At 40.0% G+C, this 57,671-nt stretch carries 61 protein-coding genes, 1 pseudogene, 1 riboswitch and 1 other annotated feature (1 of these 64 running past the window's edge); of the genes and pseudogenes, 6 read left to right on the forward strand and 56 right to left on the reverse strand.

What is annotated here, in order from left to right; translation table 11 throughout:
• Positions 1-57: 57 nt before the first annotated feature.
• On the reverse strand, positions 58-567 hold the full coding sequence (locus LIZ08_RS00845; protein WP_049471983.1) for a QueT transporter family protein: 510 nt from the start codon (positions 565-567) through the stop codon (positions 58-60).
• Positions 565-670: riboswitch (PreQ1 riboswitch) on the reverse strand. (Overlaps the previous gene by 3 nt.)
• 28 nt (positions 671-698) lie before the next feature.
• Here LIZ08_RS00845 and LIZ08_RS00850 point away from each other — a divergent pair.
• Positions 699-1,142 carry a GtrA family protein gene (locus LIZ08_RS00850; RefSeq protein WP_021153029.1) on the forward strand — a complete coding sequence of 148 codons (444 nt, stop codon included), beginning with the start codon at positions 699-701 and terminating at the stop codon, positions 1,140-1,142.
• Between the two features lie 24 nt (positions 1,143-1,166).
• Here the strand turns inward: LIZ08_RS00850 and LIZ08_RS00855 are convergent, their stop codons facing one another.
• The 14 genes from LIZ08_RS00855 to LIZ08_RS00920 all read right to left on the reverse strand — a co-directional run bounded on the left by LIZ08_RS00855 (position 1,167) and on the right by LIZ08_RS00920 (position 12,473).
• Positions 1,167-1,874 carry a B3/4 domain-containing protein gene (locus LIZ08_RS00855; protein ID WP_014713165.1) on the reverse strand — a complete coding sequence of 236 codons (708 nt, stop codon included), beginning with the start codon at positions 1,872-1,874 and terminating at the stop codon, positions 1,167-1,169.
• Complete coding sequence (locus LIZ08_RS00860) at positions 1,871-2,335, reverse strand: MarR family winged helix-turn-helix transcriptional regulator (protein WP_070660317.1); 465 nt, start codon at positions 2,333-2,335, stop codon at positions 1,871-1,873. Before LIZ08_RS00860 ends, LIZ08_RS00855 begins: the two co-directional genes overlap by 4 nt.
• A 253-nt stretch (positions 2,336-2,588) precedes the next feature.
• On the reverse strand, positions 2,589-3,560 hold the full coding sequence (locus tag LIZ08_RS00865) for a YihY/virulence factor BrkB family protein (RefSeq protein ID WP_155167791.1): 972 nt from the start codon (positions 3,558-3,560) through the stop codon (positions 2,589-2,591).
• Between the two features lie 83 nt (positions 3,561-3,643).
• The gene (locus tag LIZ08_RS00870) at positions 3,644-4,504 is read right to left on the reverse strand and encodes a methionyl aminopeptidase (protein WP_070595210.1); all 861 of its coding nucleotides are present in this window, start codon (positions 4,502-4,504) and stop codon (positions 3,644-3,646) included.
• A 20-nt stretch (positions 4,505-4,524) separates the two neighbouring features.
• A complete protein-coding gene (gene spxR, locus LIZ08_RS00875; protein WP_227038079.1) occupies positions 4,525-5,802 on the reverse strand; it encodes a CBS-HotDog domain-containing transcription factor SpxR in 1,278 nt (425 codons plus the stop codon).
• Positions 5,795-6,346 (reverse strand): GNAT family N-acetyltransferase, encoded by a 552-nt coding sequence (locus LIZ08_RS00880; RefSeq protein ID WP_227038080.1) that lies wholly within the window; start codon positions 6,344-6,346, stop codon positions 5,795-5,797. The genes spxR and LIZ08_RS00880 overlap by 8 nt, the downstream gene beginning before the upstream one ends.
• A 56-nt stretch (positions 6,347-6,402) precedes the next feature.
• Entirely contained in the window at positions 6,403-7,662 is a 1,260-nt protein-coding gene (locus LIZ08_RS00885; RefSeq protein WP_049471988.1) for a UDP-N-acetylglucosamine 1-carboxyvinyltransferase, read from the reverse strand.
• A 192-nt stretch (positions 7,663-7,854) separates the two neighbouring features.
• Positions 7,855-9,045 carry a methionine adenosyltransferase gene (gene metK / locus LIZ08_RS00890; RefSeq protein WP_049490932.1) on the reverse strand — a complete coding sequence of 397 codons (1,191 nt, stop codon included), beginning with the start codon at positions 9,043-9,045 and terminating at the stop codon, positions 7,855-7,857.
• Positions 9,046-9,408: 363 nt separating this feature from the next.
• Complete coding sequence (locus tag LIZ08_RS00895; RefSeq protein WP_100208998.1) at positions 9,409-9,876, reverse strand: deoxycytidylate deaminase; 468 nt, start codon at positions 9,874-9,876, stop codon at positions 9,409-9,411.
• Positions 9,877-9,980: 104 nt separating this feature from the next.
• The gene (gene rplT, locus LIZ08_RS00900) at positions 9,981-10,340 is read right to left on the reverse strand and encodes a 50S ribosomal protein L20 (RefSeq protein ID WP_000124834.1); all 360 of its coding nucleotides are present in this window, start codon (positions 10,338-10,340) and stop codon (positions 9,981-9,983) included.
• Between the two features lie 49 nt (positions 10,341-10,389).
• Positions 10,390-10,590, reverse strand: coding sequence for a 50S ribosomal protein L35 (rpmI, locus tag LIZ08_RS00905; protein WP_003003453.1), 201 nt, complete (start codon positions 10,588-10,590; stop codon positions 10,390-10,392).
• Positions 10,591-10,623: 33 nt separating this feature from the next.
• Entirely contained in the window at positions 10,624-11,154 is a 531-nt protein-coding gene (infC, locus tag LIZ08_RS00910) for a translation initiation factor IF-3 (RefSeq protein ID WP_003003721.1), read from the reverse strand.
• A 16-nt stretch (positions 11,155-11,170) separates the two neighbouring features.
• Positions 11,171-11,299, reverse strand: a sequence feature (ribosomal protein L20 leader region).
• Positions 11,300-11,322: 23 nt separating this feature from the next.
• Positions 11,323-12,003 carry a (d)CMP kinase gene (gene cmk / locus LIZ08_RS00915; RefSeq protein WP_031574170.1) on the reverse strand — a complete coding sequence of 227 codons (681 nt, stop codon included), beginning with the start codon at positions 12,001-12,003 and terminating at the stop codon, positions 11,323-11,325.
• 14 nt (positions 12,004-12,017) lie between these two features.
• Entirely contained in the window at positions 12,018-12,473 is a 456-nt protein-coding gene (locus LIZ08_RS00920) for an SAG1386/EF1546 family surface-associated protein (RefSeq protein WP_003006692.1), read from the reverse strand.
• Positions 12,474-12,518: 45 nt separating this feature from the next.
• Here LIZ08_RS00920 and LIZ08_RS00925 point away from each other — a divergent pair, with 45 nt between their 5' ends.
• Positions 12,519-12,719 carry a ferredoxin gene (locus LIZ08_RS00925; protein WP_003006690.1) on the forward strand — a complete coding sequence of 67 codons (201 nt, stop codon included), beginning with the start codon at positions 12,519-12,521 and terminating at the stop codon, positions 12,717-12,719.
• A 9-nt stretch (positions 12,720-12,728) separates the two neighbouring features.
• Here the strand turns inward: LIZ08_RS00925 and LIZ08_RS00930 are convergent, their stop codons facing one another.
• The 16 genes from LIZ08_RS00930 to galE form a co-directional block, all read right to left on the reverse strand.
• Positions 12,729-13,205, reverse strand: coding sequence for an EbsA family protein (locus LIZ08_RS00930; protein WP_023917814.1), 477 nt, complete (start codon positions 13,203-13,205; stop codon positions 12,729-12,731).
• A 163-nt stretch (positions 13,206-13,368) separates the two neighbouring features.
• Positions 13,369-15,009 carry an LTA synthase family protein gene (locus LIZ08_RS00935; RefSeq protein WP_227038081.1) on the reverse strand — a complete coding sequence of 547 codons (1,641 nt, stop codon included), beginning with the start codon at positions 15,007-15,009 and terminating at the stop codon, positions 13,369-13,371.
• Between the two features lies 1 nt (position 15,010).
• Complete coding sequence (locus tag LIZ08_RS00940; protein WP_227038082.1) at positions 15,011-16,771, reverse strand: rhamnan synthesis F family protein; 1,761 nt, start codon at positions 16,769-16,771, stop codon at positions 15,011-15,013.
• Positions 16,771-18,480, reverse strand: a complete 1,710-nt coding sequence (locus LIZ08_RS00945) for a glycosyltransferase (protein ID WP_227038083.1) — start codon at positions 18,478-18,480, stop codon at positions 16,771-16,773. Before LIZ08_RS00945 ends, LIZ08_RS00940 begins: the two co-directional genes overlap by 1 nt.
• A gap of 3 nt (positions 18,481-18,483) precedes the next feature.
• Entirely contained in the window at positions 18,484-19,710 is a 1,227-nt protein-coding gene (locus LIZ08_RS00950; protein WP_227038084.1) for an ABC transporter ATP-binding protein, read from the reverse strand.
• Positions 19,710-20,519 carry an ABC transporter permease gene (locus LIZ08_RS00955; protein WP_049474777.1) on the reverse strand — a complete coding sequence of 270 codons (810 nt, stop codon included), beginning with the start codon at positions 20,517-20,519 and terminating at the stop codon, positions 19,710-19,712. The genes LIZ08_RS00950 and LIZ08_RS00955 overlap by 1 nt, the downstream gene beginning before the upstream one ends.
• On the reverse strand, positions 20,519-21,460 hold the full coding sequence (locus tag LIZ08_RS00960) for a glycosyltransferase family 2 protein (RefSeq protein WP_227038085.1): 942 nt from the start codon (positions 21,458-21,460) through the stop codon (positions 20,519-20,521). The genes LIZ08_RS00955 and LIZ08_RS00960 overlap by 1 nt, the downstream gene beginning before the upstream one ends.
• Entirely contained in the window at positions 21,457-22,605 is a 1,149-nt protein-coding gene (gene cps2T / locus LIZ08_RS00965; RefSeq protein WP_227038086.1) for a beta 1-4 rhamnosyltransferase Cps2T, read from the reverse strand. Before cps2T ends, LIZ08_RS00960 begins: the two co-directional genes overlap by 4 nt.
• A gap of 100 nt (positions 22,606-22,705) precedes the next feature.
• Positions 22,706-23,725 (reverse strand): glycosyltransferase, encoded by a 1,020-nt coding sequence (locus LIZ08_RS00970; protein WP_227038087.1) that lies wholly within the window; start codon positions 23,723-23,725, stop codon positions 22,706-22,708.
• On the reverse strand, positions 23,722-24,999 hold the full coding sequence (locus tag LIZ08_RS00975) for a lipopolysaccharide biosynthesis protein (protein WP_227038088.1): 1,278 nt from the start codon (positions 24,997-24,999) through the stop codon (positions 23,722-23,724). The genes LIZ08_RS00970 and LIZ08_RS00975 overlap by 4 nt, the downstream gene beginning before the upstream one ends.
• Positions 24,992-25,324: a DUF2304 domain-containing protein gene (locus LIZ08_RS00980; RefSeq protein ID WP_037611849.1), complete on the reverse strand. Its 333-nt coding sequence runs from the start codon at positions 25,322-25,324 to the stop codon at positions 24,992-24,994. Before LIZ08_RS00980 ends, LIZ08_RS00975 begins: the two co-directional genes overlap by 8 nt.
• Positions 25,325-25,329: 5 nt before the next feature.
• Positions 25,330-26,025: a glycosyltransferase family 2 protein gene (locus LIZ08_RS00985; RefSeq protein WP_173018418.1), complete on the reverse strand. Its 696-nt coding sequence runs from the start codon at positions 26,023-26,025 to the stop codon at positions 25,330-25,332.
• Positions 26,026-26,099: 74 nt separating this feature from the next.
• Positions 26,100-26,951: a dTDP-4-dehydrorhamnose reductase gene (gene rfbD, locus LIZ08_RS00990; protein ID WP_227038089.1), complete on the reverse strand. Its 852-nt coding sequence runs from the start codon at positions 26,949-26,951 to the stop codon at positions 26,100-26,102.
• A 65-nt stretch (positions 26,952-27,016) separates the two neighbouring features.
• Positions 27,017-27,943: a glycosyltransferase family 2 protein gene (locus LIZ08_RS00995; RefSeq protein ID WP_227038090.1), complete on the reverse strand. Its 927-nt coding sequence runs from the start codon at positions 27,941-27,943 to the stop codon at positions 27,017-27,019.
• Between the two features lie 82 nt (positions 27,944-28,025).
• Positions 28,026-29,444, reverse strand: a complete 1,419-nt coding sequence (locus LIZ08_RS01000; protein ID WP_227038091.1) for a DUF2142 domain-containing protein — start codon at positions 29,442-29,444, stop codon at positions 28,026-28,028.
• 88 nt (positions 29,445-29,532) lie between these two features.
• Positions 29,533-30,549: a UDP-glucose 4-epimerase GalE gene (galE, locus tag LIZ08_RS01005; protein WP_227038092.1), complete on the reverse strand. Its 1,017-nt coding sequence runs from the start codon at positions 30,547-30,549 to the stop codon at positions 29,533-29,535.
• Positions 30,550-30,688: 139 nt separating this feature from the next.
• On the opposite strand from galE, the gene LIZ08_RS01010 reads away from it, so the two are divergent.
• Both LIZ08_RS01010 and LIZ08_RS01015 read left to right on the forward strand, forming a co-directional pair.
• On the forward strand, positions 30,689-31,669 hold the full coding sequence (locus tag LIZ08_RS01010; protein WP_227038093.1) for a Gfo/Idh/MocA family protein: 981 nt from the start codon (positions 30,689-30,691) through the stop codon (positions 31,667-31,669).
• Positions 31,666-32,751 carry a DEAD/DEAH box helicase gene (locus LIZ08_RS01015; RefSeq protein ID WP_227038094.1) on the forward strand — a complete coding sequence of 362 codons (1,086 nt, stop codon included), beginning with the start codon at positions 31,666-31,668 and terminating at the stop codon, positions 32,749-32,751. Before LIZ08_RS01010 ends, LIZ08_RS01015 begins: the two co-directional genes overlap by 4 nt.
• Positions 32,752-32,793: 42 nt before the next feature.
• On the opposite strand, the gene LIZ08_RS01020 is transcribed toward LIZ08_RS01015, so the two are convergent.
• The 5 genes from LIZ08_RS01020 to LIZ08_RS01040 form a co-directional block, all read right to left on the reverse strand.
• On the reverse strand, positions 32,794-34,176 hold the full coding sequence (locus LIZ08_RS01020; RefSeq protein ID WP_070666109.1) for a polysaccharide deacetylase family protein: 1,383 nt from the start codon (positions 34,174-34,176) through the stop codon (positions 32,794-32,796).
• A gap of 110 nt (positions 34,177-34,286) precedes the next feature.
• Entirely contained in the window at positions 34,287-34,667 is a 381-nt protein-coding gene (locus tag LIZ08_RS01025; protein ID WP_003006623.1) for a VOC family protein, read from the reverse strand.
• A 29-nt stretch (positions 34,668-34,696) separates the two neighbouring features.
• Positions 34,697-36,058: a sensor histidine kinase gene (locus LIZ08_RS01030; protein WP_049490912.1), complete on the reverse strand. Its 1,362-nt coding sequence runs from the start codon at positions 36,056-36,058 to the stop codon at positions 34,697-34,699.
• Positions 36,042-36,722 (reverse strand): response regulator transcription factor, encoded by a 681-nt coding sequence (locus LIZ08_RS01035; RefSeq protein ID WP_227038096.1) that lies wholly within the window; start codon positions 36,720-36,722, stop codon positions 36,042-36,044. The genes LIZ08_RS01030 and LIZ08_RS01035 overlap by 17 nt, the downstream gene beginning before the upstream one ends.
• Positions 36,723-36,857: 135 nt before the next feature.
• Entirely contained in the window at positions 36,858-37,397 is a 540-nt protein-coding gene (locus tag LIZ08_RS01040; RefSeq protein WP_003006614.1) for a hypothetical protein, read from the reverse strand.
• Positions 37,398-37,603: 206 nt separating this feature from the next.
• Here LIZ08_RS01040 and LIZ08_RS01045 point away from each other — a divergent pair, with 206 nt between their 5' ends.
• On the forward strand, positions 37,604-38,137 hold the full coding sequence (locus tag LIZ08_RS01045) for a biotin transporter BioY (RefSeq protein ID WP_003006609.1): 534 nt from the start codon (positions 37,604-37,606) through the stop codon (positions 38,135-38,137).
• Positions 38,138-38,193: 56 nt separating this feature from the next.
• Here LIZ08_RS01045 and LIZ08_RS01050 read toward each other — a convergent pair whose 3' ends face one another.
• The 17 genes and pseudogenes from LIZ08_RS01050 to truB (LIZ08_RS01130) form a co-directional block, all read right to left on the reverse strand.
• Complete coding sequence (locus tag LIZ08_RS01050) at positions 38,194-40,737, reverse strand: M1 family metallopeptidase (protein ID WP_125826263.1); 2,544 nt, start codon at positions 40,735-40,737, stop codon at positions 38,194-38,196.
• A 130-nt stretch (positions 40,738-40,867) separates the two neighbouring features.
• Positions 40,868-41,521, reverse strand: coding sequence for a phosphate signaling complex protein PhoU (phoU, locus tag LIZ08_RS01055; protein ID WP_227038097.1), 654 nt, complete (start codon positions 41,519-41,521; stop codon positions 40,868-40,870).
• Positions 41,522-41,533: 12 nt separating this feature from the next.
• Positions 41,534-42,292: a phosphate ABC transporter ATP-binding protein PstB gene (gene pstB / locus LIZ08_RS01060; protein ID WP_003003393.1), complete on the reverse strand. Its 759-nt coding sequence runs from the start codon at positions 42,290-42,292 to the stop codon at positions 41,534-41,536.
• Between the two features lie 29 nt (positions 42,293-42,321).
• A complete protein-coding gene (gene pstB / locus LIZ08_RS01065) occupies positions 42,322-43,125 on the reverse strand; it encodes a phosphate ABC transporter ATP-binding protein PstB (RefSeq protein ID WP_049496102.1) in 804 nt (267 codons plus the stop codon).
• Between the two features lie 10 nt (positions 43,126-43,135).
• Complete coding sequence (pstA, locus tag LIZ08_RS01070) at positions 43,136-44,020, reverse strand: phosphate ABC transporter permease PstA (RefSeq protein ID WP_003006597.1); 885 nt, start codon at positions 44,018-44,020, stop codon at positions 43,136-43,138.
• Positions 44,010-44,921: a phosphate ABC transporter permease subunit PstC gene (gene pstC / locus LIZ08_RS01075; RefSeq protein WP_014713132.1), complete on the reverse strand. Its 912-nt coding sequence runs from the start codon at positions 44,919-44,921 to the stop codon at positions 44,010-44,012. The genes pstA and pstC overlap by 11 nt, the downstream gene beginning before the upstream one ends.
• A gap of 16 nt (positions 44,922-44,937) precedes the next feature.
• Positions 44,938-45,804, reverse strand: coding sequence for a phosphate ABC transporter substrate-binding protein PstS family protein (locus LIZ08_RS01080; protein WP_003017442.1), 867 nt, complete (start codon positions 45,802-45,804; stop codon positions 44,938-44,940).
• A 106-nt stretch (positions 45,805-45,910) separates the two neighbouring features.
• Positions 45,911-47,215 (reverse strand): RsmF rRNA methyltransferase first C-terminal domain-containing protein, encoded by a 1,305-nt coding sequence (locus tag LIZ08_RS01085; protein ID WP_227038098.1) that lies wholly within the window; start codon positions 47,213-47,215, stop codon positions 45,911-45,913.
• Positions 47,216-47,986, reverse strand: a complete 771-nt coding sequence (locus LIZ08_RS01090; RefSeq protein ID WP_195189732.1) for an inositol monophosphatase family protein — start codon at positions 47,984-47,986, stop codon at positions 47,216-47,218.
• Positions 47,976-48,254, reverse strand: coding sequence for a UPF0223 family protein (locus tag LIZ08_RS01095; protein ID WP_195189731.1), 279 nt, complete (start codon positions 48,252-48,254; stop codon positions 47,976-47,978). Before LIZ08_RS01095 ends, LIZ08_RS01090 begins: the two co-directional genes overlap by 11 nt.
• Positions 48,255-48,266: 12 nt before the next feature.
• The gene (locus LIZ08_RS01100; protein WP_195189730.1) at positions 48,267-48,668 is read right to left on the reverse strand and encodes a Spx/MgsR family RNA polymerase-binding regulatory protein; all 402 of its coding nucleotides are present in this window, start codon (positions 48,666-48,668) and stop codon (positions 48,267-48,269) included.
• A 169-nt stretch (positions 48,669-48,837) separates the two neighbouring features.
• Positions 48,838-49,758: a bifunctional riboflavin kinase/FAD synthetase gene (locus tag LIZ08_RS01105; protein WP_227038099.1), complete on the reverse strand. Its 921-nt coding sequence runs from the start codon at positions 49,756-49,758 to the stop codon at positions 48,838-48,840.
• A gap of 4 nt (positions 49,759-49,762) precedes the next feature.
• Positions 49,763-50,659 (reverse strand): tRNA pseudouridine(55) synthase TruB, encoded by an 897-nt coding sequence (truB, locus tag LIZ08_RS01110; RefSeq protein ID WP_195214043.1) that lies wholly within the window; start codon positions 50,657-50,659, stop codon positions 49,763-49,765.
• Between the two features lie 165 nt (positions 50,660-50,824).
• Positions 50,825-51,586, reverse strand: a complete 762-nt coding sequence (locus LIZ08_RS01115; RefSeq protein WP_195214044.1) for a hypothetical protein — start codon at positions 51,584-51,586, stop codon at positions 50,825-50,827.
• A 44-nt stretch (positions 51,587-51,630) separates the two neighbouring features.
• Positions 51,631-51,744, reverse strand: a complete 114-nt coding sequence (locus tag LIZ08_RS01120; protein ID WP_223363364.1) for a DUF4176 domain-containing protein — start codon at positions 51,742-51,744, stop codon at positions 51,631-51,633.
• Positions 51,744-51,953, reverse strand: coding sequence for a hypothetical protein (locus tag LIZ08_RS01125; protein ID WP_227038100.1), 210 nt, complete (start codon positions 51,951-51,953; stop codon positions 51,744-51,746). Before LIZ08_RS01125 ends, LIZ08_RS01120 begins: the two co-directional genes overlap by 1 nt.
• 55 nt (positions 51,954-52,008) lie before the next feature.
• Positions 52,009-52,170 (reverse strand): annotated as a pseudogene (gene truB / locus LIZ08_RS01130) (tRNA pseudouridine(55) synthase TruB); the annotation flags it as partial.
• A 180-nt stretch (positions 52,171-52,350) separates the two neighbouring features.
• On the opposite strand from truB (LIZ08_RS01130), the gene LIZ08_RS01135 reads away from it, so the two are divergent.
• The gene (locus tag LIZ08_RS01135) at positions 52,351-53,667 is read left to right on the forward strand and encodes an FAD-containing oxidoreductase (RefSeq protein WP_227038101.1); all 1,317 of its coding nucleotides are present in this window, start codon (positions 52,351-52,353) and stop codon (positions 53,665-53,667) included.
• A 33-nt stretch (positions 53,668-53,700) separates the two neighbouring features.
• Here LIZ08_RS01135 and LIZ08_RS01140 read toward each other — a convergent pair whose 3' ends face one another.
• From LIZ08_RS01140 to pcrA, 3 genes are all read right to left on the reverse strand, one after another.
• Complete coding sequence (locus LIZ08_RS01140; RefSeq protein WP_227038125.1) at positions 53,701-54,471, reverse strand: alpha/beta fold hydrolase; 771 nt, start codon at positions 54,469-54,471, stop codon at positions 53,701-53,703.
• 33 nt (positions 54,472-54,504) lie between these two features.
• Positions 54,505-55,779: a DUF2130 domain-containing protein gene (locus tag LIZ08_RS01145; RefSeq protein WP_003006568.1), complete on the reverse strand. Its 1,275-nt coding sequence runs from the start codon at positions 55,777-55,779 to the stop codon at positions 54,505-54,507.
• 85 nt (positions 55,780-55,864) lie between these two features.
• Positions 55,865-57,671, reverse strand: partial view of a DNA helicase PcrA gene (pcrA, locus tag LIZ08_RS01150; protein WP_227038102.1) — the 3' portion only. Its footprint extends 479 nt past the window's final position; the window shows 1,807 of its 2,286 coding nt (coding positions 480-2,286); its start codon lies beyond the right edge, outside the window; it ends in the stop codon at positions 55,865-55,867.

Genomic DNA, 57,671 nt, shown 5'->3' on the forward strand with positions numbered 1-57,671 from the left:
AGGTGAGACGACGAAATCGAATTCTAACGAATTACCGATTTCTGTCCCACTCTCTTCTTATTTTGTAAAATCGATCCGTTTAGAAAGTTGATTGATCACAATCGCTCCAAAAATCAAGGATGCGAATTCACCCAATCCCATAGTCAACCAGTTATAGAAGAATGGTTGGCCTTGAAGGTAGTATAGTTCCAAGGCAATCGTAAACATGGAGATGGAAAAGAAAATCGCAAACAAGAAATGGTCCAAGCGAATAAGACCGTCAAACAAGAACTTGTTTTTGAATCGACCAAATAGAATGAGTCCAAGTCCTAAGAAGACAAAGGTTGAACCTCCACCGACAAAGACATCGATCCATCCAAAACTAAATAAGTTAGCAATCATACAACCAAGCGTCACCCCAATCAAGTACTTCTTATTGTAAAAAGCTAAGAAATTCATCATTTCCGAAACACGGAATTGATAGCCATAGTAGGCCATAGCGTTGAGAGGTGGGGTAATGGTCAATACGATATAAATCGCAGCAACAATGGCAATTTGCGCCATATCACGAGCAGTTAACTGTTTCATCTATTCTCCTTTAGCGGTTTTCCCGCGTGTAATATGCTTGGCGAAAGGATCTTAAGCACCAAGGGTTGAAGTTTGATTTCTTCAACCTTTCAAGTATAGCATATTTTGAGGTTTTATGGTAGACTGAATTTATGAAAACACTAATTAAAAAATTTTTTGATAATGAGATTTTATCCTATCTATTTTTTGGAGTTGCCACAACCATTGTTTCTGTCGGAACCCGTCTCTTCATCTATCATGTGTCTCGTGATGAACGATTAGCGACAGCTATTGGAAACATTGCTGGGATCCTCTTTGCCTTTGCGACCAACGATACCATTGTCTTTAAACAAGAAAGAAAGGGCTGGTTTCAGCGCTTGATCCGATTTGCAATTGCGCGCTCTGGGACCTTTATACTGGATATGGCCTTGACCGAGATTTTTGTCAAGCAATTCCCAGGAATTATCGGGCAATTTGTCCACAATAACAAAAGCCAGATCAATCTGATTGAAACCCTCTTTGCACAAGTGGCCATTGTGGTCCTCAATTACGTCTTTAGTAAACTCTTTGTCTTTAAAAATAAAAACAAGGCTTGAAACGATTGTTTCAGCCTTATTCTTTTAAACTTCTATACTTGCATGCTCTGCACTTAATTGATAGATGGTGCCTTCAACCCCAAAATAATCCTTGGCTAGATCTTTCAATTCCTGCATAGCTGTTTGGGCCCGTTTGGCCTGCTCCTCATTGATGGCTTCAATCACCAAAATAGCGTCCTTGGTATCTTCTGTTAACATGGTTCTTTGAGCCTCACGCCAATTCAAACAACGGCAAACAGCTCCTTCTTGATCGTAGTAGATGATCTCCCCTTCCAAAGCTGGCGCATCTTCTTCAGCACCTAATGGAAAGAAAGGTTCGCCTCCTTTCGCTTGTCCTAGAGAGAGTCCACCCACCAATTTATCCATATCTTCTCCCCCACAAGGAAGGGCATAAGCCATCGACACGCTATTGTAAAGATCCACCAAAGGATTAATCGGATAGAATTCACGTCCCTGGTGAACCCGTTTTAAGAGTGCTTCGATGGAAGATCGGGCTCCTTTTTTTGTTTTAAACTTGCTAAAAGCTTGGCGCCACTCTTGAACGAACTCACTCTGGGTATAGTTTTCTTCATCAATAAATTCCCATGCTCTCTTGGTACCCTTGTCCAACAATTCTTTGAAATAAGGATCCTTGGCTTCATCTACTGTATTATCAATACCATACAAGGACATCACTGTAATTCTAGCTGTTGGAAATAAATCCCAAAATGCTTGATCGACTGTCACTTTCATTGCTTTACCTCACTATAATTTCTTTTTTGACCTTTTTTGACTAGCTCCCAATCCAAGGTGATATTCTCACGAACTCGGATGAGATACTCCTCTAACTGTGCGACTTCTTCTTTGGAAAATCCTTTTAAGGCAGTTTTTTCAGAGTAAAGATGCTCCCCTAAAATGAAGGGGTAAATCTGCTTACCTTTTTCAGTTAATTCCCATTCCTTGATTTTAAGGTTTTCACCCCTTGGACGCTGCTGAATCAGTCCTCGTTCTTCTAGTTTTTTTACAGACCTTGCAACGGTGGATCGATCTACTTTCAAGACTTCAGAGAGTTCTTCCTGAATCATTCCAGGTTGCTCGGCAATTCGCACCAGGTAGAGGTATTGACCACGCGCCAGATCCAAATCTCGAAATTCAATATTTGCTATAGAATCCAGTGCTCTCGCAATGATGCCAATCTCACGCAAAATACTCATCTTACTCCTCCTTTCCTATTGACAATAGCATAACACATTTTTGTTGCAAATGCAATAAAGATAGATAAGAAAAAAAGAGGCTGGGACAAAAGTCCTAGCCTCTCAATTATTTTTGAATTGTCGAGCAAGACGCAGTCGTTGAGTGGGCTCTACTACGCTGATTCCATCAGCTTTTACAGCCCTACTCAACTGTGCGGAGGTGGGACGACGAAATCGAATTCTAACGAATTACCGATTTCTGTCCCACTCTCCCTTATTCCGTTTTTTCTTTTTTTATCAAGCGTAACCTAAGCTTTAATTTTTGTGAAACTTCTCTATGCCGAAAGTCCACTTCTTCTGATTTTAACTTAGAGACAATTTCTCCACTGCGCGTTTGGAACTTTGCTTCTCTAGCAAATTGGATACTGGCATTTAAAATACAACCAATAATCATGATTTTTGCCACCAAGATAAACCAGAACATGATGACCGCTAGGACGACCGAACCGAAGAAACGAGCATCTAAGAAATGACTCACATAACGATCCACATATTTCCAAAAGATATTCAAGATCGCATACAGGACAGCAACAACAAAGGTCGCCCCTGGCAATACATATCTAAATTTCGGAATTTTGACATTTGGAAGGGTGTAATAGAGCAAGACCAGACTAACAAAAAGCAAGAGATAGATGGTCGGCTCTGTCAAATTCAGTAAGCGCACATAAATCGTCCGATCAAATGAAAAGGTCTTATAGAGATAACGAACGATCATTTTCCCAAACATGGAAAGGATCAGCGAGAGTCCAAACAAGCCCTGCAAGGCAAAACTGATCAGAAAGCTAAAGAGTCGCCCCCAGATAATACCACGCTCCTTTTCCACCCCATAACTCTTGTTATAGGCTTTTTGGAGGTAGGCAATGCTCTGAGAGAAGATCCACAAAGCAGAAATAATCGAGAAACTCAGTAAGCCTGTCGAAGGTTTGGTCAAGACACTCGAAATCATCTGTGCCACTATTCGATATAAGGAGGATGGCAAAACTTTCTGTAAGCTTAAAAGAATCTGAGTTGGACGAATATGAAAGTAAGGCAGAATATTGGCTGCAATCAGCATCAAAGGGAAAATGGAGATCAGCAAATAATAGGCAACCGCAATGCTAGTGATATCAGACTCTGCACTCTGATAAAATCGCACGAAGCCTTTTATAAATGGCTGTCCCAGTATTTTTTGTAGGACCTTTTTCATTCGTCACCTCCCCATTTTACTAAAAAAGAGCAAAGAGCGAAACCAGACACTTGCCTTCAGCTCCATTCTTTCCTCTCTATTTTTTAGTATGTTCCTTCTTCACCTTGACTAGTCAAGATCACTGGACCATCTTTTGTAATCACAAATTGATGCTCGTATTGACAAGAAAGGCCACCGTCAAGGGTCTTATGGGCCCAACCAGTTTCCATATCTGTATCAATCTCCCAAGTACCGGTATTAATCATTGGCTCAATCGTCAAGACCATCCCTTCACGTAAGCGAAGACCGCGTCCAGCACGACCATAATGTGGGACCATTGGTTCTTCATGCATGGTAGGCCCGACACCGTGTCCGACCAAATCACGCACCACGCCATAGCCTTTGCTTTCTGCATACTCTTGAATCGCTGCACCAATATCTCCCAAGCGATTGCCAACGACCGCTTTCTCAATTCCCTTATAGAGACATTCTTTGGTCACGTCCATCAAATCTTGGACTTCTTGCGAAACATTTCCAACCGCATAAGCCCAGCAAGAGTCCGCCAAGCCACCACTATAAGACTCCGTGTATTTCTTGACTTGCGCTACATTATCAAAATCTAATTTCGATACATCCAAAACAGACTTATCAAGCGGTTCTGACAAGACCATGTCTACCTTGAGGAGATCACCATCTTTGAGAATGACATGACGTGGAAAAGCATGGGCTACCTCGTCATTCAAACCACAGCAAGTCGCATAAGGATAATCCATGAGACTGCCTTCTACACCGATCTGAAGCGGCAAGACATTGGCTTCTTTACAGCGACGACGGACATATTCTTCTACTTCCCATAGGTCAAGCCCTGGCTTGATCAAGTCACGTAATCCAATATGGATGCTGGCAAGGAAATCACCTGCACGATCCATAGCTTCAATTTCACGTTGTGATTTTAATGTAATCATTGTCTCCTCATTTCTTTTGTTTAATTAATCTTAATCGTAATGGTTGCTTTCGCGACTAGCTGCAGATCTAAATACAAGCTAAAATCAACCAAGGCCGAACGTCTGGTTCGTCGAACTAGTTGTGGTTCAATGCGGATCACATCATCCACCTGCACAGCCTGTAAAAAATTGATGATCAACTGTTCGACAATCAAGCTACGCCCACTGTGTTGCATCATCTTGCGAATAACCTTCATCAGCACTTCGATCATGACCCCATTGGCCAAAACACCGCTTTTCTCCAGCATACTTGGCTCCACTGTGAATTGGTAATGGTCGTTCTCTGTTTGAATCTTTTGACCAATTTGCTCACTAAAGGTTGGTAAGCTCGAAAACTGCACCTTGCTAATCCGATCCATGACATCCCGACGCGTAATAACACCCAGCAAGGTCTGGTTATTACGAACAACAGGAATCATTTCATAATCTTCAGCGATCATCCGTTGGCTAATCGTCGCAATGCTGGTGGACAAATTAGTGGTAAAAATGGTCCGTGACATCACCTTATCAAGGGTCGTCTGAGGCGCCTTATCTCCAGCATCTCTCATGGTTACGACGCCCACTACCATCTGGTGCTGATTGACAACCGGAAAACGACTAAAGCGATTCTTTCGAACCAAATCTAAATAATCCCGGACCGTATCCGTCTCAGAAAGATAGCCGTACTCATGGAAGGGCCGATAGACCTGCTCGACTGTCAAGATATCCGTCTTGATCTGCATATTAGACAAGGCCTTATTGATCATAGTCGCGACGGTATAGGTATCGTGTGAAGTTCGGATGACTGGGATTTGTACCTGATTGGCCAGATCAATCACATCCTCACTCACTTCAAAGCCACCTGTCACTAAGACCGCATTGTCATGTTTAAGAGCCAATCGTTGGATGCTAGTACGGTCACCCACGATCAAAAGCCCACCTTCAGACACATAGTCTAGGACGTGCTTTTCCGTCATGGCACCAATATAAAATTTATTAAATTCTTTTTCGAGTCCCTCTTCACCTGCTAATATATCAGAGCCGGTGATTTCTAAAATTTCCCGATAGGTCAAATGCTCTAGTACAGCTTTTTGCGATTTGACACGGATGGTCCCGCTTCTAGGACGCGTTTCGACAATTCCTTGATTTTCAGCTTCTTTAATGGCACGATAGGCCGTCCCATCACTGACATTCAAAAAATTGGAGATACTGCGGACACTGACCCGTTTTCCAATCGGTAATTTTTCGAGATAGTCTAAAATCTCTTGGTGTTTACTCATAGAAGTCCCCTCTACCTAGGCGGAAATCATAATAATCGCGCATTTTACGCGTATAGCGGTCACTCCCTTTGAATTGACGAAAGAGACGAAAACCAGCCTTCAAAGCGACCTTTTGACTCCCTGCATTTTCAACATGGGTGACAATCTTAAGCTCCTTCAGTTGAAATTTCTCAAATGATAGATAGACCAACTCTTTGACCGCTTCTGTCATCAGACCCTTTCCCCAAAAATCTTTGCGCAAAAAGTAGCCTAACTCAGCCTCACCCTTGATTTCATCCAACTTTTCAAACTTGATCGAACCGATCATCTGATTGGTTTCCTGATCACAGATCGCCCAAACCCCCAAAGGATTTTTCATGAAATAGTTGGCTAGTACATATTGAGTTTCAGAAAGATCGGCTTGTGCAGGAAAGATAAATTGTAGGTTATCAGGATTCGAAGCAATCTTATAAAAATCTTCCGCATCCTCAAAGAGAAAAGGTCGTAAATACAACCTTTGTGTTTCAATTAGTGAATAGGCAGCTAAGTTCGTCCAAATATTCATTTCAAACTCCATTGTTCGTGTATCCAGCCGCCACTATCAGATCCCAAGTTCTGTCACTATTCCTCTACCAACTGGATGTCTGCTCCAAGTTGGGTCAATTTATGAATAATATCTGAATACCCGCGAAGGATGTATTCCACATTTGTAATTTCTGTTGTTCCAGAAGCCATGAGACCGGCGATCACTAAAGCCGCACCAGCTCGAAGATCCGTCGCTTTCACACTGGATCCTGTCAATTGATTTGGCCCTTCATAAATAATGTGGTCGTTCAAGGTCGAAATGGTGGCCCCCATTTTAGCCAATTCTGGTACATGGTTGACCCGTTTTTCATAAATCGTATCAACAATGCGCCCACGTCCTGCAGCCGTTAAGAGCAAAGGTGTGATCGGTTGTTGCAAATCAGTCGCAAAACCAGGATAAGGAGAGGTTTTGATCTGGATGGCCTTCAAGCCCGTCTGCTTTTCTACAAAGATACTATCTTCAGAAATGGTCATGCGCACACCCATTTCCTCTAACTTAGCAATATAGCTCTCTAAATGCTCGTACAAGACATTATTGATCTGGATACCTTCTCCAATAGCAGCTGCAAGGGCAATATAGGTTCCTGCTTCGATGCGATCTGGAATCACCTGATGTCTAGTTCCATGCAATTGTGGAACACCATCAATGATTATGATATCCGTACCTGCTCCCCGAATATGGGCTCCCATGTTGTTGAGCAAGGTCACCACATCGATAATTTCAGGTTCCCGCGCAGCATTTTCGATCACTGTCCGACCCTCAGCCTTGACCGCTGCCAAAATCGTATTGATCGTTGCACCGACACTAACAGTATCCATGTAGATGTTTGCTCCTTGAAGAGGCTTGCCATCTGTCGCAAGTTTCATACTAGAGCCATCCATGGTCATAGCGGCTCCCATCGCTTCAAAGGCCTTCAAATGCAAATCGATCGGACGTGGGCCAAGATCACACCCACCAGGAAGTCCAACCGTTGCTTGACCATAGCGCCCTAACAAGCTACCATAGAAATAATAGGAAGCTCGCAGACTGTTGATCTTTCCAAATGGCATGGGCATATTCTTCACCCCACGTGGATCAATGATCAAACTGTCTTCTTTGCGCTCGATCTTAGCCCCCATGATGGTCATGATTTCAATCAAACTCGCCACGTCGGAGATATCCGGTACCCCATCAAGGGTCACGATATCATCCGCCAGAATGGTCGCCGGAATCAGGGCTACTACACTATTTTTTGCACCACTAATGGTCACCTCTCCTTTTAGAGGGCGACCACCATTTATTACAATTTTTTTCATCTTAATAATTTATTAGCTCTTTCAAGTCTTTTTCCTTTTACTATCGTTTTTTGTAACGGAAATAAAAGGGACAACGTATTCAAAATACTGCATCTATTATACCACAGATGGACCTATTTTTCCATCTGTAGGAATTTTCAAAACGAAAAAAAGCTAGGATCAATTTGACCCTAACTTTTCCATTTCAACTCATTATTTTACAGCTTCTTTCAAGGCTTCTACCTTGTCCAAACGTTCCCATGGAAGGTCAATATCTGTCCGTCCCATATGGCCATAAGCCGCTGTTTGACGATAGATTGGACGTTTCAAATCCAGCATTTGGATAATCCCTGCAGGACGTAGATCAAAGAGCTCACGTGCTGCTTTTTCAAGCTTACTTTCAGCAACCGTTCCTGTACCGAAGGTATCAATCCGAACAGAGACAGGTTGAGCAACCCCAATGGCATAAGCCAATTGCACTTCTGCTTTCTTAGCAAGACCTGCAGCAACAATATTTTTAGCAATGTAGCGAGCTGCATACGAAGCGGAACGGTCCACCTTCGTCGCATCCTTACCAGAGAAGGCACCACCACCGTGACGTGAGTAACCACCATAGGTATCTACGATAATCTTACGACCTGTCAAACCTGAGTCCCCTTGAGGTCCTCCGATAACGAAACGACCAGTTGGATTGATGAAGAATTTGGTTTCCTCATCTAGATAAGAAGCTGGAATCACTTCTTTGATGACCTTGTTAATCACATCTTCGTGGATTTGTTCATTGCTGACATCTGGATCGTGTTGAGTTGAAATAACCACTGTATCCACGCGCACTGGGCGGTCGTTTTCATCGTACTCAACAGTAACTTGTGACTTGGCATCTGGACGAAGATAGCTGATTTCCCCAGACTTACGAAGCTCTGCCAAACGACGAACCAACTTGTGGCTGAGTGAAATTGGCAATGGCATGAGTTCTTCTGTTTCATCCACCGCAAAACCAAACATAAGACCTTGGTCTCCAGCTCCAATCAAATCAAGTGGATCTTGATCTGCATTTCCACGAACTTCCAAGGCTTCATTAACCCCTTGGGCAATATCAGGAGATTGTTCCACCAAAGATGGGTGTACTCCTACCGTCTCAGCAGAGAATCCATATTCCGTATTAGTATAACCAATCTCTGCAATGGTATCACGAACCACACGGTTAATATCCACATAAGCAGTCGTTGAAATCTCACCAAAGACATGCACGGAACCAGTATAAACAGCTGTTTCGGCAGCCACGTGAGCTTCTGGATCTTGCTCTAAAATAGCATCTAAAATAGCATCTGAAATTTGGTCTGCAATTTTATCTGGATGCCCCTCAGATACTGATTCAGACGTGAAAAGTTTACGTTCTGACATAAAAATGTCCCCCCTTAAAATAAATATTCGTTATAGAGTTACAAAGCACTGATAGAAAGACTATCACCTTATCGGGACCATATAACACTTCATTATAACACATTTCAACTATGATAGACTATGTTTTAAAAAAGGAGTTGATATAGTTTCAATCTATATCACTCTTGAAAGTAGCAGACATATTTCTTTACTAGCAATAAAGATATGAATAGGAAAAAAGGTTGTAATCCAAATTCCTTCCAATTCGAAATAAATTCAAGAAGATTGAGGCCGTCATTCTCTTCTACTTATCCAGAAGAATTGAAGATATACCTATCCCCTCATTACAGTAACCACCAGTCTTCACTTCAAAAAAAGTACAAACTAAACCAGTTCTGTCTCTGCAATTGCCTGTTTCACCTCTTCAATCGGTAAATGCATCAGTTCTACTTCTTTTTCACGGTAGAGATACTCGGCATATTCATCAATTCGATACTGATGAATGTATACTACCCGCTTGCAACCAACTTGGAGTAACTGCTTGGTACAATTGAGACAAGGAAAATGCGTCACATAAGCTGTAAACCCTTTTGGAATTCCACGTTCAGCTCCTTGCAAAATAGCATTGACTTCTGCATGAATCGTCCGGACACAATGCCCCTCGACCATTAGACAGCCATCCTCCAAGCAATGATCTGTCCCAGAAACAGACCCATTATAACCCGTTGCAATGACCTTGTTATCCTTAACCAGTACAGCCCCAACCTTAGCACGATTACAAGTTGCCCGATTTGAAATTAGTAAGGCCTGTGCTGCAAAATACTCATCCCATGCTAGTCGATTATGTGTCACCTTTAGGTCCTCCATCTAATATGATTTCTCCTATAATTGATTTCATTATAGCATGAAATCAGTAAGAAAAAAAGACTGAGAAAATCTTCTCAGCCTTATAAACATTATTTACCAAGTTTTGCTTTAGCTGCATCTGCAAGAGCTGTGAAAGCTGCTGCATCGTTAACAGCCAAGTCAGCAAGCATTTTACGGTTTACTTCGATCTCAGCCAATTTCAAACCATGCATCAATTGTGAGTATGAAAGTCCGTTCATACGAGCTGCCGCATTGATACGTGTGATCCACAATTTGCGGAAGTCACGTTTCTTTTGACGACGGTCACGGTATGCATAGTAGTAAGAGTTCATTACTTGTTCTTTTGCAGTACGGAACAAGATATGTTTAGCTCCATAGTAACCTTTAGCTAATTTAAGAATACGTTTACGACGTTTGCGTGATACAACGCCACCTTTAACACGTGCCATTTATATTTCCTCCAATATTTCCTAGAATTCTTTACTTACGAAAACTCGATTATTTCAAGCGAGTAAGCATTGCTTTGATACGTTTGAAATCTCCAGCATGCACCATAGATGCTTTACGAAGATGACGACGTTGTTTCTTAGTTTTTCCGTGGAAACGGTGAGAAGTGTAAGCACGGAAACGTTTAAGTCCACCAGAACCTGTACGTTTGAAACGTTTAGCTGATGCGCGGTGTGTTTTTTGTTTTGGCATGATATTTTCTCCTTTTTTTAACTTTCTGACAGATTATTTCTTGTCAGTTGCTGGCGCCAATTGCATGAACATTTGACGTCCATCCATCTTAGCTCGTTGTTCGATGATTGCCACATCTTGTGTCGCTTCAGCGAAGTCGGCTAAAACTTTAGCACCAATCTCTTTGTGGGTAATCATACGACCCTTAAAGCGAATGGATACCTTCACTTTATTTCCTTTTTCAAGGAATTTGCGAGCATTGCGAAGTTTTGTATCGAAATCACCCTTGTCAATCACTGGGCTCAAACGAACTTCTTTCACGGTCACAACGCTTTGTTTTTTGCGTTGTTCTTTTTGCTTCTTCTGGTACTCAAATTTGAACTTACCGTAGTCCATAATTTTCGCAACAGGAGGTTTAGCTTGAGGTTGAATGAGAACCAAGTCAACATTAGCGTCGTCCGCAAGTGCTTGCGCTTCGCTAAGTGGTTTGATACCCAATTGCTCACCTTCAAGACCGATTAAGCGAACTTCACGTACACGAATTTCATCATTGATGAATAAGTCTTGCTTTGCTATGGTTTTCACCTCTTTTTTATTATTCGAGAAAAACAAAGAACGGACCTGCAAAACAGGCCCGAACTACATGATGTATTTCATTTCTGAAACTTGATCCGTAGGGGCCAGGCAACTTGCGTCACAAGGCGAGAAGTTCTCACTTCTGCTTTTCTCAACTTTTATATGATATCAAGTTTTTTATTCTTTGTCAAGAAGTTTTTTTGCTTTTTCTTCAATAAAGGCAACAACATCTGCAATTCCAACACCCGTTGTGTCAAAATGAATGGCATCAGCTGCAGGTTTCAAAGGAGAAACGGCACGGTGGCTGTCCTTATAGTCCCGCTCAGCGATTTCTTTTTTCAACAATTCAAGATCCGCTGTGATGCCCTTTTCAACATTCTCCTTATAACGACGTTCTGCCCGCTCCTCAACCGAAGCAACCAAAAAGATCTTCAACTCTGCATGTGGAAGGACGACCGTCCCAATATCGCGTCCATCCATAACGATGCCCCCCTCTGCTGCAATTTCTTGCTGTAGAGCGACAAGTTTTTCACGGACTGGCGCAAGCGCTGCAACCCATGAAACATTGTTGGTCACTTGGTTATCGCGAATTGGGTGGGTAATATCCACGTCTGCTACAAAGACAAGCTGCTCTCCTTCTTCTGAACGACCGAAACTAATTGGATACTGATCTAAAAGGGCTAAGAGGTCATCAACCTGTTCAGCTGTCAGATTATTTTGCAAAGCTAGGTAAGTCGCTGCACGATACATAGCTCCCGTGTCTAGATACGTATAGTCTAGATCCTTGGCAATGATCTTTGCGACTGTGGATTTTCCACTAGAAGCCGGTCCATCAATGGCAATTTGAATTTGTTTCATGCTGTCCTCAACTCCTACTGAATCTTAACGACATCACCAGGATTCGCATACCATGATCCTGTAGACATATGAGAAGGATTTAACTGTTCCAATTGGGCAATGGAAATACCAGCACGCGCAGCAATCGCTGCTTCCCCTTCACCTGCTTGAACAGTGATCGTACCTTCTTCAGAGTTCTCATCTTTTGAACTATCGTCTTTAGCCGCTTGGTCAGTTTGTGCTGCAGGGGCTGATGATTTCTGTTCAACCTTAGTCTCTCCATTGTAGAAACCAGACATTTGTTTTGATTTGTTGCTGCCACCTGTTGAAAGGAAAATCAACAAGCAGACCATCGCCACTACTACTACAAAGAAAATAATGGCTAAAATCGTCAATAGACGGTCTGCCTTGATTCCGTTTAACTTACTCGTTCTTTTCAATGTTTCTTCTCCATCATCGTAAATATCTTCTTCCCATGGTTCTTTTGCCATGACTTCCTCCTTGTTTTTTCTCGTAAAAATCATTACAATAGAAGTATGAAAGTTACGTTAATTCCAGATCGTTGCATCGCTTGCGGTCTCTGTCAGACCTATTCTGAATTATTTGATTACCATGACAATGGCATCGTTAAATTTGCTGCTGAAGAGGACGACCTCCTTGAAAAGGAAGTCCCTGTCACAAACGATGTTCTCGAGGCTATTAAAGAATGCCCCACTCATGCTCTCTTAAAAGATTAAGAGGGCTTTTTATTTGTTTGCATAATACATCTCGTAGTAATCCACATGGATGAAATTGTCCGTCAGGATTACTTCTCCCTTAAAATAAGGATTTAAGGCAAGTGCATTGATAAAGTATTTTTTCGGCCATTTACGCATACAGAATGTTCGACTGCGCGATCCATCATTAAATATGAGCTTGATCGATTTCTTATTTACTTCGACCTTTTCGATCGAGTCAATCTTCACTTTGATTGGAGTAAAAGGATTGGCAGTAATAATCCGCAAGATCCCATCCTCATAGATCGTGAAGTAACGATGGACCCCAATCGCGAGCAAGACCATAAATAAAAAGAACGAAAACAAAACTAGCGTTGGCACACTAGAGCTCTCATACATCAAGGCCAGTCCAATAAAGACCGGAATCACTGCAATGGACCAATAAGTCACAAGAATAGATAAGTCCGGTTGCCAATGATAATGGACCTTTCCAAATATCTTAATCATGAGCGTACCCCCATCTAATAGTTTAGCATAAAAAACAAAAAAAAGGGAGCCAGACAGCCAAAATCACAAAGATTTTTACCTGCTAGCACTCCTTTTAATTGGATTTGTTGGTTGGGACTTTAAAGAAGTCTTTAGAAAGGTACCCTTTATTGTTTTATCAATACTATTTATTTCTAGCTATAGAGTAATATTCTGATACCTTTTGTTCAGTTTCCTCTTTTTCATCTTTGGGAATTTCGCTAATTTTATTCCCTTTAGTAGTGCGATAGGTTAATTCGGAAACAAATAAAGTTGAATAAATACTATTATTTTCACTTTTTGAAAATAAAGATTGTCCCAAAAAGTAATTTCCAGCTGAATAATCTAAATAATCAAGAATTGTTGGTGTCAAATTAACAGAATTCTTCCCGTCTACATTTATAACTTCTGGATTTATACCCTTGTAGTATATAAACAGAGGTATCCTATCTAAATTTCCTTGTACCCTTGTATTTTTAGGAAAACTACTCCTATATTCATCATCAACAAATGTTGCATGATCAGTTGTAAATATAACAATTGTGTTTTCAGAAAATTTACTTTTATTAAATTCATCAATAAACTTACCAAATTGAAAATCCATATCATGGAATCTATTTAGTAATCTATCTTTTCCATCACCGAATTTTTTTTCAAATCCATCCATACCAATATGCGTACCAAACGTGTACATTGTTAACAGGAATGGTTTTTCTCCCTGACTATTCATTTCATCAAATAGTTTCCTATATGCATTTTTATCAGACGAAACCCCTAAAGATTTATTTATCGGAGCTGAGATAACTTTTTCAAAACCTAAGTTTCCTAAATATGTTGTAAATTCTCTATTTTTGGGTTCCGTGTTAATAAAAGCAGTTTGATAACCAAACCCTTCTAAAATCTGAGGAAGAGAAATTAAATAATTCTTATCACTATTTTTTAATTGATATCCCGAATATAGCTGACCAATTATTCCTGCATATGTTGCAAAAGTATGGTTATAATAATTATCAAATCTTAAAGATACTGATTGAATATTTCGTAGATTAGGTACTACATTCCTGTCATCATCAATAATATGTTGAGACATTCCTTCCGTAAAAATTAAAATAACATTTGGTCTCTCAGGCAAATTTTTTGGTTTATCTCTATGATTAGGTATTTCACTACGATGAAATTGTTCGCTCTTTATATTTTTCGAACTATTAATTTGTAACAATTGATTATACTTAGAAATATTGTTTGACAAATCATAGATAGACATAGCTGGTGAAAAACCCGTTCCTAAACAAAGTAATAAGATAATTTCTATAAAAGTCACTAACGAAAGTAATTTTAAATTTTGAAATCTAATAACTACCTTTTTTGCTCTAGAAAAATTTGAATAATTAAAATCAATATATACTATCGGTAATGAACTAAAAATGATGAGCAAAATAATTCCGGTTAAATAAATAACAATTCTACCTTTCAAGGCTTCCCAAGAACTGAGGTTATTTATCATTATCAACGTTACAAAACTATCTGCAAAATTTAGCACCAATAATTCAATATTATATAAAAGAATCAAAATAAAATTTAATATATTTCCCCATAGATTACTTTTTTTCACTAAAGCATTTGACAAAGAAAAAATTATAACAAGTTCTAAAATAGAGAAAATAAAAAATAATAAATTATTTGTGGTAAAAAAAGAACATAACGTAATAACAATTGAAAAAGTATATTTGATTATTGTTATTTTTCTTAAAGCAAGTAATTCCTTAACTTTTTCATATAATGGCATTCTAGTTCATTATTCTCCTTTTTATCCTCCTTAAAATATATTTAACTGCTGTCCCAGGACCTACAATAATATATTTAAGAGCTCCCTTTATTCCACCGATGTTGTCAAAATTAATATATGTATTTGGAAGATTATCAGGTCTTATATTCAGCACCTCATTATCAACAAACGGTGTAATATAAATATTATTTTTAGAAATTGCATAGTCAAACCGTCTTGACCAAGCTAAATAAACAAGAATTCGTTCAATAGAGTGTAAAATAGTATGCTGTGGAATTGGTTCAGTTGGTATTTCCTCATCACTCAACTCTATTTCAAACAACGGCTTTAAAGCTTCATATTTAAACCAAACAAATGTTCCATAGCTCATAATAAATATGTCCATTTTTTTAAAATCGATTTCACGACTAAGATTCATTCGCCGCCATAAATCATTCATTCCCTCAGCAAATCTATTCTCATTCCACGGATCAACAATTTTTGTATAACGGAAAAATGTTGGAATATCTGCAATCACAAGACCAAGATTATCATTATTCTCTAGATTTGAAATTATGGTATCTGCTGGTTGGATAAGCATTGAAAACAGTTCATTACGCCAAGATTCACCTACCCAATATGGATATTCCGGAGATTTTTTTGTGTGGAAATGTCCAATAAAGTCATAATTGGATAACTCATCTTTCAACTTAAGCATAGGAATAATATCACGACCTCTATTTCCGGTCACAACAACTCTTGCATGTTTATCGTGGTATTTGAGAATGATTTCAATTTCTTTTTTCTTTTCTTCAGAGTCAGTTGTCAAAAAAAGATCATAATTAAAATGAAAATTATCAAATTGCTTCAAAAATTCTTCAAGTAAATCTACATAGTAAGTATGAAGGTGTACTGCTATCTTTTTTGTATTGTAATATTTTTTTTCGCTATTTTTTAAAATTTTACGATCTAATAAATAAGGAGGAGTTGGTAAACTAATATCTGACATATGAGACAAGATAAATTCTACTGGATAGTCAGTACGATTCTCAATTTCTTTTAGTAAATAGGGAGAAAGGTGTTGGCTTAAATCAAATGTTTTTATTTTAATAAAAGGAACTCCTCCATCAAGTAAAACATGAGGGTAATGAATTGTAAAATTACTGTGAAAGAACTTATCATTTAACGGAAGGGTATTCAGAACAGAATCATATTTAAAGCCAGCATCAACAAACAATTTTGTATATTGTGTTTCATAGTTATCAATAACCTTTTGAACCTCTTCATAACTTTGAACTGATTTCCAGAAAGTTTGAAATACTTCCGATTGAGTTATAGATTTCTTAAATGAAATAAAATACGATTGTAGATGTTCATTAATATAAAAATTTCCGGCTTGAATTCCTCTATGATTAGTCATTCCCCAAAAATCAACCTGATTATTGGATTCATATTTTTCATATAACGGCTCCATATCCCAAAGTGGACCAAAACAAGTATCATTCATAACAGTTACGGAATCATAATCTTGGACGTCATTGAATCCAATAAATTCCATTCCATCATGCCAAGCCGCAAAATCGTATCCTTTATTTTCACGTTGAATAAAGTTGTCAATTAAATTTTTTTCATAAAGTTTGGATACCTCACTCTCACTGAGTTTACTATTTGAAATAAAGACAACTTTTTTAAATAGTTTCCTTAATTGTTCAATTTGATAATATACATGCCTACTGATATGATTGTATTTATTATAGTGAACATATAGTAATAAACGATTCATTATTTTCTCCTAAAGAAATTGATAATCTTGCTAGTTATTCTCCAACGTTTGCTATTAATTATCGTAGTGAATTCATCCGATAATTGTTTGTATTTCTGTATTAGTTCCTTATTAGCAGAATGTAGGTCTGCTAATTCTGTTAATATTGATCCTTCGTTCATAATTTTAAAGGTATTTTTCAATTTATATGAAAAAATAAACTCATTGGAATCTAGATGACTTATATCATATGTAATCTGTGGATCATTTTTTCCAAAGAGTAAACCAGACTCAGTTAGAAAACCATTTGTAGAAAACATCTGGACTTCTTCATGATAACTATGAGAAGGAGTTAGTTTAAATTCTTCAATATAGTTTGGAATCTCAGACAAATCCACTCTGATCTTTGTTACAGCATCAGGAACATTAAAATAAATTTGGTCTGAATACTGAAATGGAAAAGTATACTTGTTATTCTCAGAAAATTCTTCATTATCTTTAGAATAATAAATAACTACAGATTGAGACTTAATGTCAAATATCTCATGCTTTGGTATTGTATTACCCAATAACGATTCTAATGCTATTATAGATTTTTTCTCACTATATTGTTCGGAAGTTATTTTAGAGATAATATTATCAAAACAACTTTCCTCTGAGTATAGTTTTCTAGCATGTTCCCGTATGGCAAGCGAGTGAGTCTTAAAATCATTAAAATTCTCTATCATATCAGACAAACAAGAAGTTAAATTTTCTATATTACCTAAGGCATAATATACTCCAGCATTAAAATACTTGCCAGCTGAACGATACCCACTAATATTTGAAACTATTGATGGAACACCTTTTAAAATTGATTCAACAAATACTAATGAAAAACTTTCTGATTTAGAGTTGAAAACACATATATCTGATGTAGTAACTTCATCCCACGGTTGATCCTTATATCCCATAAAATGGACATTTTTTAGAGAATATTTAGTGATATATTCATCACATTTTCTCTTAATTGTCTCTTCCCAGTCTCCAATAAAAACTAAAGGAATATCTTCTCTGTTTAAACTTGCGTATGCTCTCAAAAGCTCAAATTGGTTTTTATTCTCATTTATCATCCCAATTGATACAATTCTTCTTTCTTCTGAATAAGTTAATTCATTATCAGAAATATTTGAGAATGGAATAAAGCTATCCAATTTTGTACTATTATTTGAAAGTTCTAAAAGGGTATCTGACAGGTTTCCATATACCGAAAATACTCCATCTGAATTTTCAAAAATAAATCCAATTTTTTTCTTGTAATAATCAAATTCACGATCGGGAAACTCATGAATCAACCAAAAATGAGGGATTCCTTCACAAGCAGCAGAAATACTACCTTGAAAAACATTTACTGTATTAGATATCACTAGCTCAATTTTTTCTCTTTTAATGATATCTCTTATTTGTTTAATATTCTGTTGGTAAAATAAAACTCTTTCTTCTTTTGAAAAAAGTGATCCACCAGGTGCCTCCTCCCACCACCATTTTAGTGTAGGAATAGAAAAAAGTTTAATTCCTGCTTTCGAAAAGAGATTCACGTAATTACTATGAGTATAATGAGAATTTTCTGGATAAGCATTATATATTTTATAACCATTCTTAGATAGATAGATCATTAAATTTGCAATAGATTTTTCTGCTCCATTGTCAAGTGTTCCTGTAGGAGATATAAATAAAATGCGTTTTCCCATAAATCATTCCTCTGACTCTATAGTAGACCAAGATCCATGTCGTAGAAGTAATCCCGTAGCAGAATCTCTTTCTGATTCACTTTTTTCTGATAAATCATTTCTTTCTACAAAGAATATAGGTGCTTTTACTGAAGGGGCAAATGCCAAAACTCGTTTTTCTTTATCTCGAATAGTAGCTTCTATTCTCAACTTAGCACGATTTATGTATGGCAGAGAGCACTTATATATAATTTTCTTATCACCTAGTTCATTAATCACTAAATCCATCGAATTATCGTTATAATAACCATAATTTGTATCAATATCAACAAACGATAGTGCTATATGTGTCTCAATATCCTTTAATTGTTTAAAACTAAATTCGAAAATTATTTCATCTTTTGGTGTCACTTGATTACTTGATAATAAATTAACTGTAAAATCCTCAATAATTTTTGCATTGGTTTCAATAATTTCCTGATCCTGAACCGAATCATTCACTGATTGGGTAGCATTATCGAAACTATATTGATTCGCAACATCATCTGGGTTGCCAATAACTTTTGTGAATCCATTCTCAATCAAAACTGCTTTGTTACAATACTTTTTAACAGCCCCCATATCATGGGTTACAAGAATTGTTGTTTTCCCAGATTTTTTACGTTCCATAAAGTAGTCATTACACTTACGTTGGAAAGCTTCATCTCCTACTGCAAGAACCTCGTCAAGAATAAGGACATCACCTTGTGCTTTGATAGCAACTGAGAAAGCCAAACGGACCTGCATACCAGAAGAGTAGTTTTTGAGTTTTTGATTCATAAATTCTTCCAGTTCTGCGAACTCAACAATTTCATCATACATAGCATCCACTTCTGCTGTTGTAAATCCAAGCATAGCTCCGTTCATATAAACGTTCTCACGGCCAGTTAATTCCGGATTAAATCCGACACCAAGTTCAATAAATGAAACCATTTTACCATTTACGATTACTTTGCCTTTTTCAGGTACATAAATTTGAGAGATTATTTTTAAAAGTGTCGATTTTCCTGATCCATTACGACCTACTATCCCAAAAAAATCTCCTTGTTCAACTTCAAAACTAATATCTTTTAAAACATGTTGTTCTTTATAGCCTTTGATACCTTTAAATCTATTTACTAAGGCTGTTCTAAGACTTAGAGTTGATTCTGTTGGAAGCTTAAAAAACTTACTAACATGGTCAACTTTAACTGCAATTTTCTTTTCTGTCATTAGAGAATCTCCGCAAATTTCTTAGCTTGTTTATGGAATATTAGATAGCCTAAAACAAATATTATAACTGGTAAAATATATGGGACAATTGCAAATATCTTATTTTCAATTAGGTCCCAACCTGTTAGACTACCTGAATAAACTATATTGTGTCGCAAATCTTGAATTATCTGAGCTAATGGGTTTAACATCATTAATTTAGCAATTGTGACCTGACCTCGTTGCAAAATAAATGTTAGTGAATAAATTATAGGTGTCGCATACATACCAGCCTGCATAACCACCTCCCAAATAGGGCCAATATCACGATATTTTACAAAAAGTGTTGCTAATACAAATGAAATTCCAGCAGAAAACAAAAACAATTCAATAAATAGAGGAAATACTGTAAACCAATTTATCGAAAAATTAACACCATTAATTAAAGCAAATACGAAAACTACTAATAAATTAATTGTATAGTTAATTGCTGCACCAACAACCGACGAAATAACAATAATTTCTTTTGAAAAATTTAATTTTCGTAACAAATCTCCTCTGGAAACCACTGACATCATACCCATATTTGTAGCTTCCGAGAAAAAATTCCATGTTACCATTCCAAGTAACAAGCCAATTGCGTAGTGCGGGGTTCCATCATCAAAACGTAAAAACCTAACAAACACTAAATACATTATTGTAAATAACATGAGAGGTTTCAAAATGGACCACAAATGCCCTATCAAACTACCTTGATATCTTAGTTTAAAATCCGTTTTTACCATTTCACGTAATAAAATTCTATTTTTCTGACTAAAAAAGTCTATCATTATTTTCTACCTCTATATATAAACTTAGATAAAATCAAGCTTGTAAACACAAAAGTGTGAAAAGCCCGGTTCTTCCGGTAACCATACTGACGAATCCGTCTCAAACGTTCTTTTAATGGAACATCCATAATGGTGACAAAATTTTCAATAATTTCTTTATTTTTGGGACTGACAGGCAGATCCAATAGATTTTTTGCTTGTTCTTGACTGGATTCAATGAGTTTCCAATATTTAGCAAACAGAATATGCGGACGAACCCAGTTTTTGATCCGTTTTCTAAGGGTACGAGCCCCCAGAACATTGCTACTGTGCTGACGGTACAATTCTGTTGGCTGATCGATATAGATGAGCTTCCCAAAGGCAGTGGCCAACAAGGCCAAATACCAATCATGCATGAGGAGATCATGTTTTTCTTGACCTGTCCATAACTCTGCCAACGCGTGGTTAATCATGGCCACACCGCCAGTTACCGTATTTTCTGTCAGCTCTTGAATCAGTTCTGTATTGGCATGATCAGACTGGGTGCGAATCATACTCTCATGCTGCACGTTCAAGTTTTCATCGACCACTTTTAAATCGGTGTAGACCAGCAAAGGCACTTCTTGAGGGTGCTTCTCAGCTTCTGCTACTTGAAGGGCAATCTTTGCTGGTAGCCAAACATCATCTTGATCACTGAAGCAATAAAGATCAGCTTTTTCATATTTCAGAAGCGTATGGAAGCTCTTAATAACACCAAGATTTTCGATAGCTCCTTGGTTGATAAAGCGAATGCGCTCATCCTGGGCCACCAACTCTTGAATGATCTTCACCGTACCATCTCTTGACCCATCATCTCGGATCAAGAGTTGCCAGTCTTGATAAGTCTGGTCTTGGATACTTTTAACCTGCTCTTTTAGATACTGTTCACCATTATAGGTGGACAACAAGATATTTACTTTCATGATAAGAATAATTCCTCGTACTCACCTACAATTTTTTCCCAGGTAAAGTTTTGCTTCATATTGGCCTTGGCTCGTTGCCCCCATTCAGATACATCTTCCAAAGGATCTACCTGATCAATCAAATGTGACAAATTTCCAGTTTCTTTAGTCCAATATTGAGCCGTGTCCTTAGCGACCGTTTGGTTAAAGGAGACACCTAAAACTAAATTGAGATCCGTCTGAGCGAGAGCCTCTAGGAGTCCAGGATTGGTCCCACCCACTTCATGACCATGGATATAGGCAAAGGCTTCTTTACGGATATACTTCAAGAGGTCTTGATCATAAACCGTTCCTACAAACTTAACACGAGGATCCTGATCAAATTCAGTCCGAGCTCGCAACTCTTCAAAATAGGGATTGCCTTCATGATTACAAATGATCACCAAATCCCGTTTGGTGGAAGAGGCCATAAATTCACGAATGGCGGTCTCGTAATTATTTTCTGGGACAAAGCGACCCAAAATTAGATAATAGTTTTTCTCTTGTGTCTGCCACTTGTGATAGAATTCTCGGACCTTATTATCCTGACTATTTAGGCTAGTCGGAGACAAGTCCGTTCCGTAGGCAATATAGGTCGTCTTGGACCACGGGTAGGCTTCCATGATATAAGACTCAATACCCGGGTTGTCAGAAATCACCAAGTCCGCATGGCGCGTCATGATCTTTTCAGAATACTTGAGATAGGCTTGAATCGGTTTAGCCCACTTGGCCCGCTTCCACTCCAGTCCATCTGGATTGATATAAAATCGTCCACCTATCTTATGGATCTTACGAGCAAAAGGGGCCACAAAGGCTCCAATTGTATTGCCCAAGACATAAAAAATAGGTTTTTTAATTCCTTGCTTCTTGATAATCTTCAGAGCATAGTTGATGGCCATCATATCATAGGCGATGACCCGTGCAGGCCCAAGTTTCGGCGCTTTAATGGTAAAACAATCGACACCCTTGTAGTCAAAATGATGATAGGCTTGATCGTTAGAAAGGCAAGCAACATGGTACTGGATATCTGGAGACACTTGATGGGAGACCAATTGGTCTACAAAAGTCTCAAATCCGCCATATTGAGCCGGAAGCCCACGACTTCCGATAATAAAAACGTGTTGCATAATATTCCCTTTCTAACAATTTACAGTCTACTCATTATACCATTTTCTAGGCTTTTTGCCTAATTCAAACAGAAAAGCGACCCTTAAGGGGGCCGCAAAATTATTTATTTTTCTCTGAAATCATCTTATTGATTAATAGAAAAGGATAAGGTCCACTATACTTTAGTATCTCTAGAAAAAACGGCACTATCTTCGAAAGAGAAGAATTAATATTTACTTTTTGAACTCCACGTTTAACATACTTATTTTTATCCCAATGTTTTCCAAAATACTTTTCCATAAAGACAATAATGTCTTTAAAATCTTGTTTTGTAGCCTCAGGGTAATTTAACAAACGATAAGTATGTCCAACACATAGGTGCTCAATTGCTAAATACTGTAGCTCAGACTTATAGGTTTCGAATTCATCATTAAATAAATCAAATAAATACTTTAATGAATCGTAAATATCAAATATACTCGATTTATTAGAATTCATGATAGATCCAGCTGTATTCACCGTATACTTATATATTGGTATTTGAATATAGTTCACGCTAGAACATAGGGAAGTTATATATGGCATCAAAGCAATATCTTCGTAAATCTTTCCTATAGGAAAACGGAATTTACTTAAGAATTCTGACCTATAAATTCTAGTCCAAGAAGCATGTTTTGTTAATAGGAAATAACGTAGATTCACTTCTTCAGATTCTAACTTTGAATAAAAAGGATTCACATTTAAGTGCTTAAGTAATTTCCCCTCTGAATCAACTAAATCAAAATCAAAGTAAATAACATCACTACCTTTATTCAAGATAAAGTTTTGAATATAATCTGGACAAATTGAATCATCAGGATCAATAAAAGTGACATATTCACTATCACTTACCAAATTAAGCCCTACATTTCTAGCAGAAGAAACTCCACCATTTTCTTTATTAAGGAGTTCAATAAATGAAAATCTATTTGAATACTCTTCTATGATTTTTTTAGAATTATCGGTACTTCCATCATTTACACATATTACTCTCAGTGAACATTCTTCAAGTTTATTTTGCTCTACAATACTGTCTAAGCAATTAGAAAGTAAGTTTTCCATATTATATACTGGAATAATTACAGTCAAATCGTAAGTCATTGTCTTCTCTCTTTAATTTTTTCTCTATAATAAATAATTGAAATACCAAACACATACACAATCATAACCACTAAAAATGCTAACGAAGCACCAAGCATCCCCCACGAATAGATAAATGTCTTAGTAATTAATAAAGTAACAACTAACATAGCAACATAAATAGCAATCAGCAGGTGTTGTTTTCGCATAATGGTAAGGATGTTTTCAAAAATAATCGCGACAGCGTACAAAACTCCAGCTAAAATCAAAATTGTAAATGATACCTGATAAGATGCTAAATCTAATCCAAAGACTAGTCCTAATACTTGGACTCCTAGTAAATAAGCTAAACAAACTACTAGTAACCCACCACCTATGATATAAAGCAAAAGTTTTTTGATAATCGAATCAAACTTCTCATATTCTTTGTCCACATACAAAAAAGCAAGTTGTGTAATCAAAGGACGAACCATGAGAATAATAAGGCTCATGAAAAAGACAGGCATGAAGAGAATATTGAAATCTCTTTGCATTCCTGTTTGTAATACTCCCTCAGATAAACCTCGCTCAATGATTAATTTAGGCTCATTCAAAACATAAAGTAGTATGAAACCGTTCAAGAAAAGTGGGAAACACTCCTTAAGGATATCCAGAGACTCATGAATCTTCCTTAGGTCAAATACTCCTCTCCAATTAATTGATTCGAAGTGATGAACAAACCTAAACTCATATAATAAAATAAAAAGTCCATTCCAAATGGTCAAAGCTAGCAAGGATGTAATAAGAGATTTTGAAATAAGCAAAGCTAGAAACAAGACCACCGTACTAGTCGAATAACGATAGAACATGGTCTTCCCTGCAATATCCATACGCTCACGTTGTTGAAACAATCCCTGAAAAAGATCAGAAACTGAATCCCAAGCTCGATATAAAATCATCAGAAACGCCATTAAAATAACAGACGAGGTATATCTATTCCCTCCTATTATCTTTAAATAAGGTAACAGTGTTACTATCATGGCAAGTATCGTCAGAATACGGGCTTGAAAGTACGCTCTAAACGAATGCTTCTGCCTTACATCTGTTCCATGATAATTTCGAACTTGAAAAAGACCGATAACTACCCAAAGAGTCCCGATAGACCATACCAAACTAAATTGGTCAGCAAGAGACGCCGAAGTCAATCGAGTAACGATTAAAAGGTATAAAACCGATACACCTGATGCTGCTAAATTTCCTAGCAGATTCCAAAAATATATCGTTTTTGCATCTGGAAGCTGACTTTTTTTACTCATCTTTTCCTCTCAAGGCAATTGTTTGTACTAAGTTTTTGAACTTTGTATCAAGTTTAGATAAGCGAACTGTTAATTGATATTGATTAATCAGTAGAAGGAAAATGATAAAAAGAAAAATAAAGTTTACAGCTGAAACAATTCCTAACGCACTCGCAATAATCTCAGCTAATTTTGGAAAGACGCTAAATATAAGCAATACTACTGAGAAGAAAATCCAAAATAGTGAATCATTAATTTGTACTTGAGATTTTCTAATCCCTCTAAGAATGAAGGTAACTGTCGCTAGAGATACAAAAATTAGAACAATTTGAAACCAAATAGTCATGGAGTCTAGCCTCTCTTTCTAAAGTTTTGAATGAGTAGAATTGACACAAACATATGTGTCATATATTTAATAGAACGAGAAAGAGTCAAATAACTTTCTCCCGCTTGTCTATCTTCCATTCTAACTTGTGCTTCCGCAACTTTTACACCATTACGGATTAGATAAGACACAGTATCTGGCTCTGGACCATAGTTAATATTGAGTGCAAACTCTTTAATTAAATCTTCTGAGAACATTCTCATTCCTGAAGTTGGGTCCTTAATTGTCTTACCAGTGGTAAGTTTAATAGCTGAACTAATTAAGATATTACCTAACATTCGTAAAGAATTTGGTCGTTTCTCTGTAACAAATCGAGAACCAATAACTAAATCAAAGCCATCATTGATTTTTTCTTCCAGGCCTTGAATATATTCTGGTAAGTGTTGACCATCTGCATCAAATTGCACCGCTTTTTTATAACCATGCTCATATGCATACCTTAAACCTGTTTGAAAAGCTCCCGCAAGACCGAGATTCACTGGCAAATCAACAATATTGTAATGATTCTCATGGCAAATTTGTGAAGTCTTATCACGAGAGCCATCATTGATAATGACGTAGTCATATTGAGGATAATTTTGAATGATGTTGTTAACAACATTTTCAATCGAGCCTTCTTCATTATAGGCTGGAATAATAATGAGTAAATCTGACATTTTTATACGTAGTTTCTCCTGAAAACTCTATTAAAAAGGTCAGTCAAATATATTCAAACCTATTTAACTGACCTTGATTCTCATTTCACTTCTTGTTTGTAAAACTCTTTCAAAGCATCTTGCCATGTTGGAATGACAAACCCTGTAGCCTTAGCCTTAGCCAGACTCATTGTTGAGTTAAATGGGCGTTTAGCTTTAGCTGGGAATTGGCTTGAATCAACAGGTTTCACTTCAACATCAGTATCTTTGAGGATTTCAACCGCAAAGTCATACCAAGTTGTATCTTCTGTTGCATCATTTGACAAGTGATAATAACCATATTCCTTACGGTTTTCAGCCAAATAAGTCATAAACTCTGCCAAAGTACGTGTCCATGTTGGGCGGCCATGTTGGTCATTAACAACTGTAAGTGTCTTGTGAGTCTTAGCAAGGTTTTGCATAGTGAAGACAAAGTTCTTACCATAGTTACCGAATACCCATGCAGTACGGATAATATAGTAGTTTGAAACATGTTTTTCGACTAACTCTTCACCCATGCGTTTTGTACGACCATACTCTGTCTGTGGATCTGGTTTGTCATCAACTTCCCATTCTTGTCCCACTGGTTTTTTCCCATCAAAAACGTAGTCGGTTGAGATATAAACTAAGGTTGCACCATGTTTTTCAGACGCTTTTGCTACATTTTCCGTACCAGTCACGTTGATGGCATAGTCTAACTCTTTTCCTTCATCTTCAGCAGCATCAACAGCTGTGTAGGCAGCACAGTGATATACCAAGGTTGGTTTTACTTCCGCAAATACCTCGTCTACTTTCTCTGCATTTGTGATGTCCATCTCAGCCACATCAACAGCCACATATTCTTCATTTCGTTCATCCAACAAATGGCGAAGTTCTGTTCCAAGTTGTCCATTTGCTCCTGTAATTAAAATCATGTTAAATTCCTTTCAAATGCTTTTTCCCTATCATTATAGCAAAAAAAGCAGAAGTTTTCTGCTTTTTACTTGCTTTTCTCTTTGATAACATAGATTGGACGTTTCTTGGTTTCCATGAAGATCTTACCAATATATTTCCCTAAAATTCCGATGGTCAATAATTGGAACCCTCCCAGGAAAAGAATCACTGTCATAAGGGATGGCCAACCTGAAGTAGGATCCCCAAAGACCAAGGTGCGGATTACAATCAAAATCATCATGATAAAGGCCAAAATCCAAGATAATAGCCCACCAATAAAGGCAATGTTTAATGGAGCATCCGAGAAATTGACAATCCCTTCAATCGAGTACTTAAAGAGGGACCAAAAATTCCAAGACGTCTCTCCTGCTACGCGCTCTACATTTTTATATTCGAGGTATTCTGTCTCAAATCCTACCCAAGCAAAAATCCCTTTTGAAAAACGATTGTACTCCGATAACTCCATGATAGCATCGACCATAGGTCGACGCATCAAACGGAAATCCCGCGCCCCGTCAACCATTTCCACTTGGCTAATATGATTGATCAATTTATAAAACATCCTTGCAAAGAAAGAGCGGATCGGTGGTTCCCCATCACGGGTTACGCGTCTCGTTCCGACACAGTCTAAATCCGGCTGTTCCTCCAACTTCTGCTTCATTTCGATCAATAACTCTGGGGGATCCTGCAAATCTACATCCATGACCGTCACATATTCACCACTAGCACGCTCAAGTCCAGCATATAGCGCGGCCTCTTTTCCGAAATTTCGAGAAAAAGAAAGGTAGTGCACATTTGAATCTGTAACATGTAGCTTTCGAAGAACGGATAGCGTACCATCTGAAGAGCCATCATTTATAAAAATATATTCAAACTTTTCTCCCATCTTCATCCGAACACGTTCCATTTCTCGATAAAACAATGGAATTGATTCTTCTTCGTTAAAACATGGGACTACAACTGATATGGTCATCTCTTACTCCTTGACTTATTCACTTTCTATTGTAACAAAAAACTAGGGTTTCCCCTAGTGAGATTTGCATTTTTAATAACAATTAATTTCTTAATTGATAAAACATTAATAAAATATAATAAATTGCAGGAATTACAGATGCATACAATACATATTTGGACTGTTTTATCGACAAAAAACTTTTTCCATTTGAAAAAGGAACTAACAAAATTAAAAATGATAAGAAGTACCTTCCTTGAACACCAGAAATTTTTTCAGATCCAACTTCCGTAACCTGTAAATAGAATATTAAATAGATTAATAACGAAACACCTATAAAAATCAGTCTAGAAAAAGAATTATATATAATTCTCTCTTTTTTATCGATTAATGGTTGCTCTGAATCCTGAATCTTAAAACTATTTAATATACTAAACAATGAAAATATAGAGATAATAACTGGCACCTGCATACCTCTTTGAAAATCAGAGTACCCCAATTGAAAATCAAAATAAGGAAAATCTAATATATTTTCAATAAAAACTCTTAGCGTTCTCAACGGATGAGATAGAATAAATTTCAATTGTTTTCCTTGATCTATTAGGGTATTCCCATAATAAGTAACATTCCCATTTATATCTTTTATACTAAGATACCAAACAATTGTTAAAAAAGCACAAAATAATAACGATGTAAATAAAAATATAATTTGAAATTTCGATAGTTTTTTATCTTTTATTCCAATGTAAATCATTGGTAAATATAACGCTAATACAGCAAATGCAGGCATTTTTGCTAAAACTAGAAGAACTGAAATAATTAATAATTTGACAAATTCTACACGTTTTATTTTAATAGAAAGTGCTATTTTTTGATAAAGATTCAACATATGTGCGACAAATAAAAATATCAAACCATAAGTTAATGTATCCGCAGAAATTGCTGTGAAAGATAGTATTACAGTTGGTATTGAAGCTATCATTAGTAGCGTCGCTTTTCCAAAAGGGAGTTTCCGAAATGCTAGGATTAATAAAATAAAGACTGATAAAAAACCAATCAACCTCAGAAAAATAAAAGATGAGATAATGTCTAGTCTGAGTATATTTGCAACCCAAGTTGCAAGTATATATGGTAAATATACAATTGGAGTATATACTGATGCAGGTATAGCATCCCGTGTCTTTACAAGTTTCTTACTTTTATTTAATGTTTTAAAATCATGTTTCCAATCTAAACTTAAAATATTTGGTGTTTTTTGACCGAGAGATTTAGCAATTGTTCCCATAGAACGTTGAATAAATTCTTGTTCTCCCTCAGAAATATATGTTTCTCCTTTTGGATTCAAATTATGAGAGTATGAAATAACTCGTGCATAATGAACCTGTTCATCATACCACGACATTGGGTAACGTACAAAAATTGAAAGTATACCTGAAAATAATATTACTATTAACATAAATAGATATACTTTTTTAAATTTACTAGTATCAATATTTAATAATTTATATATTTTTTTAATCATATCTTGTTTCTATTTTTAAAATTTAATGCTTTGTATCTGAAGAGACAATTCCTATTTAAATTAGTGTTTAATTAAATAAAATCATTTATTATTCAAATCCATTTGGATGTTTGCTTTGCCATCTCCATGCATCTTGGCACATGCGATGAATATCATATTGAGCTTTCCAACCTAACTCCTCACTTGCTTTCGATGGATCTGCGTAACAGGTTGCAATATCTCCAGCACGTCTCTCAACAATCTTATAAGGAATTGTTTTTCCTACCACATCTTCCATATTTTGAATGATTTCAAGAACAGAGTATCCTCTACCAGTACCTAAGTTATATATATTTAACCCTGAATCTTTTTCAAGTTTTCTTAATGCCGCTACATGTCCCTTTGCTAAATCAACCACATGGATATAATCGCGAACACCAGTTCCATCTGGAGTTGGATAATCGTTTCCAAACACATTAACATATTCTAGCTTTCCAACCGCTACCTGTGTTACATATGGTAAAAGATTATTGGGGATTCCATTTGGATTTTCACCGATATTCCCACTTTCATGAGCCCCAATTGGATTAAAATAGCGTAACAATACGATGTTCCATGAAGAATCTGCCTTGTATATATCTTGAAGTATCTCTTCAATCATCAATTTTGTTCTTCCATATGGATTGGTCACTGAAAGCGGAAAATCTTCTAAGATAGGAACAGTATGTGGATCTCCGTATACAGTCGCTGACGAGCTAAAAATAATGTTCTTACATTTTACTTCTTCCATAACTCGAAGTAATATCAACGTTCCGATTATATTATTTTCATAATATGTAAGCGGGATTTGAACTGATTCTCCAACGGCTTTCAATGCAGCAAAGTGAATCACCCCTGTAGGTTGTTCTTTTATAAATACTTCCAATAACTTCTCTTTGTCTCGAACATCTATATCGTATAATGCAATAGATTTATCAATAATCTTTTCAACTTCTTTGATACTTTTTTTACTACTATTTATAAAGTTATCTACCACCACTATTTCATGACCTGCATTAGTCAGTTCAATTAGTGTATGGGAACCAATAAATCCAGCTCCACCCGTTACTAAAATTTTTTGTTTCATTATTCTGTCCTTATTTTAAAAAATCATTACAATTATCCCATATTTTATGAATAATTTCAAAAGTTGTCCTATATTTTTCACCCCGCGCCTCCCCCTTTTCATGGTATAATAGAGTGAATCGATTACGGAAGGACACCTTATGTTAAAGCTGGGAATTATTGGTACGAGTTGGATTTCACATGAATTTATTACAGCTGCTCATCAGACAGGCCACTATCACTTGCATGCTGTGTATTCGAGAAAGATGAAGACAGCTCAAGAGTTTTGTGAGCCTTATGGGGCGGTCTCTTGCTACACGGATTTCATCGACTTCTTAGACAGTGAGCTGGATGTGATTTACATTGCTAGCCCCAATTCTCTTCATTTCGCTCAGGCCAAGCTTGCTATTCTGGCCAAGAAGCATGTCATCATTGAAAAACCGGCTGTGACCAAGCCTTCTGAATGGAAGGAGCTGGTCAAGCTCGCTAAGGAGCACCAGGTCTATCTCTTTGAAGCTGCCAGAAATTACCAAGAAGCAGCCTTTCAAGTAGTTAAAGACTTCCTCTCTAATCAGGAAATACTGGGCGCCAACTTCACCTTTGCCAAATATTCTTCCAAATTGCCAGCCCTTCTTGCAGGTGAGATGCCCAATATTTTCTCAGATGTCTATGCAGGTGGAGCCTTGATGGATCTGGGTGTCTACTGCCTCTACCTGGCCATTGGCTTCTTTGGAGCTCCAATCTCCAGTCACTACACCGCTCAGCAATTACCCAATTTGGTTGATCTCTATGGTCAAGGTGTCTTGATTTATCCAGAGTTTCAGGTTGCCATTCAGGCAGGGAAAAATATCACCAGCCATCTACCTGCTGAAATCTACACCAAGACTGGAACGCTGACTCTCAATGCTGTAGCAGCCATCAACCAGGCTCGCTTCGTCAGCCATTCTGGGGAAGTCATCGACCTTCCGGTCCAGCCCTGCCCACACCAAATGCAAGAAGAGGCGGAAGCCTTTGCCCTTGCCATCGCTCATCAAAAGCCAACTGCTTATCTTGAATGGTTACAAACAGCTGAGCAGGTCCATGAAACCCTCTACCAGATGCGTCAAAGCGCTGGAATACAATTTAAGGATGAAAAAGAATGAAAGAACAATTTCCACAAAGCTGGAAAGACCAGTTAGAAACACTCGGATTTGATACATTCACTGAAATTCAGGAACAGATCTTCTCCCCTATCTATGAAGGAGAAAATGTCCTCGGGATCAGTCCTACCGGTACTGGTAAGACACTCGCCTACCTCTTTCCGAGCTTGCTCAAACTCAAACCGAAGAAGGCCCAACAACTCTTGATTTTAGCTCCTAATACAGAGTTAGCAGGACAAATTTTTGATGTCACCAAACAATGGGCAGAGCCTCTCGGTCTCCAGACACAACTCTTCCTTTCAGGATCCAGTCAAAAACGGCAAATCGAACGCCTCAAAAAAGGACCTGAAATCCTGGTTGGGACGCCTGGTCGGATCTTTGAACTGATCAAGCTGAAAAAGATCAAAATGATGAATGTGGAAACCATCATTTTAGATGAATTCGACCAATTACTGAGCGATTCTCAGTACCACTTCGTCGCCAAGATCAGCCACTATGCTCCCCGTGACCACCAATATGTCTACATGAGCGCCACAGCCAAGGTCGATCCTGACCAACTAGAGGAAAATACTCTTCGCGTTACGGTTGATGGAGTTTCTTTGGATAATATCCAACATTTTTATATGCAAGTGGATAAGCGGGACAAGGTTGAATTGCTCCGCAAACTCGCCTACGTCGAAGATTTTCGTGGTCTGGCTTTTTTCAACAGCCTATCAGATCTGGGTAGTGCTGAAGAAAAACTACAATACCGGGGTGTCGAGGCCGTGTCGCTGGCCAGTGATGTCAATATCAAATACCGCAAGGTCATTCTGGAACGCTTCAAAGACCATCAGCTAACCCTCTTGCTGGCCACCGATTTGGTCGCTCGTGGAATCGATATTGAACATCTTGAGTGTGTGATTAACTACGATATTCCTCGTGATGTGGAGACCTATACCCACCGTGCCGGTCGAACAGGACGAATGGGGCGTGATGGCTATGTGATCACCTTTATCACCCACCCAGAAGAACTCAAAGCCTTGAAAAAATACGCTTCTGTCCGTGAACTTGTTTTAAAAAATTCCGAACTCTTTTTAAATGAATAAGAAAATCCTCTGCTAGTGAAAGAACTGCAGAGGATTTTTACGTTAATTTCCATTGTAATAGATGCGATGACTTTCAAGTTGGTAATCCAACAACTCATCCACCGTTACAAAGGTATAGCCTTGTGATTTGAGGTAGTCAAGGACGGTCGGTAGAGCGTCAATCGTGGTTTGATGGATATCATGCATGAGGATAATCGAACCCGGTTTGACTTCTTTTTTCACTTCATTGAGAATGGCCGTCGTATTATGAGTTTTCCAATCCAGGCTATCCACATCCCACATGATGAAAGACTGGTCTACACTGTATTGGATGGCGTTATTGATGGCTCCATACGGAGGGCGCGTGATCTTAGTTTGAACGCCTGTCGCTTTTTGAATAGCTTCTTGAGTATCCAAGATCTCTTTTTTAGCATTATCCAAGCTCAATTTTGGCAATTGAGGGTGATCCCAGGTATGGTTCCCGATTTGATGACCTTCTTTGCGGACTTGCTTAGCAATATCAGGATTCGCACTGACATTTTTTCCGACCATAAAGAAGGTAGCTTTGGCATTGTATTTCTTCAAGATAGCCAGTGCCTGAGGAGTCGTCGTTGGATCCGGTCCATCATCAAAGGTCAAGGCAATCATCTTACGATGGCGTTCTTCAATATAGGATTGGTAAGAAGCTAGATCATCAGGAAGCAAGCGCTCTGTATCAATCACGTCATAGAATTTAGATAAGGGAACAGTAAAGGTATCGTCGCCTTTAACCTTGCTTGGAAATGGAATGGTGAAATTCCCTTTTTCATATTGGAATTCCCATTGGCTCAAGTCCAACTCTGAGAAGTGGGCAACCATTTGATCAATGCTTTCCTCATCTAGCTGACGAAAGGATAGATTCCCTCGTAATTCCTCCAAAAAGATCTGCTTGGCTCCATCTGGATCCGCAAAAACCTGGCTGAGGGTCAGAGGGTTACTCTCATCATCCAAGTAAAAGAGGGGCAACTTCACCGTCTCATCTTTAATGAATTTTCCTTTTTTGTACTGGTATTCAGCCCGTTTGATTTGGATTGGGTGATAGCCAACAAAAGGCGCTTCTGCTTCTTCACTATGGTAGAAGGTCAGATGCTTAGGCTCTTTGGTTTTTTCATCGGTTCCTAGACGCTGAAGGTCTTCTTGGATCTTCTCTTTAATAATCTCAACAGGCTGTCCATCCTTAGTAGGATAAAAAGCGGTCACATAAGAAGTTCCTAAAATTCCTTCCTGAACCTGGGCATCTTTTCCTTTTTCAGAGCTTTTCTCTAATTGGGTGACCTTGGCAAACTGATCCTGATAGGCTTTTTGTTCACGAAGCCTTTGAATCTTTTGATACCCGATATACAAAAGACTCAGAAAAAGGAGATTTATAATGATTAATAAAATAGTTTTCGTGTGTTTGAATCTCATAACTTTATTATAGCAAATTTCTCTCGAAAAAACATTCCTTTTTTGAAAATGGTTTCATAAAAAAGAGGGCGACTGTCGTAGCCGACAGCGGCCCTTATTGTTAATCCCTCTTATTTTTCGCGAATGACTTCTACTTTATACCCATCCGGATCTACAACGAAATAGTAATTCGGTTGCGTCCCTGGAAGACCTTTTGGTTCTGTCACTTCATAGCCTTTAGCCTTGTGTTCCGCATTCAAACCTTCTAGATCAGGAGTACTCAAGGCAACGTGAGCATAGCCATCTCCGATGACATATGGACCATGATCATAATTGTAAGTCAATTCCAACTCATAGTCATCTCCAGGCAAGGCCAAATAAACAATCGTGAACTTGTAGTCTGGGAAATCTTTCCGACGTTTTTCTTCAAAACCAAAAGCATCTTGGTAAAAAGCGATTGACTTTTCTAAGTTTTCCACACGAAGGCAAGTGTGCAACATTTTTGAACTCATAGGTTTTCCTCTTTTCTATTTTTTAAAGATTATGAACGATTTTTTTTACGACTTTCCGTCTTAATGGATAATTTCACTTCAAAGATGGTCCCTTTTGGTTTATTATCTTTGACTTGAATGGTCCCTTTAAAGGCTTCTACGATCTGCTTAGCGAGGGATAAGCCCAAACCAAATCCACCTTTTTGACGGGTTCTGGCCTTGTCGACCCGGTAAAAACGATCAAAGATCCGTTTCTTATCCTCATCTCGAATCCCTGGACCATTATCCAGCACTCTCAAAAGAAGATTTTTATCCTTCAATTGAACTTCAAACTGGATCTCACCATCTTCATCGGTATATTTCAAGGCATTGTCATAAAGAATGGTCATCAATTGCTTGAGGAGCGTTCTATCAGAACAAATGACTTTGTCCACCTGATTGTCTCCTCGGAAGATTTTGCCATTTTCTTCCGCAATGATCTCAAAATTCGAGAAGGTCTGATCGAAAAAGCTTGGTTCGATATCTTCCATCTCTGGCTTCAAGCCGTCATCTCTTCGGGCAATATTGAGAAGGTTGGTAGTCAAAAGCTTCATATTTCGAACTTCATCCAAGCTGGATGCAATATTCTCACTCGATTCCATAATGGTCGCTTCAGGCTTTCTAAAAAGCGTTTCGAGGCGATTTTGCAGAACTGCTAAAGGCGTCCGCAACTCATGGGAAGCATTTTCCACGAAAGCCTTTTGCTTTTGCATACTCTCAAGAAGGGGCTTGACGCTGAGACGTGCTAAGAAGAGGCTAGCGAATAAGGAGATTCCCCAGAAGCAGATCATGATGAGAGCGATTTGACTTTCGTGCTCTTCACTGGTCTGCTCTAGTTGACTGATATTGGTCATGACAACCGCATACTTGATGTCACTATCACTTTCATCATCAGATAAACTCAACTCTGCCATATAGGCCCGGTAACTTTCTTTTTTCCCATAGCTATTTGTAATTTGAAGCTGGGAAACCTTGTTGAGGAGCTTCCGACCAAACGTCACCGTTTTGAAGTTTAAAAACCCATTACCGGTTGTCAAGTTTTCATATTTTTTATTAAGCAAAACAACAGTGGTATTGGATGTGACATCCCCTTTAGGTTCTGATTTATCATGATCTGGGATCATCATCTCATGATCATTATCATCTCCTTTGGTATTTGACTGTCGCTGGTCTCGATAAGCAATCGCTACAAGCGAGTAGGGATCCTGACTGAGAGTCTTGAGGTTCTCATCAACAGTTGTATAAAGACTCGAGCGCATGACCTGAATGATAATCAAGGTCATGGCTGAGAATATCAAAGTAAAGAGCCCAAAATATCGGATGAAGTAGGAAAAATCATCTTCTCCGACGGTTTTCTTAATTCTGGTTAGCATCTTTTAAGATATACCCCACACTGCGCAATGTTTGCAAGCTCTCAACGAAATCGGTACCTTTTAATTTTTTACGGATTTTTGAAACATATACCTCAACAACAGAGATGGCCGTATCACTGTCAAAGCCCCAAAGGCGATCGAAAATCTGTGTTTTTGGAAGGATGACATTTTGGTTTTGAAGGAAGTAGACCAGAAGATCAAATTCCTTCCCAAGAAGTTCCACTTCTTTCCCATCCACATAAGTCGAATTGGTAGATAAGTTGACCTTCAAATTGCCATAATTAAGGGTGTTTTCATTGACCTTTCCTGAGCGCTTCAAGAGGGCTTGAATCCGCATCTTAAGCTCTTCTAGGTAGAAAGGCTTAGTGAGGTAATCGTCTGCCCCTAGCTCAAATCCGTGTCCCTTGTCATCCAGACTTTCTTTGGCTGTCATGATCAAAACAGGGGTTGTCACGCCTTTTTCACGCAATTCTTTCAAGACATGGAAACCGTCTTTTTCAGGAAGCATGAGGTCCAGCAAAATCAAATCATAGATCCCGCTTTCTGCTTCGTAAAGGCCTTCTTCTCCGTCAAAGACCTGCATGACATCCGCAAAATCATCTAAAAAATCAAATACTGAATTTGACAAACCAAGGTCATCTTCGACCAATAGAATTTTAATCATTATCGTATCCTCTTCTCTTTCGTGAGCGAGTCTTTCTAATCTATTCTTAACCATTATAACACGACTTGCCTTCATTTCCTATAGTTTAGAACCTGGTTTTATGATCAAATTCAGCCTGCCTGAGGAAGGCTAATTCTATGAGTTTGTCGTGTTTTCTTTGTTACTTTGACTATCACTCGTCTTGTTTTTATTTTTTGAATTCTTCTTGTTGGACTTTTTAGAGGAACCCTGGTTCCCTTCTTGTCCGCCAGATTGGTTCATGCCGTTATCTGGACCATTCCCTTGTGGGCCACCATTGCCTTCCTGTGGCATCTGACCAGGTCCGCCACCTTGTGGGCCGCCTTGTCCTTGGCCACCACCTTGTGGACCACCGCCTTGAGGACCGCCATCCTGTGGGCCACCATTTTGCTGGTTTCCTTGTGAAGCATGGCCATTTTGGCTATTTTGTTGCTGATTAGATCCTTGGTTCTGACCCGTTTGGACTGGTTGAGAAAATTGTTGGTTATTGGAGGATTGAGAGGCGATGACACCGACACCAAAGCCGCTTCCAGCACCAACTAACAATCCACCAACTGCTGCCATGCCAATCCACCACTTAGGACTTCGTTTTAGGACAACCATTTTTTCTTTGGATTCTTGCGTTTCGACTACTTGTTTTGTTTCTTTTTGATTCATCTTTTTACCTTTTATCTTTTTGTACAAGCACTTGTCTTTTAAAAATTTAAAGGGAGCTCGATCCTTTAGTAAAGCGATTATACTTCAGGAGTCTTAAGCCTGCCTAAATTTTTACTTAAAAAATCCTAAAACAAGTGTGGGCTATTGACAGGTTGAGCCCCTTATTGTAGAATAGTTACCATAAAATAAATACGAGGTTAACTGTTATGAAGAAAATCTTTCCCTTAGTTCTCATCTCCATTGGAGTGGCCATGATCTCCGTCCTATCTCAATTCACCATTCCCTTTGGTCCAATTCCTTTGACCCTGCAGACACTCATGATCGGGATCATCGGGACCATCTATAAACCCAGCCATGCCTTTGTCACAGTCTGTCTCTACCTACTTTTAGGCTTCTTAGGTTTTCCAGTATTTGCCGGCGGTGCTGGTGGCGCTTCGCATTTCCTTGGTCCTACTGCTGGTTTCCTCCTCTTCTTCCCATTCCGAGCATGGATCACGTCTCTGTTCACGAGTGCTAAATCCAGCCTTGTCACTATCTTTTTGGCCAATCTCCTCAGTAGTGCTCTCCTCTTTGTGTCAGGAGCTATCGGCTTTATGCTGGTCACGCATACCGATCTCCAAAAAGCATTTACTTTGGTCGTTGCTCCCTTTATCCTTGCTGACCTCATCAAACTGGTCATCATCACGATCACCAGCAAGGCAATTTTTGCCAGCCTCAAACACCACTGGTATTTCAAATAAGATACAAAGTCCACTAAAAAATCGATACAGAAATTTCTGTATCGATTTTTTTAAATCTATTTTGTCGCAAGGATAGCGGCTTCTACTGCTGCTTTCTCCCGCTCGATAAGATCAATACGAGCTGCAATTTCTTTAATTCCCATCTTGATATTACGGCTGATCGCCATATCATCCAATTGAGGCTCAAAGAAGGCCTTGTATTCATTCAACCGTTCACGGGTCTTGAAACAGTTAGCTGGGTAGATGACAAACTTATCAAAGCTCATATCACCACCGAGGGCTTTCTTGATCCAATCCCAGTTTTCACGCGCCCAAGTCCAAGTTCTTCCTTGGGTAAAGTCATCATGCAAGAAGTTGTAGTACCAGCTCATAGCCAAGTCCTGAGGTTTCACCACATCCTTGTTCTTCCACTCTTTCAATAGAGCTTCCAAAGTTTCCTCATCCTTGGTATAAGAAAGTGCAGCCGCCAACTGGCGTTTAAAGTTCCCATCTACTGTCTTAACATAAGTATCCAGGTATTGTTGGCTAAGCTCCTTGGTTTCCTGGTGCTTGATTTGGTTGACCAAGATTTGCAGGCGGATGGCAGCTGGAAGTTTTTCCAAATCATCTGCATGCGCTTCAAAGATAGCGCTCGCTTGAGCTTTTGCAGCTTCATCATTGGCCTTGATCATATTAGCAATCATTAGCTGACGAACTTTTTCGTCTTCTTCTGATTCACCAGGCTTAGCTTCTAGACCCAAGCGTTCAAAGTTGTAACGGTTCAAGTGTTTCAACAACTCATGGAAGGCAGCTTCTGTTTCAGTTCCTTCATCCACAAAGAGACTGATTCCAGCTAAGACGCTCGAAACAGCTGAAACAACCAAGTAGGAACTTTCTTCAGTCAAGTGTTCAATCACTGGCAAGAGGCTTGCATAAGAAATTTGACCACTTTCCGCTAAGAGACGGCGTTCTTGAACCACTTGTAGTTTCGAAGTGCTATCCAAGCTAGCAAGGTCAGCAAGGATGTCTTCCAACAATTCCCCACGGTAATCACTGATATAATGAGCCGTATTTTCTGTATTGAAGCGAAGAGCTCCGGTATTAGCTTGTTTCAAGGCACTATAGTTTGGAATTTCTAAGACTTCTGTTTCCAAAGTATCTGGAATACCTGTCCAGTTGCTGTTCAAAGGAACAACCCACTTGCGACCTTTTTCTTCTTTTTCTCCGATAAAGAACTGCTCTTGACGGATGATCAAGGTGTCGTTCTCTACAGAAGCTGAGACAACAGGGTATCCTGGTTGCTCCAACCAAGAATCCATAAAGGCTGCGACATCACGACCTGAAGCTTGCCCAAGAGCATCCCAAAGGTCACGACCGATAGTATTGCCGTATTGGTGTTTTTCAAAGTAGATCTTCAACCCTTTACGGAAGGCGTCATCGCCTAACCATCGACGAAGCATGTGCATAAGACGGCTACCCTTAGCGTAAACGATTGCTGGGTCAAAGAGAGTGTTGATCTCGTCTGGGTGTTTGACTTCCACATGGACGGATTGAACGCCATCTGTAGCATCGCGTTTCAAGGCAGCAGGCACTCCAGTTGTTTGGAAGTCTTCAAAGATATTCCAGCTTGGTTCAATGGCATCCAAGCTGACATATTCCATCATATTGGCAAAGCTTTCATTCAACCAAAGATCATCCCACCATTTCATGGTCACCAGGTTTCCGAACCATTGGTGAGCTAATTCGTGAGCTACGACCAAGGCTACTGTTTGTCGGCTTTGGGCCGTAGAGTTTTCATCTACTAGAAGGTAGACTTCACGGTAGGTTACCAAGCCCCAGTTTTCCATCGCACCTGAAGAGAAGTCTGGAAGGGCGATATGAAGAGATTGAGGGATTGGATACTTCACACCATAGTAGTCTTCGTAGAATTCAATAGCACGAACTGCAATATCTAAAGAGAAATCTAAGTTTTCTAATGGGTGAGCTTTTGTTGAATAGACTCCGACAAGGGTTCCATTCTTAGTCTTAGCTGTCACTCCTTGAAGATCTCCGGCAGCAAAGGCAAGGAGGTAAGAAGACATCCGTGGAGTCGTAGCAAATTTCCAAATTCCTGTTTCTTTGCGGTTTTCCACATCGATTTCAGGCATATTTGAAAGGGCAATTTCCCCTTCTTCTTGGTCAAATTTCAAAGAAAGATCGAACGTTGCTTTGGCTTCAGGCTCGTCCACACTTGGAAAGGCTTCACGCGCAAAATGGCTCTCAAACTGAGTAGAAAGGACTTCCTTCTTCACACCATCAATGCTGTAATAAGATGGGTAAATCCCAGTCATATTGTCTGTGATCTTACCAGAATAGGTCAGGGTAACTGTCACTTGACCTGTGCCTTCCAATTCAACATAAACTGCTTCATTGGCATCATCAACCGTAAATGGACGATCTTGACCTGCTACTTCTACTGTTTCGATGGTCAAATCCTTTTGGTGAAGCGAGATCTTGTCCGCCTTGGCTTGACCTGTGATCACCACACGACCGCTAAAGGTCTTGGTTTTACGACTTAAATCCAAAAACACTTCGTAATGTTCTGGAACGAATGTTTCTACAAAATGTGCAACTGCTTGCATAATTTCCTCCTTTAAATGTTTTACGCTTTTCCAATCAAAAGCCCTAATAAAACTATTTTATCACAAAGTTGGGATAAAAGAAAAGACAAGCATGACAATGCCTGTCTGAGATCAAAAAGACTTCACGATCTTACATTTCGATAATTTTACCTGTTTCAAAGTAGACTACCCATTCACAGATATTTTTTGCATAATCTCCGATGCGTTCCAAGAAGTTGATCACTTGGAAATAATCACGACCCGTCACGATGGACTCTGGATTTTTCCGAATTTCTTCTGTTGCTAATTCTTGGATGCTATCGAAGTAATGGTTGATGACTTCGTCTCGTGTCGCAACTTCATAGGCCAAATCCACATCGCCTTTGAGGTAAACATCTAGTGTCGCTTCGACAAAATCTTTGACTTCACGGCCCATCTTGCTGATTTCTTCCTCAACAGATTGGATACGGACTTCCCCTTTCATGCGAATCGTTGCCTTGGCAATCGATACTGCGTGGTCCCCCATCCGCTCCAGGTCAGAGACTGCTTTTAAGACGGTCATCACGACACGAAGGTCTTGTGAAACGGGTTGTTGAAGGGCGATAATCTCAAAAGACTTACGCTCTAGCTTCACTTCGTATTCGTTGATCTCCGCATCATCTTCGATGACCTGGCGGGCCAATTCACGGTCATGGGTCACGAAAGCACGAACTGTACGGTTGATCTGACTCAACACTTCATTTCCCATTGCATAAAACTGGTTATGCAACTTCTCTAAATCTTCTTCAAATTGAACTCGTAACATTTTATTTTCTTCCTATCCAAATTTACCAGAGACATAGTCTTCTGTTTCTTTCTTAGCTGGGTTCAAGAACATTTCATTGGTGTCATTGTACTCAATCAAATCCCCATCCAAGAAAAAGGCTGTTTTATCGGAAATCCGACTTGCTTGTTGCATGGAACGTGTCACCAAGAGCATGGTGTAGCGGTCTTTTAGTCCATACAAGGTTTCTTCAATCTTCCCAGCTGAAATTGGATCCAGCGCTGAAGTTGGCTCATCCAAAAGAATAATCTTTGGACTGGTCGCAAGGACCCGCGCCACACAGACCCGCTGTTGCTGACCACCAGAAAGTCCGATAGCTGAATCATGCAAGCGATCCTTGACTTCATCCCAGATGGATGCGCGTTTCAAAGAGGTTTCAACTGCTTCGTCCAAGACAGCCTTGTCCTTGACACCATTAATCATCAAGCCATAGGTCACATTATCATAAATGGACATTGGGAAAGGATTGGGCTGTTGGAAGACCATTCCGATTTCCTTACGCAATTCGACCGTATCGGTCCGTGGTCCGTAGATATTATGTCCATTGTAGAGGATAGTTCCTGTAGTGGTGACCTCATGGTTGAGGTCGCCCATGCGGTTAATGGCTTTTAAAAGGGTAGATTTCCCTGATCCTGAAGGACCAATCAAGGCTGTAATCTCCTTTGGAGCAAAGTCCAAGGAGACGCTATTTAGAGCCTTCTTTTTATTGTAATAAACCGACAAGTCCTTGACTTGCAAAATTGGTTCTGTCATTCTATTTTCCTTTTTGTTGTCATTTTACTTTATCCAAAGTGACCAGATACATAATCGTTGGTCGATTGCAATTTCGCATTTTGGAAAATATTCGAAGTCTTATCGTACTCGATGAGGTTTCCAAGGTAGAAGAAACCGGTATAATCGCTAGCACGCGCTGCTTGTTGCATACTGTGGGTCACGATGACAATCGTGTAATCCTTCTTCAACTCCAGCATGGTTTCTTCTAATTGCGCTGTCGCAATCGGGTCTAAGGCTGATGCTGGCTCATCCATGAGCAAAATGTCTGGCTTCACAGAGATGGCCCGTGCGATACAGAGCCGTTGCTGTTGACCACCTGAAAGTGTCAGAGCTGATTTGTGAAGATCATCCTTTACCTGATCCCATAGAGCTGCCTGTTTCAAAGAAGTTTCGACCAATTCGTCCAAGACCTTCTTGTCTTTCACCCCAGCACGTTCATGCGGGAAGGTGATATTTTTGTATATTGATTTGGCAAAAGGATTGGGCCGTTGGAACACCATCCCAATGTGCTTACGCATTTCATAAACATTGATATCTGGACGATTGACATCGATTCCTTCATACCAAATTTCACCCGTAACACGCGCAATATCGATGGTATCATTCATCCGGTTCAAACTACGTAGGTAGGTTGATTTCCCAGATCCTGAAGGACCGATCAAGGCTGTAATCTTATTCTTTTCAAACTGCATGTCGACGCCTTTAATGGACTCGTTCGTTCCATAATAGACATGCAAATCTTTGGTCGAAAGGACCACCTTTTCTTCAGGAAAAGTAATGATGTGTCTCTCATCCCAATTGTATTTTGACATTTCTTCTCCTTTAAGCAGATGTTAGTTTTTTATGGAGGTAACTTCCGAGTTTGCGAGCTCCAAAGTTAAAGATCAAGATAAAGATCAAAAGAACTGCGGCAGAACCAGCTGAGACTTCGATCGAGTCTGGAATAGTCCCTTCACTGTTGACCTTCCAGATATGGACAGCCAAGGTTTCAGCCTGACGGAAGATCGAAATCGGGCTGGTCACACTAAAGATATTCCAGTTTGACCAATCAAGGGCTGGAGCCGATTGACCTGCAGTATAGATCAAGGCAGCAGCTTCCCCAAAGATCCGTCCTGAGGCCAAGACGACCCCGGTGATAATACTTGGAAGAGCTTCTGGTACCACAACATGAATCACAGTTTCCCAGCGAGACAAGCCCAGTGCTAGACCTGCTTCGCGCTGCGTATGGTGAACGTGCTGCAAGCTATCTTCGATATTGCGGGTCATCTGTGGCAGGTTAAAGACGGTCAAGGCCAAGGCCCCTGAAATGATCGAAAATCCGTATTTGAACTGGACAACGAAGACCAGGTAACCAAAGAGACCTACAACGACAGATGGCAAAGAAGACAAGATCTCAATACAGGTACGAACCAAATTGGTCAAGCGACCTTTTTTAGCGTACTCAGAGAGGTAAATCCCAGCTCCAAGAGAAAGTGGGAAGGAAATCACCAAGGTAATGACCAAGAGGAAGAAGGAATTATACAATTGAATTCCGATCCCTCCTCCTGCTTGGTAAGAAGAAGATTTCCCAGTCAAGAAGTGCCAAGATACATGGGGCAAGCCACGGACCAAGATATAAAGGATCAATGAGGCAAGAATCGCAACGATGATCCCGGAAATAGCATACAGCACTCCTGTCGCAATTTTATCCATTCGTTTAGCGTGCATAGTTCTTCTTACCTCTTTCTTTCGTAATCAGTTTAATCACACTGTTAAAGGCAAGACTCATGAGGAGCAATACCAAGGCGAGTGACCAAAGAACATTGTTATTGACCGTACCCATGACGGTATTTCCGATTCCCATGGTCAAAATAGAGGTGAGGGTGGAAGCTGGTGTAGTGAGCGAGGTTGGTACCACTGCCGAGTTTCCGACCACCATCTGGATAGCCAAGGCTTCCCCAAAGGCACGCGCCATTCCAAAGACGACCGCTGTAAAGATTCCAGAGCGAGCTGCCTTGAGCGTGACATGCCAAATGGTTTGCCAGCGGGTCGCACCCATGGCCATACTAGCTTCCCGGTAATGACGGGGCACAGCTCGGAGGCTATCGGTCGTCATAAAGGTAACAGTTGGCAGGATCATAACAAAGAGGACAAAGACCCCTGAGAGAATCCCAAAACCGGTTCCTCCAAAGAGACTACGCGTAAATGGAACGACCACTTGAAGGCCAATAAATCCGTAAACAACTGAAGGAATTCCCACCAAAAGCTCAATGGCTGGTTGCAAGAAACGAGCTCCTTTTGGGGAGACTTCTGTCATGAAAACAGCTGCACCAATGGCAAACGGCGTTGCCAAGAGGGCAGAAAGCAAGGTTACAATAAAGGAACCTAAAATCATGGGTAGGGCTCCAAATTCCTTCGCAGCAGGATTCCAAGAGCTCCCAAATAGAAAACTAAAGATATTGACTTTATTAACAAAGAAAGTCGATAAACCTTTTTGGGCCACGAAAATCAAAATCATGGCAACGACGACAACAATCAAACTCATACATAGAAAGGTAATGGTTTTCCCAAATTTTTCTAGGCGGGAGTTTTTTGATTTCGTCAGCATTTTTTTTGCTACTTCGTTCATTTTTTACCTAATTCTTTTATTTTTTTGTCACATTCCCTTTTAAATCACGGGTGACTTTCATATCATTGATTGGGATATAGCCCATCTTACCAACAACCTTTTGCTGAACCTCATCGGTCATCATGTAGTCAATGAATTTTTTAGACAACTCATTGGGTTTTCCTTTGGTATACATGTGTTCGTAGGACCAGATTGGCCAGTTATTGTTGACGACATTGGCTTTGGTTGGTTGATAACCATTGAGCTTCATGGTTTTGACACTGCTATCCAAGTAGGTAAAGGCTAGATAAGAGATGGCTCCTGGAGTTTGAGAAACGATGTTTTTCACCATTCCATTAGAGTCTTGCTCTTGGGCCTGCTTGGGTTGTTTGCCATCCATGATAATGGCATCAAAGACAGCACGGCTACCAGAACCTACAGCACGGTTCACAATCGTGATCTCAAGATCTGGACCACCCAACTGCTTCCAGTTGGTATATTCACCTGTAAAGATCTTTCGCAATTGCTCCGTTGTCAGATTGTCGATCGAGATATTTTTATTGGCAATGATGGCTGTCCCTGCTACGGCTACCTGATGATCGACCAGACTAGAGGCATCGATCCCAGACTTTTCCTCTGCAAACAGGTCACTATTTCCGATGTCCACAGCACCTGATTGAACTTGTGAAAGTCCTGTACCAGAACCTCCTCCTTGTACATTCACAATCTTACCAGGATGTTCTTCAATGTAGCGATCTACCACTCCTTCAACCAAGGGTTGCAAGGCAGTCGATCCAACAGCAGTGATGGATTCTCCGCGATTGATCCAAGAAGCACAAGCAGATAAACTTCCTGCTAATGCGATCGTCGCTAGTCCTAGGATCAGCTTTTTAGACTTTTTCAAATCATGTCTCCTTGATATTTCACTATTTCACTTATGATTTTGACAAGTTTTTTTCAAAAAAACTGTACTTCCACTATATCATAGAACGGGTTCTTTGCCCAGCATTTTACCTAAAACGAAGCCCCTTTGGATAGAAATTTTTCAGGGTTTGCCCGGTCACTTTAGCAAAGCCCAAACCATTGCCTTCTACAAGGACCTGGTACCATCCATTTGGATGCGTTTCCTTCAATTGAACAGTCTCTCCCGCCACATAATGAACAAAGTCCTCAGGCGTGATCGAAACGGTCTCTTTGACTTCACTCGGTTTCAGAGCTAGGCCAAGTGCAAAACTAGGTTCAAATCGATTTTTCTTGAAGGTTCCTAGGTGCAAGCCATTTCGGGCGATTTTTACTTTGCGCAAATCTGGTAAACCTAAAGGAACCAAATACAGCTCGTCACCAAAGGTTTCGAGGACACCTTCTAGAGTGATCTTCAAGTGTTTCTTAGCAAATTCCTGCCACCATTTCTTTTGTTCTGCAGATAATTGGTCCTTCTTCGAAGGGACTTTGGCAGGTCGATTCTCTCCTAGATAGCGGAAGCGAGCGACAAATTGGCCCTCCCCTTTAAAGAGATGAGGATACATCCGTGCGGTTTCTGGATAGTCGATGCCTTCTGCCATACCATTGATCTTCTCAATCGTTTCCAGCTCCAGATCATAGTTTTCCACAAGCCAGGATACGATCTCTTCATTTTCCTCAGGAGCCCAGGTACAGGTTGAATAAACCAAGGAACCTCCTGGAACCAACATCGTGAGGGCATCCTCTAGAATCTCTCTTTGAAGGAGACTGCACTCTCGAGGGTAATTGACAGACCAATAGTCCATGGCATCTGGTTGCTTGCGGAACATCCCCTCACCGGAACAAGGGGCGTCTAGTACAATCAGATCAAAAAAGCCTGAGAAAACTTTGGCCAGACGATCGGCAGACTCATTGGTTACTAGCACATTTCGCGCACCAAAGCGTTCGACATTCTCTACAAGAATTTTCGAGCGCCCCTTGTGGATTTCATTGGAGACCAAGAGTCCCTGATTGTCCAAATAAGACAAGAGTTGCGTCGTCTTACCACCAGGTGCTGCGGCCAAGTCCAAGACCTTCATCCCTGGTTTCGGCTGGGCGACTTGGGCCACTATCTGAGCTGCTGGCTCTTGCGAATAGACCAAGCCCGTTGCATGCTCAATGGATTTTCCTGAGACCTTTCCATAATGGCCCCAAGGGGTATTGGGAATCGGATTAACAAATACTTTTTGCGCTTCTTTCAAAGGATTAGTCCGAAAGGCCGATACTGCTTCTTGATCAAAGGTCGCAAAAAAAGCAGCAGCATCCTCTCCTAGAAGATGCTGGTATTTTTCTTTAAAACCATTGGGAAAATTCATTTAACTTCTCCCTTTCTTAAGATAGGTTTGAATCTCTGTTAACTTCACTTTTGGAACCATCATAATGGGCTCTACTGTTTGGTAATTGGGTTTATCCCCATTTAGATTTAAAACGGTATAGCCTAAGCGTTCGCCCATAATCGCTGCTGCTGCATAATCCCAAGGCCAGATGTAACTAAAATAAGCCAGAACACCACCTGAGAGAATTTTTGCAAAACTAATACCGGCACTACCATAGACTCGAATTCCAAGAGAAGCCATACCAAGATCGGCCATGCCCCAGTCATTTTTCTCAAGCATGCCGACATTTGAAGCAATCAGAAAGTTTTCCAGAGGTTGGTCCACAAAAGGCGTCAATTCAAACTCATTGCGATAAACCGGGAATTCCCCACCCCCATAAAAAAGGTGATCCCGCATAACATCGTAGATCAAGCCAAACTGACCAATTCCTTCTTCAAAATAAGCCACCATCACCGCAAAATCTTCCTTTTGGGTCACAAAATTATTGGTTCCATCAATGGGATCGATCACCCAAACCGATCCTTCTGAAATCGGTGAACGTAGACCATCTTCTTCTGCAAAAATTCGATCATCTGGGTAGCGATTTGTGATTTTATCGACCAAATTCTGTTGAACCTGTTGGTCCATTTGGGTCACCAGGTCTGTTGGTCCTGTCTTTTTGGTAATTGTCAAGGCATCATGGAGATGAAGACGTAAATACTCTCCAGCCTCCAGGACGATTTGTTTAGCAAACTCTAATTTATTCTTCAAGAGAAAACCATCCTTCCTCTTTTTGCTTTGCAGCCTGGGTCGCGCGATAGAGAGAATAACCGCTCACTTCTTCAAACTCTCGTCCGAGACGCTTTTCTTCTCCGATACTAGGTACGACCTTCTTAAAAGCGCGGTAGGCTTCCATATATTCTTTAGCCTCTACCTTACTTTCATAGGCTCCTTCGACTTTATTGAAAAAAGAAAGCACTGAAGCAAGCTCTTCAGTGCTCCACGATAAGTCCAGTGGGTAACTATAATTTTTTTGCATTCGACATACTTCTTAGTTTATTTCTGCTCTTAGAGTGGCAGAGCGTAACTCTTGTTTGCGATAACTCCGTGGCAAGAAGGCCCGAATTTCATCTTCGTTAAAACCTATTTGCATGCGTTTGTTATCTAAAATAATGGGTCTGCGTAAGAGACTAGGATTTTCCTCAATCAAACGGATCAAGGCTGAAATCGACAGCTCTTCGACATCAACATCCAATTTTTGAAAAATTTTTGAACGAGTTGAAATAATGTCGTCTGTTCCGTTTTCGGTCAAGGCCAATATACTTGTCAACTCCTGTTTGCTCAAAGGACTTGTCATAATATTGTGTTCTTTAAATGGAACATCGTGCTTTTTTAACCAAGCCCGGGCTTTTCGACATGATGTACAACTCGGTGATAAAAATAATGTAATCATGTGGTTCACTTCTTTTTTTATATATAACTATCTAACTCTATTATACAAAAAAAATAGGTGCTTGAAAAGCGCTTTTTTGATTTCTCTATGATTTTTCTGCATTTCTTCAAAAATATGAAATTGCTTTCATTTTTTATTTGGAAAAGATAGAAAAAGATTAGGTCTTCTCCTAATCCTCTCTCCAGTTTCGTGCGACCGCTTCGTCCTCTTTTAATTGAGCCACAAGTTGTTCGATCGTATCAAATTTAATCATCTCACGGATCTTATCCAACCAATGAATCGTCAAAGTATGCCCGTAGATATCTCCAGTAAAGTCAAAGAGGTTAGCCTCGAAACGAAGCTCTTTCCCGTCAAAAGTTACATTTTTACCGACAGAAGCCATTCCCCGGTATGTCTGCGCCTTATATAAAACATCAACCACATAGACACCATCAGACGGCAGATAAGTTCGATCAATCGGTGCTAGATTTGCAGTAGGGTAACCAATGGTCCTTCCCCGTGCATCCCCATGCACCACGATTCCACGACTGGATAAGGGCTCCCCTAGCAGTCGAGCAGCTTCCTTGACACGCCCTTTTATAATAGCTTGACGAATGCGGGTCGAGCTAATTTTTTCGCCCTGATCCAATACAGGTGGAATGACTTCGATCTGACCATCAAAATAAGCGGATAAGTTAGAGACATTATTTTTATCCGAACCAAAACTGTAATCAAATCCTGCAATTAAGACTCGAGCTCTCAAAGCTCTAACATACTGATCAATAAATTCTTTCGCTGTCTTAGAGGCAAAATCTGTCGTAAAATCGATAAGAAAGAGCTCATCTACTCCAAGTTCTTTTAGTTTTTGGAACCGATCCTCAGGGCTCTGCAAATGGAGTAATAATTCTGGTTGGTAGCGAACAAAGGCTAACTTAGGTGATTCAGGAAAGGTTAACAAAGCCACCTTCAATCCCTTTTCATCCGCAATCTGACGTGCCTTTTTAAAAAGTTTTTGGTGCCCCAGATGCAGACCATCAAAATAGCCTAGAACCAAAACGGTCTCACTCTCCAAGTGGATCTGGTTAGCAGTAGTTATCAAACGAATATTCATAAATTTATTGTAACACACTTTCTGTCAGAAAAACCTTGCGAGGTTTGTAAAGTTCTTCCCTTTTTTCCAAAATGGCTACCAATTTCCCTTGGTAAAAAGCAGCCAACTCTCTGGCTTCGCTCTCAACCGGAATAAAGCGTCCTACTTGGACTTCACCGACCTCTTGGGCTGTCAGCTCTACTTTTTCCAGATCCCCGGTGCCAATCTCAAGTGGATGAAGGAAGCTCAAATCTCCTTGCCCTACTTTTTCAGCAACCTCTTCCAGGGTCAGGGCATCATCCAGTGTCAAACCGGCAGCACTGGTTCGGGTCAGATGAGACATATGGGCGGCGTAACCCAACTTTTGACCCAATTCCACCGACAAGGTCCGGATATAGGTCCCCTTGCTGCATTTGACCCTGAAGCGAAAACGGGCTAGTCCTTCCTCGTAGCCAATCTCACCGATGCGCGTGAATTCATAAATCGTCACCTGTCGGACAGGCCGTTCCACTTCTTCTCCTGCCCGCGCATATTCATAGAGCTTACGTCCATTGACCTTGACCGCTGAGTATATAGGCGGTATCTGCTCCATTTCTCCCACCATCTGGGCAATCATGCGGTCCACCTCTGTTGCATCTAAAGGTGCTTCCACAGGGGTCAGCTCTACAACTTCACCACCGGCATCCTCGGTCGTAGTAGAAAATCCCAGAGTGATTTCTCCCTCGTAGACCTTGCCTTCATCTTGCATAAATTCGACCATTCGGGTCGCCTTGCCAACTGCAATCGGAAGCACTCCCACCACATCCGGATCCAGCGTTCCCCCATGGCCAATCTTCTTGGTACCTAGGATTTTTCGCAGTTTAAAGACCACATCATGCGAGGTCATCCCTGCTTCTTTTTTTAAGTTGATAATACCGTTCATGTCTTGCTTTCTATTTTCCTCTCTTCAGTTGTGGTCAATAAAGTTATATTAACTCGTTCCAGTATCATTTAAACCATTCTCTCATGCCTTTGATCAAGCTATTGGCACTTTTTTAAGATTTCTTTTAATGTAGTCTCAATAATAAATCAATAGGTAAGTAATCTACTATTCACCTCTATCTCTCCAATTCTTTATGATAGTATAAATAAAATGTATCAGTATTGCTACTAAAAATGAGAATAAAGGGCGTAATGATACCAAACTGATACCCACAACAAAGAAGGCTGATAAAAAATAAATGATAAACGCCTCTAACTTAGAAGGTTTTCTAGCCTCTGGAAGCATATCTAAATGTTCCTTCGTTAGAGCTGAGCGATTAGTGAATTGATAAAAGAAACGATATCTTGCAGATAAAGAATCAATATCTAAAAAGTCATATCCCCTAATATAATCAATTACGTAAAACATCAGTAAATTGTCAATTTCGTCAATATTTTCAGTATAGAGAGAAAAATTTCTCTTTCCAGCAATTGCAATATTACTTGCAGCATAAACGGCAATCGGAATGCCATCTTTTGTGACAGGTGAAATATCTCCTTTACTACCTGAACCTACACACGTCATTTCATAGTTATTTAAATTAAATTGAAAAACTCCATGCCAGTATGCTTGTTCCCATAAATGTTCAAATCTTTTTTCTTCATAATAAATCAAATCCTTATTTAACCCTCTTGCGACTATTCTTTTTCTTTTAGAAATATATTCTGATTCTTTCAAGACAAGAATTTCTACATCTGTTGCATATAGACGATAACCTGCCTCTTCTTGAACGATTTCAATCCTTTCAGTCCAAAGTTCATCATCAGGTAATTTTGACTCAAGGATAAATCCTTCTGAGTTTCCACGTAATTTTAATTGTATTTCCATGTTTTACCCCCCTATTGATAAGTTCAATCCAAATGGTCCTAGTTTCATTTTTGCCTCTGCTTTTTAGTATCTGGACAATGATTAACAATCATGACAGGCTCCACACCTTCTCTCACTCGAACAACACTCCCAATCGGTAAAGCTCTACGTTCCGACATCAGTTTTCTCCTTCTGAATATTCCTGCGCTTCCTGAACATAAAATAGTTCTGGATTTTCATGGGCGATGCTTTCAAACAAACTACGGGCACAATCTTCGTCTCCTTTTAACTGAGCATTGAGAGCGCCGTAGTAAGAGAACATGATTCGAGCTAGCCTACTTTCTGGTTCCGCAGTGTCGAAGTAGTCGTTCACTTCTTGATTAAACACGATATCTTTTATGGCTTGGGCTTAAGCAACGAGTTTAGCCTTACCATCTTTAGAATCTGGCGCCTTGGACAACTGCAATCGGAAGCACTCCCACCACATCAGGATCTAGCGTTCCCCCATGGCCAATCTTCTTGGTACCTAAGATTTTTCTCAGTTTAAAGACCACATCATGCGAAGTCATGCCCGCTTCTTTTTTTATATTAATAATTCCGTCCATCTGATTTGCTCTTTCTAACTCATGTGTGACCACCCTAGTCACCGACCCTTTATTATACCACGAAACGAGACTTCTTGTCCCTCTTTCCCACTTCCCATGAGCTTCCAAAAAAAACCGTAGCAGATTTCAGACTTTTTAAAATGGGTTTGATACAATAGAAAACGAAAGAAGGTGTAACATATGTTAATGTATGATGTTATTGTGATTGGATTTGGTAAAGCTGGTAAAACACTTGCAGCGAAATTATCAAGCCAAGGAAAAAAAGTTGCTCTGATTGAAAAGAGCAAGTCTATGTATGGTGGTACTTGTATCAATATCGCTTGTATTCCCACCAAGACCTTGATTGTTGCCGCAGAAAAAGGCTTGGATTTTGAGCAAGCCATGAATGAAAAAAATGCGGTCACTACTCGTCTCAACGGCAAGAACTACGCAACCATTGCTGGAACTGGTGTAGACATCATCGATGCGACAGCCCGCTTTGTGTCCAACAAGGTTATCGAAATTCAAGCTGGAGATGAAAAGGAAGAATTGACAGCTGAAACCATTATTATTAATACTGGTGCTGTGCCAACTATCCTTCCGATCCCAGGATTAGCTGAAAGTAAATTTGCTGTGGATTCAACCGGTATTCAACGGTTGGAAAATCTACCAAAACGCCTGGGCGTCCTTGGTGGTGGACCTATCGGATTGGAATTTGCTCATCTCTACAATACCTTGGGTAGCCAAGTAACAGTATTGGATGCTTCTGAAGCATTCTTGCCACGGATCGAGCCAAGCATTGCAGCTCTTGCAAAAGGCTACCTTGAAGAAGATGGCATTCAATTCTTGCAAGGCGTTCATACCCAAGAAATCAAAGATGGTGAAGCTAGCTTAACCCTTGTAACCGATAAAGGAGACTTCGAGTTCGATATCCTCCTCTACGCAACAGGACGTAAGCCAAATACAGCTGGTCTTGGTCTTGAGAACACAGATATCCAAGTTACTGATCGTGGAGCGATTCAAGTCAATCGTCATTTGGAAACCAGCGTCCCTGGTGTCTTTGCAGTTGGGGATGTCAATGGTGGGCCTCAGTTCACCTATATATCCCTCGATGACTTCCGCATCGTCTTCAACTACCTCACAGGAGATGGTAGCTACAATCTCGAAACACGCGGAAACTATGCGACAACACTCTTCATTGCTCCTCCATTGGCCCAAGTCGGCTTGACTGAGCAAGAAGCACGCGACAAAGGACTTCCAGTGGCTGTCAAAGAATTGCCAGTTGCTGCCATGCCACGTGGCCATGTCAATGCAGACCTTCGAGGTGCTTTCAAAGCCGTGGTCAACCCAGAAACCAAAGAAATTCTTGGAGCGACTCTCTTTGGAGAAGCTGCAGGCGAACTCATCAACCTGATCACCATGGCGATGGACAACAAGATCCCTTACACTTACATCGCAAAACAAATCTTTACCCACCCAACCATGGCAGAAAACCTAAACGATCTCTTTGCGATTTAACTAACATAAAAAAGCTGGAAAATTCCAGCTTTTTTAGTTTAAGAATCCACAGACAGCCTCTTGAAATGCTTTATTTTCTTCATACAGAGCATGACCTGAATGCTTAAAAATAAGGAGCTGACAACCCGAAATCCCTTTTGCCAGTTCCTTGGATCCCTTCACACCGATCACATCATCTTCAAGCGCACCAAGAACCAGGGTCGGACAATGAATTTCTTTTAAGACTTCAAGGCTATCGTGAGTGAGGCAAGACTGAGACTGAATGGAAATTCGTTTCTCATCTTTGATTCGCCCCAATCGACCCATGATATTATAAAGCAACCGCCACTTTTGATAGCTCTTTTGCGTGTAGGAGTGCTGTGCAATATCCAGCATGAGATGCTTAAAATTTCCGGATTGACTAAGCTTTTGCCAATGCTCAATTCGGTCTCTAGCAAGTTGACCAGGCTTCGCTGTTGTCATAGCTAGGATGAGCCTTTGAACCCTTTCTGGAAAATCTGCAGCTAGCCATTGGGCAATCATTCCACCTTGTGAAATCCCCATAACATAGGCTGTATCTATGTTTAGTGTCTCCATTGCTTCTGCTACATCTGCTGCCATATCCCGCGTCGTATAGCCCTGTCTCAGCTCATTGATTCGAGAAAAAACATAAATCTTATAGCGCTTAGCAAGTAGACGATACGAGAGAGAAAAGAGCTGGGCCTTTCCTTTAACGGTCTGTAACCCATCCCCCAAGCCTGGTATGATCACTAATGGCTGTTTACCCTTACCAAATGTTACATAGTCCATGGTTTTCCCATTCATGGACAAGGTAGCGTTCTTAGCTGAATACAAAGATTATTCTCCTTTCAGAGCATCAAACTTCGCTTTCATGGTTGGATTTTTCCGAGTCAATTTTTTAACGGAAACATCATCCAATTTGTTGTTGGCAAGACGAAGTTGGTTTTCTGATGTGGTGAGGAATTTCTTGACCTCTTCCATCCGTTTGATGGCTTTGTCGATTTCATCGATGGCCTTGCCAAAGTTGACAGAAGCTGAATTGTAGTTCTTAGCAAAGGCAACTTTGAAAGCATCCAGGTCTTCTTCAAAGTGAGTGATATCGATATTTTGTTCACGGACAAGCGCCAATTCCTGCTTGTATTTAAGGGAATTGAGGGCCGCATTACGCAGAAGCCCAATAATCTGGATAAAGAACTGAGGACGGACCACATACATCTTCTCATACTCGTGGCTAACATCGACAATCCCTGTGTTAAAGTAGTCGTTATCTGCTTCAAGCATGGTCACTAAAACCGCATATTCACAGTTCTTTTCACGACGGTCCTTGTCCAATTCCTTGTAAAAATCAGCGTTCTTATGCTTCTTCTCTGTCCCGTCGGCTTCATTCTTCATCTCAAACATAATTGAGATAATCTCTACTCCATTTTCATCACACTCACGGAAAATAAAATCGCCTTTAGAACCACGTGCAGAGACCTTGTTGTCCTTTTCAAAATAGGCATTTGGAAAGGCAAAACTGCGAACCTTGTTAAACTCGCTCTCCGCATACTGTTCCAGACTTTCCCCGATGGCCTTGGTCGACTGTTGGGCCTTGAAATTCTTGTAGAACTCGACCTGTTCATTAGCCGCCTTAAGCTGAGCCTCATAATTTTGCTTAACAGAAGTCAGAGAAAGCTCGTTTTCTTTTTCTTGTAATAGGAGCTGATTTTTGACCTGATCTCTTTCTTTCTCTAGATCAGACAGTGTTTTTTGCAGTTGGTTCTCATGTTCCAAGCGCAAGGTGGCCAACTGATTCTCCAGTGCTTGCACTTCTTTTTCTTTCTCTAGCAGGCTTTGGCTAGCCGTTTGCTCCACCTCTTTTTTGGCCAATTCTTTTTCAGTATCAAACTGTTGAATTTGGTTCTGTAATTGGGCAATTTCTTGGTCCTTCTTGGCTAACTTCTCTTGTTGCTCATTAAGGGCCTTTTGCTCAGCTAAAGCTAACTCTTGCCGAATCCGCCCATGAATTTCCTTGTCAAACTCAGCTGTCCGTACCTGTGACAAGAGTTCGCTGTATTGACTTTCGTTGACTGTAAAGACTTCCCCACAGTTGGGACACTTGATTTCGTTCATAGTATGCCTCTTTCTCTATTCTTAGTATATTATATCATGCCACCAGTAAAATCAAAACCAACAAACGAAGCTTGCTGGTTTCAGTTTATTTCTTTTCAATCGGAGCAACACTGGCCAAGAGTTTTTTGAGCCCCACTTCTGGGAAGTTGATCTTGAGTTCTTGGGTACTACCACTACCAGATACTTCAAGCACGGTTCCTTCACCCCACTTCTTGTGAATGGCAATGTCGCCAATGGACCAAGCGACGCTCTCTTTGGCGCTAGAACGGTTGCTATTGCCAAAGGGGAGGCTTGATGACGTGAGAGTACTTGGAGCTGCTTGTCTCTTGCGCTCTTGAAGAGCTTGTGACAGGCTCATCCCTTTTCCAAAGGTCGTTCCGCCTCCATTGCTATAAGAAGCCTTAAAGCTAGTGTTGGCTGGACGAGCTAATCCTTGGTAGGACAATAAATCCGAGCTAATTTCATTGATGAAACGCGTTGGCCTGTTGTAGCTAGTCCGTCCAAAGAGCAAACGTGAGTTGGCATTGGTCAAGAAGAGAACCTTCTCTGCCCGTGTAATCCCTACATAAGCCAGACGACGTTCTTCTTCCAACTCGTCTGGATCCTCTGCTGCACGACTAAGAGGAAAGACATTTTCTTCCATTCCAATCAAGAAGACGACTGGGAACTCCAATCCCTTAGCCGCGTGAAGAGTCATCAAGGTCACTTCTGAAGTTTCTTGGGCCCCATCATCTGTATCGGCAATCAAAGCCAAATCGTTCAAGAAACGACTCAAGGTTTCCACGCCTGATTCGTCGTCGACGGTTTCCCCGTTTTCATCAAAATTCTTGGTAACAGACAGGAACTCTTGGATATTCTCGATGCGGGCCTGACTTTCCAAATTCCCCTGATTGGTTAGAGCCGTCATATAGCCCGTCTTGTCAAGGACTTCTTCGACCAACTCTGTAATGGTCAGCTGGTCCAATCTTTCTCTCAAATCAAGAATGAGATTGGCAAAGTCCCAGATGGCTTGGGCTGCCTTTCCTTTGATGCCAGAGAGCATGATATTGGCTGAAGCATCTAGGAGTGAGGACTCTTGCATTTGGGCAAAGTCGCGAATCTTATCCACTGTACCTGGCCCGATTCCCCGCTTGGGTTCATTGATAATGCGCTCAAAACTGATATTGTCACTGAGGTTGGCAATCAAGTTCAGATAAGCAATGACATCCCGAATTTCCTTTCGGCTGTAGAACTTGGTGCCCCCCACCATGGTGTAGGGAATGTTGGACTTGAGTAGCGCTTCTTCAATGGTCCGTGACTGAGCATTGGTCCGGTAGAGAACGGCAAAATCACGGTGTTTGTAGCCAGCTTCGCGACTAAGCTCTTCAATCGTTTTAGCAACAAAGACAGCTTCATCCTGCTCATCATTAGCCCTGTAATAGACAATTTCTTCCCCGTCTTCATTTTGTGTCCAGAGATTCTTCGGACGGCGGTGGCGATTGTTTTTGATGACATCATTGGCTGCTTGCAAGATCGTCTTGGTCGAGCGATAATTCTCTTCTAGGAGGACGACCTTAGCTTCCTTATAATCCTTCTCAAAGTCCAGGATATTCTGCATATCTGCTCCCCGCCAGCCATAAATAGACTGGTCCGCATCCCCAACGACACAGATATTTTTAAAGCGTGAAGCCAAGAGTTTGACCAACTGGTATTGGGCATGGTTGGTATCTTGATACTCGTCTACGTGGATGTATTGGAACTTCTGCTGGTAATAGGTCAGCACATCTGGATGCTGATCAAAAAGACGCAAGGTCAGCATGATCAAATCATCAAAGTCCACTGCTTCTGACTGACGGAGTTCCTTTTGATAAGCCTCATAGCACTTAGCAACGATCTGGGTATACATATCTCCA

Origin of the sequence: Streptococcus sp. 210928-DFI.4.42, assembly GCF_020554365.1 — a bacterium.
GTDB classification, from domain to species: Bacteria; Bacillota; Bacilli; order Lactobacillales; family Streptococcaceae; genus Streptococcus; species Streptococcus parasanguinis_S.

Bases quoted from the DNA above. Each gene is read 5' to 3' on its own strand.
- LIZ08_RS00845 (WP_049471983.1), bottom strand. From the start codon at position 567: ATGAAACAGTTAACTGCTCGTGATATGGCGCAAATTGCCATTGTTGCT.
- LIZ08_RS00850 (WP_021153029.1), top strand. From the start codon at position 699: ATGAAAACACTAATTAAAAAATTTTTTGATAATGAGATTTTATCCTAT.
- LIZ08_RS00855 (WP_014713165.1), bottom strand. From the start codon at position 1,874: ATGAAAGTGACAGTCGATCAAGCATTTTGGGATTTATTTCCAACAGCT.
- LIZ08_RS00860 (WP_070660317.1), bottom strand. From the start codon at position 2,335: ATGAGTATTTTGCGTGAGATTGGCATCATTGCGAGAGCACTGGATTCT.
- LIZ08_RS00865 (WP_155167791.1), bottom strand. From the start codon at position 3,560: ATGAAAAAGGTCCTACAAAAAATACTGGGACAGCCATTTATAAAAGGC.
- LIZ08_RS00870 (WP_070595210.1), bottom strand. From the start codon at position 4,504: ATGATTACATTAAAATCACAACGTGAAATTGAAGCTATGGATCGTGCA.
- spxR (WP_227038079.1), bottom strand. From the start codon at position 5,802: ATGAGTAAACACCAAGAGATTTTAGACTATCTCGAAAAATTACCGATT.
- LIZ08_RS00880 (WP_227038080.1), bottom strand. From the start codon at position 6,346: ATGAATATTTGGACGAACTTAGCTGCCTATTCACTAATTGAAACACAA.
- LIZ08_RS00885 (WP_049471988.1), bottom strand. From the start codon at position 7,662: ATGAAAAAAATTGTAATAAATGGTGGTCGCCCTCTAAAAGGAGAGGTG.
- metK (WP_049490932.1), bottom strand. From the start codon at position 9,045: ATGTCAGAACGTAAACTTTTCACGTCTGAATCAGTATCTGAGGGGCAT.
- rplT (WP_000124834.1), bottom strand. From the start codon at position 10,340: ATGGCACGTGTTAAAGGTGGCGTTGTATCACGCAAACGTCGTAAACGT.
- rpmI (WP_003003453.1), bottom strand. From the start codon at position 10,590: ATGCCAAAACAAAAAACACACCGCGCATCAGCTAAACGTTTCAAACGT.
- cmk (WP_031574170.1), bottom strand. From the start codon at position 12,003: ATGAAACAAATTCAAATTGCCATTGATGGACCGGCTTCTAGTGGAAAA.
- LIZ08_RS00920 (WP_003006692.1), bottom strand. From the start codon at position 12,473: ATGGCAAAAGAACCATGGGAAGAAGATATTTACGATGATGGAGAAGAA.
- LIZ08_RS00925 (WP_003006690.1), top strand. From the start codon at position 12,519: ATGAAAGTTACGTTAATTCCAGATCGTTGCATCGCTTGCGGTCTCTGT.
- LIZ08_RS00930 (WP_023917814.1), bottom strand. From the start codon at position 13,205: ATGATTAAGATATTTGGAAAGGTCCATTATCATTGGCAACCGGACTTA.
- LIZ08_RS00935 (WP_227038081.1), bottom strand. From the start codon at position 15,009: ATGCCATTATATGAAAAAGTTAAGGAATTACTTGCTTTAAGAAAAATA.
- LIZ08_RS00940 (WP_227038082.1), bottom strand. From the start codon at position 16,771: ATGAATCGTTTATTACTATATGTTCACTATAATAAATACAATCATATC.
- LIZ08_RS00945 (WP_227038083.1), bottom strand. From the start codon at position 18,480: ATGGGAAAACGCATTTTATTTATATCTCCTACAGGAACACTTGACAAT.
- LIZ08_RS00950 (WP_227038084.1), bottom strand. From the start codon at position 19,710: ATGACAGAAAAGAAAATTGCAGTTAAAGTTGACCATGTTAGTAAGTTT.
- LIZ08_RS00955 (WP_049474777.1), bottom strand. From the start codon at position 20,519: ATGATAGACTTTTTTAGTCAGAAAAATAGAATTTTATTACGTGAAATG.
- LIZ08_RS00960 (WP_227038085.1), bottom strand. From the start codon at position 21,460: ATGAAAGTAAATATCTTGTTGTCCACCTATAATGGTGAACAGTATCTA.
- cps2T (WP_227038086.1), bottom strand. From the start codon at position 22,605: ATGCAACACGTTTTTATTATCGGAAGTCGTGGGCTTCCGGCTCAATAT.
- LIZ08_RS00970 (WP_227038087.1), bottom strand. From the start codon at position 23,725: ATGACTTACGATTTGACTGTAATTATTCCAGTATATAATATGGAAAAC.
- LIZ08_RS00975 (WP_227038088.1), bottom strand. From the start codon at position 24,999: ATGAGTAAAAAAAGTCAGCTTCCAGATGCAAAAACGATATATTTTTGG.
- LIZ08_RS00980 (WP_037611849.1), bottom strand. From the start codon at position 25,324: ATGACTATTTGGTTTCAAATTGTTCTAATTTTTGTATCTCTAGCGACA.
- rfbD (WP_227038089.1), bottom strand. From the start codon at position 26,951: ATGATTTTAATTACAGGAGCAAATGGACAACTTGGAACAGAACTTCGC.
- LIZ08_RS00995 (WP_227038090.1), bottom strand. From the start codon at position 27,943: ATGACCATATCAGTTGTAGTCCCATGTTTTAACGAAGAAGAATCAATT.
- LIZ08_RS01000 (WP_227038091.1), bottom strand. From the start codon at position 29,444: ATGATTAAAAAAATATATAAATTATTAAATATTGATACTAGTAAATTT.
- galE (WP_227038092.1), bottom strand. From the start codon at position 30,549: ATGAAACAAAAAATTTTAGTAACGGGTGGAGCTGGATTTATTGGTTCC.
- LIZ08_RS01010 (WP_227038093.1), top strand. From the start codon at position 30,689: ATGTTAAAGCTGGGAATTATTGGTACGAGTTGGATTTCACATGAATTT.
- LIZ08_RS01015 (WP_227038094.1), top strand. From the start codon at position 31,666: ATGAAAGAACAATTTCCACAAAGCTGGAAAGACCAGTTAGAAACACTC.
- LIZ08_RS01020 (WP_070666109.1), bottom strand. From the start codon at position 34,176: ATGAGATTCAAACACACGAAAACTATTTTATTAATCATTATAAATCTC.
- LIZ08_RS01025 (WP_003006623.1), bottom strand. From the start codon at position 34,667: ATGAGTTCAAAAATGTTGCACACTTGCCTTCGTGTGGAAAACTTAGAA.
- LIZ08_RS01030 (WP_049490912.1), bottom strand. From the start codon at position 36,058: ATGCTAACCAGAATTAAGAAAACCGTCGGAGAAGATGATTTTTCCTAC.
- LIZ08_RS01035 (WP_227038096.1), bottom strand. From the start codon at position 36,722: ATGATTAAAATTCTATTGGTCGAAGATGACCTTGGTTTGTCAAATTCA.
- LIZ08_RS01040 (WP_003006614.1), bottom strand. From the start codon at position 37,397: ATGAATCAAAAAGAAACAAAACAAGTAGTCGAAACGCAAGAATCCAAA.
- LIZ08_RS01045 (WP_003006609.1), top strand. From the start codon at position 37,604: ATGAAGAAAATCTTTCCCTTAGTTCTCATCTCCATTGGAGTGGCCATG.
- LIZ08_RS01050 (WP_125826263.1), bottom strand. From the start codon at position 40,737: ATGCAAGCAGTTGCACATTTTGTAGAAACATTCGTTCCAGAACATTAC.
- phoU (WP_227038097.1), bottom strand. From the start codon at position 41,521: ATGTTACGAGTTCAATTTGAAGAAGATTTAGAGAAGTTGCATAACCAG.
- pstB (WP_003003393.1), bottom strand. From the start codon at position 42,292: ATGACAGAACCAATTTTGCAAGTCAAGGACTTGTCGGTTTATTACAAT.
- pstB (WP_049496102.1), bottom strand. From the start codon at position 43,125: ATGTCAAAATACAATTGGGATGAGAGACACATCATTACTTTTCCTGAA.
- pstA (WP_003006597.1), bottom strand. From the start codon at position 44,020: ATGCACGCTAAACGAATGGATAAAATTGCGACAGGAGTGCTGTATGCT.
- pstC (WP_014713132.1), bottom strand. From the start codon at position 44,921: ATGAACGAAGTAGCAAAAAAAATGCTGACGAAATCAAAAAACTCCCGC.
- LIZ08_RS01085 (WP_227038098.1), bottom strand. From the start codon at position 47,215: ATGAATTTTCCCAATGGTTTTAAAGAAAAATACCAGCATCTTCTAGGA.
- LIZ08_RS01095 (WP_195189731.1), bottom strand. From the start codon at position 48,254: ATGCAAAAAAATTATAGTTACCCACTGGACTTATCGTGGAGCACTGAA.
- LIZ08_RS01100 (WP_195189730.1), bottom strand. From the start codon at position 48,668: ATGATTACATTATTTTTATCACCGAGTTGTACATCATGTCGAAAAGCC.
- LIZ08_RS01105 (WP_227038099.1), bottom strand. From the start codon at position 49,758: ATGAATATTCGTTTGATAACTACTGCTAACCAGATCCACTTGGAGAGT.
- truB (WP_195214043.1), bottom strand. From the start codon at position 50,659: ATGAACGGTATTATCAACTTAAAAAAAGAAGCAGGGATGACCTCGCAT.
- LIZ08_RS01115 (WP_195214044.1), bottom strand. From the start codon at position 51,586: ATGGAAATACAATTAAAATTACGTGGAAACTCAGAAGGATTTATCCTT.
- LIZ08_RS01120 (WP_223363364.1), bottom strand. From the start codon at position 51,744: ATGTCGGAACGTAGAGCTTTACCGATTGGGAGTGTTGTTCGAGTGAGA.
- LIZ08_RS01135 (WP_227038101.1), top strand. From the start codon at position 52,351: ATGTTAATGTATGATGTTATTGTGATTGGATTTGGTAAAGCTGGTAAA.
- LIZ08_RS01140 (WP_227038125.1), bottom strand. From the start codon at position 54,471: ATGAATGGGAAAACCATGGACTATGTAACATTTGGTAAGGGTAAACAG.
- LIZ08_RS01145 (WP_003006568.1), bottom strand. From the start codon at position 55,779: ATGAACGAAATCAAGTGTCCCAACTGTGGGGAAGTCTTTACAGTCAAC.